The sequence below is a fragment of the Pedobacter lusitanus genome, assembly GCF_040026395.1.
GTDB classification, from domain to species: Bacteria; Bacteroidota; Bacteroidia; order Sphingobacteriales; family Sphingobacteriaceae; genus Pedobacter; species Pedobacter lusitanus.
Genome location: NZ_CP157278.1, coordinates 4,440,698 through 4,498,368, shown reverse-complemented (window position 1 = coordinate 4,498,368; position 57,671 = coordinate 4,440,698). Strand labels below are relative to the sequence as shown.

The 57,671-nt window shown below is 42.3% G+C and carries 24 protein-coding genes and 2 tRNA genes (2 of these 26 running past the window's edge); 15 read left to right on the top strand and 11 right to left on the bottom strand.

What is annotated here, in order from left to right:
- The 4 genes from PL_RS19155 to PL_RS19140 form a co-directional block, all read right to left on the bottom strand.
- Positions 1–1,730: the 5' portion of a SusC/RagA family TonB-linked outer membrane protein gene (locus tag PL_RS19155; RefSeq protein ID WP_041879029.1), read on the bottom strand. It extends 1,636 nt beyond the left edge of the window; 1,730 of the gene's 3,366 nt are visible here — the first part of the coding sequence; it begins with the start codon at positions 1,728–1,730; the stop codon falls past the left edge of the window.
- An 86-nt stretch (positions 1,731–1,816) separates the two neighbouring features.
- Positions 1,817–4,441 (bottom strand): zinc-dependent metalloprotease, encoded by a 2,625-nt coding sequence (locus tag PL_RS19150; RefSeq protein ID WP_235324448.1) that lies wholly within the window; start codon positions 4,439–4,441, stop codon positions 1,817–1,819.
- Positions 4,442–4,547: 106 nt separating this feature from the next.
- Positions 4,548–6,125, bottom strand: a complete 1,578-nt coding sequence (locus PL_RS19145; protein ID WP_041879032.1) for a histidine kinase — start codon at positions 6,123–6,125, stop codon at positions 4,548–4,550.
- A 46-nt stretch (positions 6,126–6,171) separates the two neighbouring features.
- On the bottom strand, positions 6,172–6,600 hold the full coding sequence (locus PL_RS19140) for a hypothetical protein (RefSeq protein WP_152620265.1): 429 nt from the start codon (positions 6,598–6,600) through the stop codon (positions 6,172–6,174).
- 314 nt (positions 6,601–6,914) lie between these two features.
- Here PL_RS19140 and PL_RS19135 point away from each other — a divergent pair, with 314 nt between their 5' ends.
- Positions 6,915–7,391, top strand: a complete 477-nt coding sequence (locus PL_RS19135) for a copper resistance protein NlpE N-terminal domain-containing protein (RefSeq protein WP_041879035.1) — start codon at positions 6,915–6,917, stop codon at positions 7,389–7,391.
- Positions 7,392–7,535: 144 nt separating this feature from the next.
- Positions 7,536–7,751 carry a hypothetical protein gene (locus PL_RS19130; protein WP_235324449.1) on the top strand — a complete coding sequence of 72 codons (216 nt, stop codon included), beginning with the start codon at positions 7,536–7,538 and terminating at the stop codon, positions 7,749–7,751.
- A 14-nt stretch (positions 7,752–7,765) separates the two neighbouring features.
- Here PL_RS19130 and PL_RS19125 read toward each other — a convergent pair whose 3' ends face one another.
- From PL_RS19125 to PL_RS19105, 5 genes are all read right to left on the bottom strand, one after another.
- On the bottom strand, positions 7,766–8,947 hold the full coding sequence (locus PL_RS19125) for a DUF4105 domain-containing protein (protein ID WP_052496098.1): 1,182 nt from the start codon (positions 8,945–8,947) through the stop codon (positions 7,766–7,768).
- Positions 8,948–9,167: 220 nt separating this feature from the next.
- Complete coding sequence (locus PL_RS19120) at positions 9,168–10,373, bottom strand: S41 family peptidase (RefSeq protein WP_348620122.1); 1,206 nt, start codon at positions 10,371–10,373, stop codon at positions 9,168–9,170.
- Entirely contained in the window at positions 10,370–11,104 is a 735-nt protein-coding gene (locus PL_RS19115) for a porin family protein (RefSeq protein WP_348620120.1), read from the bottom strand. The genes PL_RS19120 and PL_RS19115 overlap by 4 nt, the downstream gene beginning before the upstream one ends.
- A 101-nt stretch (positions 11,105–11,205) precedes the next feature.
- The gene (locus PL_RS19110; protein WP_348620118.1) at positions 11,206–12,363 is read right to left on the bottom strand and encodes a M57 family metalloprotease; all 1,158 of its coding nucleotides are present in this window, start codon (positions 12,361–12,363) and stop codon (positions 11,206–11,208) included.
- Positions 12,364–12,481: 118 nt separating this feature from the next.
- Entirely contained in the window at positions 12,482–13,174 is a 693-nt protein-coding gene (locus PL_RS19105; RefSeq protein WP_041879044.1) for a LytR/AlgR family response regulator transcription factor, read from the bottom strand.
- 1,214 nt (positions 13,175–14,388) lie between these two features.
- Between PL_RS19105 and PL_RS19100 the strand changes: the two genes are divergently transcribed.
- Positions 14,389–14,465, top strand: a tRNA-Ala gene (locus PL_RS19100).
- A gap of 88 nt (positions 14,466–14,553) precedes the next feature.
- Positions 14,554–14,636: transfer RNA gene (locus PL_RS19095), tRNA-Tyr, on the top strand.
- 113 nt (positions 14,637–14,749) lie between these two features.
- On the opposite strand, the gene PL_RS19090 is transcribed toward PL_RS19095, so the two are convergent.
- Positions 14,750–15,088: a hypothetical protein gene (locus PL_RS19090; protein ID WP_041879046.1), complete on the bottom strand. Its 339-nt coding sequence runs from the start codon at positions 15,086–15,088 to the stop codon at positions 14,750–14,752.
- Between the two features lie 181 nt (positions 15,089–15,269).
- On the opposite strand from PL_RS19090, the gene PL_RS19085 reads away from it, so the two are divergent.
- From PL_RS19085 to PL_RS19035, 11 genes are all read left to right on the top strand, one after another.
- A complete protein-coding gene (locus tag PL_RS19085) occupies positions 15,270–16,364 on the top strand; it encodes a hypothetical protein (RefSeq protein WP_052496099.1) in 1,095 nt (364 codons plus the stop codon).
- Between the two features lie 216 nt (positions 16,365–16,580).
- Entirely contained in the window at positions 16,581–17,381 is an 801-nt protein-coding gene (locus PL_RS19080) for an alpha/beta fold hydrolase (RefSeq protein WP_041879048.1), read from the top strand.
- Positions 17,382–17,396: 15 nt separating this feature from the next.
- Positions 17,397–18,863: a sensor histidine kinase gene (locus tag PL_RS19075; protein ID WP_041879050.1), complete on the top strand. Its 1,467-nt coding sequence runs from the start codon at positions 17,397–17,399 to the stop codon at positions 18,861–18,863.
- A 1,152-nt stretch (positions 18,864–20,015) separates the two neighbouring features.
- Positions 20,016–34,223 carry a DUF7507 domain-containing protein gene (locus PL_RS19070; RefSeq protein WP_348620115.1) on the top strand — a complete coding sequence of 4,736 codons (14,208 nt, stop codon included), beginning with the start codon at positions 20,016–20,018 and terminating at the stop codon, positions 34,221–34,223.
- Between the two features lie 94 nt (positions 34,224–34,317).
- A complete protein-coding gene (locus PL_RS19065) occupies positions 34,318–35,295 on the top strand; it encodes a PorP/SprF family type IX secretion system membrane protein (protein ID WP_041881669.1) in 978 nt (325 codons plus the stop codon).
- A 72-nt stretch (positions 35,296–35,367) separates the two neighbouring features.
- Positions 35,368–37,323 carry an OmpA family protein gene (locus tag PL_RS19060; RefSeq protein WP_348620114.1) on the top strand — a complete coding sequence of 652 codons (1,956 nt, stop codon included), beginning with the start codon at positions 35,368–35,370 and terminating at the stop codon, positions 37,321–37,323.
- Positions 37,324–38,239: 916 nt separating this feature from the next.
- Positions 38,240–52,276: a DUF7507 domain-containing protein gene (locus PL_RS19055; RefSeq protein WP_348620113.1), complete on the top strand. Its 14,037-nt coding sequence runs from the start codon at positions 38,240–38,242 to the stop codon at positions 52,274–52,276.
- Positions 52,277–52,370: 94 nt separating this feature from the next.
- Entirely contained in the window at positions 52,371–53,348 is a 978-nt protein-coding gene (locus PL_RS19050; protein WP_041881669.1) for a PorP/SprF family type IX secretion system membrane protein, read from the top strand.
- 72 nt (positions 53,349–53,420) lie between these two features.
- The gene (locus PL_RS19045) at positions 53,421–55,376 is read left to right on the top strand and encodes an OmpA family protein (protein ID WP_348620111.1); all 1,956 of its coding nucleotides are present in this window, start codon (positions 53,421–53,423) and stop codon (positions 55,374–55,376) included.
- A 213-nt stretch (positions 55,377–55,589) separates the two neighbouring features.
- Positions 55,590–55,949 (top strand): response regulator, encoded by a 360-nt coding sequence (locus tag PL_RS19040; RefSeq protein ID WP_041887215.1) that lies wholly within the window; start codon positions 55,590–55,592, stop codon positions 55,947–55,949.
- Positions 55,950–55,968: 19 nt separating this feature from the next.
- Positions 55,969–56,244, top strand: a complete 276-nt coding sequence (locus PL_RS19035; protein ID WP_041887213.1) for a hypothetical protein — start codon at positions 55,969–55,971, stop codon at positions 56,242–56,244.
- A gap of 16 nt (positions 56,245–56,260) precedes the next feature.
- Here the strand turns inward: PL_RS19035 and PL_RS19030 are convergent, their stop codons facing one another.
- On the bottom strand, positions 56,261–57,671 hold the 3' portion of the coding sequence (locus PL_RS19030) for a DUF885 domain-containing protein (RefSeq protein WP_348620109.1). The gene runs 362 nt beyond the window's last position; only the last 1,411 of its 1,773 coding nucleotides appear in the window; the start codon falls outside the window, past its right edge — the gene reads right to left on this strand; the stop codon is at positions 56,261–56,263.

Below are 57,671 nucleotides of genomic sequence, written 5' to 3'. Positions count from 1 at the left end.
GAAGTCTGCTGATTTTGTATGATTCCGCCAACAGGGATAAAGTAATCATACTTTTTAGTAGCCGAATTATAATATCTGCTGCTTTCTCTGTATTTACGTCCAAAATAAGAATTAGCCGAAGCGTATTTTTCACTTTGGGTATCTTCAAACTGTAAGCCCAGTTCAGAGTGTAACTTCAGGTCCTTACTGATCTGGTAATCCATATCAATAATACTTTTCACACTTTTATTCCCTAAAGTATAACGGGTATTATTTCTTTCTTCAATGATATTAAAAGGAATATAAGTATTATTGGCAGCCAGTCCGCCGTTCTGGCCAAAGATATCCTGATCATAAACATAGGCACCGGAAGCGTCTCTTACCTGCTGGTATGGATTTACATTTCTGGAATATGCTGAAGGGTTGGTATAGGCATCCTGCTCGGTCAGGTAATTGGTCCGTTCTGTTTTGGAACCAAAAACAGCCACACCAAATTTCAATTTCTGAGAGATGTTAAAATCTGTCTTTAGGGTTAAATTATATCTTTTTAAACCTGATCCTATAGTTGTTCCTTTTTCATCGTAATAACCACCTGAAAAATAATAATTAGCCTGGTCATTTCCACCTGAAATACCTAAAGTGTACTGCTGATTAACTGATGACTGATAAAGTTCTTTACCCCAGTCTGTGTTATGCTGACGAAGGCCATTAATTTCATTCTGAGTAGCAGAGCTTAAACCTGCAAAACCATTAGTCCTGTAATTTTGCAACTCATTTGTTCTGTTCAGTATTCTGGCTACTGCACCCTGATCAGGACGGTAAACCAGATCCGGTCTTTTAGCCAGGCCTAATTCAAAATCAACTTTCTCCGTTGAATTCATCAGGTTTAACTTACTTAAATCAGGACGTTCTGCAATAAAGGTATTGGCACTGAAGCTGATCGCCATTGGCCCTTTTTTACCTTTTTTAGTCGTGATCACAATTACTCCGTTTGCTGCTCTGGCGCCATAAATAGAGGTTGCTGCCGCATCTTTCAAAATCGTAATATCAGCGATATCATCCGGGTTTAAACCTGCAATTGGTAAGTTACGCAACTGGTCAATGTTATCTTTATCCATCAGGTTGTTTGGCAGGTTGGTTCCTTCTAAAGGAATTCCGTCCAGTACCCATAAAGGATCTGCACTACCATTTAAGGAAACTGTACCACGGATACGGATTTTTGGTGCCGACGAAGGGCCGCCACTCAGTGAAGTCACAGCTACCCCGGCAATCTGGCCTTCCAGCATCTGGTCAATTCCTGCAACCCCCGACTGACGGACTTTACTGTATTCCAGCACTGCCGTTGCCGTAGTGTTTTTACGTTTTGAAATCGCAGTATAACCATTGACAACGACTTCGCCCAGTGTGTTTTCATTATTGGTCAGGGAGATCGTCAGTTTTGTCTTATTGATAATATTTACCAGCACAGAATTATAACCCATATAACTTACCCTGATAGCAGGAGTACCTTCGGGAACTGTTAATGTAAATTTACCTTCTGCATTGGTTACTGTACCGATAGCTGTATTCTGAATCACCCCAGTAACACTGGTCTGTTCGCCTATCGTGGCTTTGTCCACATAAACCGATGCTCCTGGTATTGGCAACCCTTCCGGATCTAAAACCTGCCCGCTTATCGTGGTTTGTTTCTGACTGTATCCTGAAAGGCTGATGCCCATCAGGAAGAGTAATAACAGTAGATTTCTAATCATAGTTTGTTGTTTAGGTGTGTTTGATAATTTGAATTGTGTGTGTGTTGTCTGGTGTGTGTGTTCTGTGTGTCTGTTATATAATCAGCCTATTTTGTCTGCAGGCTTTGGCGGATACGAAGAATCAGATCCATATAATGTCCTTTGGTTGATTCATCGCCTCTGTTTTTATTGTTTTCCAGTATGTTCAGGATCTGCAACAGCTCTGCTCTTTTTGCAGAAGCAGCTTCAGAGGTACGGCTCATTGCAGTCACATAAATCATTCTCAGTCCTGCTGCAGGATTCATGCTGCTTTCTGTTTCTTTACTTAAACCTAAATCACATGTTTGTGGCAGGTTATCTGAACCGGTCTGCTTCAACGATTTTTTGGTAATCTTCTCCAGCATTTTATCTGTACTTACCAGCAAAGCGTCAACATAGTTTTGCTGCAACATGCGGTCTGTGATAGCAAGAGATTTCCCTTTCATCGTCTGTGCAAAAATCGCCGGACGGATATCATTAAATAGTTCTGCTACAGTAAATACTTTGTCTTTACCAAACAGCACTTCCATCTCCAGCATTCTCAGCAAACGGCTTTCGCTTAATAAGCTGTAAAGCAAGCTATACTGATACTCACGTCTCAGGTTTAAAGGTGCATACTCCATCGGGCCCACCGGTGTGTCTTTTACCGGGAAAGTCTTTTTAAGCAGCTCTTTATTGAATAACCATTCCGGCATAAGGAATACCTGCTCTTTAAAATACTCCAGCGCGGCTTTCTGAGTTTTGACAGGCACTGGTGTATAAGCATCTTTACCGTCTCCGCTAACGGGATCTTCTAAATAGTAACCCCCGATATTTGCAGTGACATGTTCTGCATAGGTCTGCCATTGCCAGATTGCAGCCAGGTAAAGTTTACCGGCCTGATAATAGTTATCACCTTCTGGTGCAGACCAGTTTAGAATTTGTGGAATCAGACGTTTTAAATTAGCCAGTCCGTAACGGCTTGCTTTAACGGCATCATCGCCCAGATCTTCTGACTGCGCTCTGGGATCAATGATATCCAGCATTTTCTGCTGCTCTCCATAATGGTATAACGGATCTTTGGCATGTACTTTAATCCACTCTTTAAGAACGGGTATTTCCTGATGCGGATCTTCTCCAGGCAACCAGCGATAGCCCCATGCAATAGCATATTTATCATAAGTACCGATTTGCGGGGTGATGTTGGTGACCTGATCCCCGGGTTGCGCCACATAGTTAAAACGGGCATAATCCATAATAGATGAGGCAGTCCCCCCCATACGGTTGGTAAAAGACGGTGAACGTAAGGAGTCAACAGGGAAAGAAGCCGAAGCAGCCATATTATGTTTCAGCCCCAGGGTATGACCAATTTCATGTGAAGACACGAAACGTATAGCATGTCCCATTCTTTCATCTGATACTTTGTTATATCTTACTGCAGAATCAATTATTCCGGTTTGTACGCGCATCCAGTACTGAACAGAAGTCATTACATTATGCCACCAGATGACATCAGACTCCAGAATTTCTCCTGAACGCGGATCGACAACTGCCGGGCCCATTGCATTTGATTTCGGTGAAGCTGCGTAGGTAATTTCATTGTAACGGACATCATCACCATCATAATCTGTAGTGTCTGTAACTTCCCGGGCCTGAATAGCATTTTTAAAACCTGCCTGTTCAAAAGCTTTCTGCCAGTCATGCACACCTGCAATAATTTCTTTTCTCCATTGCGGCGGAGTAGCCGGATCGATATAAAATACGATAGGTTTTACTGGTTCTACCAGTTCACCTTTAAGATATCTGGCCTGATCTTCTGGTTTTGGCTCCATTCTCCAGCGGGTTACCAGTTCCCTGGTTTCCAGCTTATGCTGAGCATCTGAGAAATACCATCTTGGGGTACTGAAAAACCCAACTCTGTTATCTGCAAAACGAGGTTTCATTGGTTTTTCAGGTAATAACAATATGTTGGTAGTTATGGCCATACTAATCGGTACGCTGATTCCGGCATCCATCACTCTTGAACTTAATAAAGCACGTACCACTACATTCTGAGGGAAAGTTTTAACTTTTTCAATGGCAGATAATGATGTTTTTGGAGAAGCTCCAAGACCTATATCGGTAAATACATCATTAAAACTTTTCTCAGTTCCATCAAACACCTTGTTCATTTTGATAACAACGGCCGAAGAATCCGGAGAATAAGCCTCGATTTTAAATGATTCTATAACAGAACCGGTAAAATTATCTTTTACTGAACGGGTAATTGCATCACCAGGAGCAGATTCTACTTGTGGTACTATCGTTTTAACCCATATTGTTTTAGCTGATTTATTTCTGGAAAAACGGATCACTTTATTATCAAAGTTCACCCCTTTATTAACTCCGGATTCGTTAAGCGCCAGTGGTACTGAAGAGATCTTATTTACAATTAAAAAGTCCTTTTCCATTAAATTCAGAGGGATCTCAAAGTAATAATCGTTCTCTGACTGATGAACTTTAAACAGTCCGTTTTTGGTGGTTGCTTTCTTTAATAATTCAGCATAACTTTTCAGCTCCTTTTTGCTGGTGCTGTCTTTATCTGCTTTCTTTTTAAGCGTATCTGTAAGTGTTTTTTTACTGGTAATTTTACCTGTTGGCTTTGGTAATTTCTTAGGGATCTGAGTAAAGCCGTTTACATTGCCGATGAATAAAAAGAGCGTTGTAAAAGACAATTTTAAAAGGTTTTTAGTCAAAATCATGCTACAAAATCCCCCTTAGTTGGCAGATTATGAAATTATTAAAAGTGAATGAGTTGTTATCAGAAGTGAAAGCGCAGTTTTAAGGAGTGGACGGATTTTTAATCAGCGGTAAAAAGCATTGATAGGTCCCATCTTTAACTCCACAGGTTAAATGAAAATCTCCAAAATGAGCATAAACGCTCTGCAAATATTTGAGGCCCTGTTTGCCTGAATCTCTGACATCCGGACGCAGCTGCAAATTGTTGGTCACCAGTATTCCTTCTCCCTCGCTTCTGATACTGATATGTAATGGATTCAGCCTGGAAACCACATTATGTTTGATGGCGTTTTCAACCAGGGTCTGTACACTCATAAAAGGGATATAGGCTGAAGAATGTTTTTCATTAATATCAATCTCCAATGATGCAAGTGCCTCACCGAAACGGATTTTTAACAGGAAAAAATATTCGCTGGCAAAACGTACTTCTCTGGCCACTTCTTCTAATCCGTTTGGTGTAGGATCTAACACATAACGGTATACTCTGGAAAGTTTAACCACAAATGCTTTGGCCAGGCCGGGCTGTTCTTCTATTAATCCATTGAGTGAACTTAATGAATTAAACAGGAAATGAGGATCAAGTTTTTCCTTGAGTTTATCCAGCTGCAGCACTGCATTTTCCTTCTCCTGATTTGCGGCCAGGATTTCTGCCTGCTGTCTCAGCATGAATTGCTTCTGCCATTTGGCCTGTGCCCATTCCAGCAAAATCAGAATAATCAGCGTAGTGGCGATAAACATAATCATCACATATCTTTCAATCGCTTTTACTTCTTCGTCGATGACAAAAACAGGGGTTTCCACGACCATCGTCCATTTCATCATCCCCATATTAAACGGCGCGTAAAAACGGAATACGGGCAGCTGCAGATAAGCAGAATTCACCATTTCGTAAGTGCTGATACTATCTGCCAGTTTATGATCACCTGCTCTTCTGAATCTTCCTGATATTCTTTTCCCAATCAGTTTCTCATCAGGATTGGTAATATAATATCCCTGTTCATCAATAATATAGATAGAAGCACGGCTTTTAGTATCTACACTCCATAAATAGCGTTGCAGATCCCTGAAATTGATATCTAATCCTAAAATAAGCAAAGAGGAATCTGCAAGGCGATGCCTGGAAGCCAGTAAACCATGCAGGGAATCTTTCACCGAGACCATCGTTCCTATACGGGTCAGACTATCTTTTGTCAGCAGCCGACTGCGTATCCATTTTTTCTGATAATCCAATATAGTTCCCCGCCGGAAACTCTTATCATTTTTATCAATTGTGACGTAAACGGTATCTTTACCACTGGCAATGGCGTACCATCCATGTTTGATTTTAGGATGACTGAGTAACAGTGCATTGATCAGTTTTTCGGCATGCAGAAAGTCCTCACCGTTTTTAAGCTGAGGAATAATGACATCAGAATTATTCAGTCCTCTGATAAAACCTCTGAATTCACTATTAATAACATTAGATTTCAGCTGATAGATGCTAATCGCTATATCATTGCTGATCCGTTCAGTGCGCTTATTAAATTTACTGGTTATAAAAAATCCAATCCCACTAGAACACAGTAAAATAAATACTCCTATAGCTATAAAATACTTGGAGTTATATATCGCAGTTTTCATTGCTGCAAATATAATCAAATTGATTTAGGGCTCTTCTGACAGTATTTTAAAGGTCAAAATTCCATCTTGGCAAACGGTGAAATAATTCATAATGTCTTTCAAACAGCCAGTTTTCTACTTTTCCGGGGCTGTCATTATGTATTTCATTGAGCGTGATATACCAGTAAATATCCAGCGCTTCGATATTTTCCTCTTCCATACGGCCGGGCCATAAGATTTTTCTCGGTGTATCCGGACCGTTGATCAGTTCATCTTTAAGTCCACCTGTTCCTGTATTCTGCACAACAGTCAGTTTTCTTTTATTCATATCCCCTGTTCCACCAATAAAAACAATTTCAATCTTCCCATTTTTTAAAGCATAGACCAGAAAAACACCAACTTGTTTTTCTGGTGCGTTACAGGTTTTGTTTAATTCATCTCCGGAGATCAAAAAGAAATGACCATTCTGTCTATACTTATTGAGTATATCAAACATGATTTCAACATCATTAATAATAGCTAAACACACTGTAAATCAACTACATATACAAATATATAAAAATCAATTATATGCAGTATAATCAAAGTCTTCCGGTTTTGACGCAAAGAAACAAGAGCTGTTTTCGCAGGCCTTAAAGGAACTTTACTGATGTTCATCTGTAAAATAAAAAGCAGATTTGCGGCTGGTAAATTAATATTGCGATGAGAAAAACATACCTCGTATTACACTTTCAGGTTTTTATTGGTTTAATTATTGTGACAATTTAAACTTACACACAAATAATTTAACAAAACACAAACAATCTGTTTATGAAAACCAGAATCTTTTACGCAGCCTCTTTGGTTGCCTTGGTAGGTCTTACCAGTGCATGCAACACTTCAAAAAATGCTAATCAGACAGGTACTGATACTACAGCAGTTTCAACTACTGATACCACTGCAACTTCGGGTACTGCCAAAAACAATGCTTTCAATACGGGAACATTTACAGGAGAAGTTCCGGTAGGAAAAGCAAAATCTGATGTTGAAATCACCTTTAATGCTGATTCAACATTCGCTTTAAAAGAAATCTTCAAAGGCGAAGATGGTAAAGCAACACCGGCTATGGCTAGTGAAGGTAAATGGAAATATGATGCAGAAGCAAAGAAAATTTATCTGGCTTATAAAAATTTAATGGACAGAGGTACTTCATTTAGTGTTGTTGATGAAAAGACAATTCAAATGCATGATGGCAGCCACCAGACAAAACAAACTGACGGAGCTGCTTATAATCTGACCAGAAAATAGTATTTACTATTTTTAAGGTTCAAAATTACTGCTCACAGATCAGCAGGAAATGGGGATAATATTAAATTATCCCCATTTTTATTGAACGAGTTCTTTTCAAAAAAATAGCAGAAGAACAATTTACCTCCCTATCTTTATCCTTTTATGGCATACACCATAATCTTTGATAACATTTCTATGATCAGATTGAATAATGACACCCCGGTATCGGTGTTGCAGGAGGTAAAAAAGGGTAGTTTGGTAACTGATACTTTTAGTAAAACGGGGCTGGTAGAAACGATTGAAATCAGTGATGATGGGTTATACCGGGTTTATACTTTTCATCTGGTTACCGGCAGAACTATTATAGTTAAACGGTAATTCAAATTATCATGCTAGTCCGGGGATAAAGAGCTTGTTTTTTGCTGCTGTATCTGGAAAACCAGAATTACAATCAGGAGTAATAACACCGGTAACAAAACAGGAAAACTCATCGCATTAAAATAGCACAGTATATATAAAAAGATACTGATCAGGAATATGATTGCTGCTGGTTTTCTGAGTTTTTCAAAAGCCAGCAACAGGTACAGCGGATGGCACCATAAAATACTCAAATTGTATTTAACCAGTTCCAGGCTGGAGAATACAGAAAGATAAAGTAGGAAAAAACCGGCTAAACTGATCACCGTAAAAACTGTCATAGTGATCAGTTTATTCAAATAGCCGACTTTGTCTTTACTAAGCTGACCGGATATTAAAAATATCAGGGAAAGTCCATATAAGGTCCCTTTTATAAAATCAGGTGCGTTTGCCTGGTCCTGATAAGGTATAAATAAAAAGACAGCTGGTTCGGTAAACTTCATCTTCCGCAGCTGCATATGATCAAGTCTTTTATGCAAAGTATCTGGTAAAAATAAACTGACGGATCTGGCAGATACTACATCTGTTTTTTTTCCCAGCAGCAGATTCATCCCTATCATGTAGTGATCATCTGCGGTAAGGTATTTACTTATTAAATCCCTGATCGTATTACCTCTTCCTTTATTGATTTCGGACAGGGCATGATCAAAGTCCGGGCCCAGAGTCTTAGCTAACAGGTCAACTATTTTAGTTGCGCAGTTATTCCTTACAAAATCATAATAGTAATATTTATTAGCTGGCTTGATTTCTTCTTTAAGAAGTGAGAACAGCTTGTTTTTTTCCTGCAGCGTCAACTTAAGTTTTTGCGCAACAACAGACTGGCCGTTGATGATATATTCCTGCAGAAAACTTTGATAATCCGAAACGGATAAAGAATATTTCATCCTTCCGTTAATAAAATTGATATAAAAATCCGGATCATCGTTATCAAACGTTCCATAATTATAGACCTGGTCTATCTGCCTTTCTTCATCTGTTATTCTGATGGCACTATGACCGAATAGAGCATATAGATATTTACTGGTTTTTCCACAGGTAAGAACGCTTACAGCAGCTTTATCTGAAAGCAGCGAGGTTTGGTTTTTTAAATCTATACTGGCCGCGAAAGTGTTTTGATAAAGCAGGAGAACCAACAATATGATTAAATATTTCTGCATCAGGTGGCCTGTAATATTGTTTTCACTAAAAGGGTATTGTGACAACTGCAATTTGCATTTACACTATTAACTTAATGAGAATTATTCATTGTTTTTTGAATCTTTATGAACATATAAATCGTAAAGAACTCAGCACTATTTCTTATAATGTACCCATAAAAAAAGACAACTGATTAAAGTGTATATTTAAACAGTTGCACAATGAAACGGGAAAGAGGACTTAAGGTTCAAAAAGACTTATAGCTTTTTCGAGTTGCCTGTCTGTATAAATCAGAGCCATTGATTCATCATAAGGCACCTGAATATCGGCAGGAAATCCAACTCCCTCGTAAACATGATCATCTTTATATTTAAACATAGCCGATGCAGCCTTTATAACTGCAAAATCTCCGACATTAAAAGATCCTCCATTTAAATCTGCTTCTGCAGTCAGCAAACCATTTGCCCCATACGTCCGCTCGCCTATTACCGTAGTATTTGGCAACGCCTTTAAGGCCATTGTAATTAATTCTGACATACTGATTGAATACATATTCACCAGCACCACTATTTTGTTTTTGAATTCCTGGCTTTCAGGCATTGGGGTAATGATTGCCGGCATCCATAGCGTATAATCAAAAGGATTATTGCTGCTTTTATAACGCGATGAACCATATTGTAATGGTCTGGCTATAAACCTGCCCGCAAAAAAATTAAGATCCTGAAGGTCGCCGCCATTATTATCTCTCAGATCAAGAATAACCCCTTTAGTATTATGATCTTTGATGCTCCTGAATACAAAATCCAGCAAAGCTGTCATTCTACCATTTTCACTATTAAATGCCCTGAATATAGAAAATGAATTTAAGCGAAAATATAAAATGTTTTGACGAATAGTTCCAGCTTTGTATCTCAGCGGGTGTTGCAGATCAGTATTATAATCAGCATCATAATAAGGTTTGTCCAGGTAACGCTTAGCAATCTGATCAAAGTAATCTGATTGATAAGAAAGATGGTAATCGGGTCTTAGTTTTAATCGGATATCCGCAGGGATAATCGAAGAATCCTTTAAAACCGGATCATTGAATTGCAAAGAATAATGACCATCACGAAGTCCCCTTGTCATCTGTCTTAAGTAATGCGCCGCCAATAAGCGATCCGCCCGATTTTTTATTTGGAGCTTAGAAAAAACTGGTGAAAAAATACTATATATATTATCCCATCTGGTAGTATCTATGTCCCACATCACATAATTCCGGTTCATTCCGTTCCAAAAACCATCAAATATAGTTTTGAAATTATCATCGCTTACATTGGAAGGGCTCATCTGCTCATCTAGCTTTTTACGACAAGATATCAGCATGGGAACCAAAACTATAAGAAGCACATTAAGAAAATAAATCCCTCTGAATTTAGATATCCGCTGTGTTACACATTTCTTTCTCATCTGTTTTTTTTAGACGTATTGATCTTGAATAATAATCCGGCAACGATGACTAATGTTTCATTAAACCGTTGTTCCTGATTATTAGAATATTTTTTTGTTTGATCTGTTAAGGAGTAATAGTAACGGGCAGCAACAAAGCCTGCTATCTGTTTAACAAATGTATATTGAAAGTCCAACCCCACTAACCACCCAAATTCCCAACGTTTATCCAGCTTAGGGTCAAAACGATAGGCATTGTCATATGAAAAACGCTGCATATTCTGAAATACGTTCATATAATCACCATCCTGTAAACTGAGGTTTGAAAGGTTCGGAATGACTCCTTTTTTTCTACTGTTTGCCCAATAGGCCGAATAGCCCCCCGCACTAATTCCACCTCTTACTTTTTGATTACCTATATAAAAAGTCAGCATTACAGGCAACTGAATATAGCTATTATAAGTTTCCTGATAAATACCCTGGTAATAATCACTGCGTGCTACTTTGTAATTTTTCCTTATAAAAGATGGCTCAGCTCCAATGGTGAGAAACTTATTAACCGGGTATTGTAAAATTATTTCTGCAGCATAACCATATACCTTCTCAGGAGCTGTAAATGGCCTGTCTGTCTGATTACTGATTAATGAATTCCGGCTGATACCTGCACCAATGCCAATGTTTAGTTGACCTTTCATCAAAAGAGGGATAATCAGTAAAATGCCCAGTAAACATACGGACTTGTTTATCTTCATATCAAATTGATCGTAATTTATAAGCCCCGACGGCGCACCATCAGGGCTTATATGAGTATTGATACCTTTGTTCTTTAAACGTGCAAAAAAATGAGCTGTTATTAGAATTTTAATGCTTTAGCTTCGTCTACAATCTGTTGTAAAGTCTTACCCGCGGCTGTAACATTACCATTTTCATCAAGTGAGTTTCTGATCAGAATTGTTTGTGCAGGATTACCATATAGACCGAAAAGCGCTATATTATCAAATAGGCTAAATTTAAAATTAGTGCCTGCAAAGGCTAGCATAACAGAAAGCGGATCAGTCGTTATATTACTTCCATAAACTGGGCTAAGCGGTGTACCATAAATGTGACCTGCCTTGGAATTTGAACCCGCATCATCCCGTTCTGTATAATTATTTTTTATATAAGTCTCCTTAAGGGTCTTCTTGTCAGCGTTGGACTTTACATCCCATGCGCCTATTCCGTATTTCCCGTCAATAAGCTTTTTCACTAATAATGTAACATATTGATCCTGAGTAGCAGCATCAGTAGCTATACCACCTGAACTAAGAGCTGAATAGAACTTATTCTTGTAATCAGTATGCCTTAGTCCTATGGCATGTCCAAATTCATGGATCATAATACTTGTAAGATAGTCGGTTGTTTTATTATTTAATTCTGCATCCTTATTAGAATTCAAATAAATTTCTTTACCTGGGTTTCCTTTGGCATCTACAAATTCTCCATCTTGTCCAAGTGTTACACCAGTTGCACGCTTTCCACCTAAATCCTTAAATAAAGTAACGATATCTGCCTTTGCTATATCAGTTTCCGTTACAAACTTTAGTGGCAGTTTTAAATTATTCAGGGCTAAAATCGATGCATCGAAAGCTGTTTTAAATTTAACAGTATTAGATTTATCATCAAGTGCTACTTTAATCGTCCTTTCAAGAGTTAAAGGATACTTTGTGGAATACTGCCCTTGCTGTTTCGAAAGAGCAGCAACGCTCTCATCTAGATTCTTTTTCGTTAACCTGATGTCTCCCTCTACCCTATAGCCATCGGTAATTATTTCTACACTAAGGGGGTCAAATCCAAGACTCTTGATTTTCTTTAGGTCACTGAATACATCATCCATTGACACTTCACCTTTGTAGATTTCATTTTTCTTTACAGAATCTGTTGCCAGTGAATCATTTTTTTTACATCCCGTAACAACGGTGATCAAAAGCGCAGCGCTCAATGAGGCCACATAATAAAATGTTTTTGTTTTCATTTAAGTAGTTTTTTAGGTTTAAGTATAGCGAGTTGAAATCGCCACATATAAACTTAAAAAACTACTTATAATTTTAACAGAGCAACACGACAGACAGGCAAATACTATAGACGAATGGCTAAAGAATCCGCATACGTTTGTTCAGCATAGACCTGTAAGCATCAGATACAGGTATCATATTATTATTAATAATGAGCGTCCCGCCTTTAATAGTATCTACTTTACTTATATTGATAATAAATGACCTGTGTATCCTTAAAAAAATGTTCTGAGAAAGCTTTTCTTCGACAGACTTTAAGGAGGAATGAATAGAATAAGTTTGATTTGAAAGATAGATCTTTACATAGTCTTTGTTCGCTTCCATATATAAAATATCATTTATTTTAATCCTTTTAACAATATTCGAATCACGGATAAAAACAAAGCCATCCTCCTTATGGAGAATTACATCTCTGATTTTTATAAGTTCTTTTGCTTTTTCAACAGATTTTATAAACCTGGCAGGAGTAACTGGTTTGACTAGAAAATCGAGTACATTGAGGTCAAATGCCTCAGCGGCATACTCAGTTTTGGACGTCGTAAAAATGATCATTGGTCGCTTATCATCTAAAATCCTTACCAGCTCGATCCCACTTATGCCAGGCATTTCAATATCTAAAAAGATAATATCAACATGGTGGTCCTGAATTATTTTAAGCGCATCAACTGCATCAGAACATTCACCAATTAATACTAAAGAAACATCTAAATCAATCAGTTTTTTCATGATATTACGACATATCATCTGATTGTCGACAATTAAGCAATTCATAATAATAATTTGTCTTTTTACATTAATTTTGGCAGACAAAAGACTCAGAGTCTAACCTTTAAGATTATGCTCTGAGGAATATGCCAATGTTTATTTTATCGGATCGCAATTGCACCAGTAATAATTTCTTTTCCCGATTTATCTAATGCAAAGATGTCAACAGATCTTACATTTATTTTTCTGATCAGGAAGTAATTTGTTTTGTAGGATTGCAGGCCCCGTAGCAATTAGATCAGGTGCATTCCCACCCATTTGACTCATAGAAAATTGAATTGTATCCCATAAAAGCCAAAAGGTAAATACTTGTACCGGCTGTATTAATATAATATAGTTGAATCGCTCTTACACTCATGTTAATGCTGTTACAGATACTTTACCAGACTAGCTCATACTTTGTTCAATATCCCAATCCACAATAGCAATTCTTCCTGTATATCTCTGGCGATTTCCTTTAATCCGCTCCATATCAGGATACAAATTGAGCTTCTCCAAGTGTAATAGCACCTGATCTATTTTCTACAGGATCCTTGTTCCTGTCTTTTTTGCAGGAATGGAGCGTTAGTAAAATTATAATGCCCAATGGCAATAATCGTAGTCTTTTGTACATAGATATTTATTGGGTTTTAGGGTTAGATGCTTTTATATCTTCTCGGTGTTAATCTTTTTTACATATGGTTACATTACATACAGTATAACCGGTTAACGTGTCTTTGGGAGTAGAAGAATTTGCAATTATTTAATAATATCAAAATTAATATGGCAATAGTTGAGTAATTAAGTATTGTTGTAGAATGGGTTTGCATTTGGTCTTGTACGGCTTCTAGTATAAGTCCCCTTCGTATTACAGCATATATATGCACGAAACGCCTGCGAATTGAGGTTAAAATGTACGCAGAGATAATGTCATAGGCATGACTGCGTCCTATATCGCAGATACAAAACGAAGTCGCAGTTTTAACCGTTGCATAGGTGAGCATAATTAATCTTAATGTTCACCATAACATGCATTGTATTATGGTCAGCTTCTTGAAGTTTTTCACAGGAAATCTACGGGCTTAATGTTAAAATTTTAGAATTCAATCTAAATGACTAAAATGCATTTTTAGCTTACAGCAGTAATTATAATAGATTAAATAACTGACAGACAACACTAAACAACAATATTTCATTATTTTATTTGCAGGAGTTCCAAATTTAGTTACTTTTGCCACCCCGGGGGATTAGCTCAGCTGGCTAGAGCGCTTGCCTGGCAGGCAAGAGGTCAGCGGTTCGACTCCGCTATTCTCCACCAGGAAGGCTTCAGAGCAATCTGAAGCTTTATTTTTTAGCTCGTTGCTAAAGGATATTATGCCAAAGGATATTGGCCAAATGAAATAAACGGGGGGATACCAGAGTGGCCAAATGGGACAGACTGTAACTCTGTTGTCGCGAGACTTCGAAGGTTCGAATCCTTCTCCCCCCACTCTATCCTAAAAGCCTTTCAGAATTAACTGAAAGGCTTTTTTGTTTAAGGAGATTAACCTGGAAATTGAGACATTATCAGCAGGCTGAAGATCCCGGTAATCCCGATGACAGTTACTCAATAAACAATTGATTCACTACATACAGAGTTCTGGTGCCATTGTCATAGCGAATCACTGCACTTGCCTTGCCATCAGGATAAATCTTTCCTGTAATAGAAGTTACGTTTAGCCAGGTACCACTGATTGTGTCAAATACTTCTGCACTGGTAAAATTCTGGGCACTATCTCCATACAAAGTGACAATATATCTGCCCTGCTTTACTTTTCCGTAATTGATACTTGTACTTTTGGCTTTAACAATTGCACCTGTTGCTGCTGCCATTACCGGCTGAATACTCAATGACGCCAGCATAAAGCCGGCAATCATCGCACTGATAATTAATTTTCTCATAAGAATAGGATTAGTTGATTATTCATAAATATATTTAAATAATTTGGCGATTATTTACCAATTCATATGAAATTTTACGATTCTTCCTTTTTATTCAGATAAAGAAAGAATAACATTATTTCTTTATAATTACCCTACAGAATAAAATACATCCGTACTTAACTTATGACAAGATCAAATCATGAAAAAATCACTATTGACTCTTGCTATAGCATTAGCAGGTTATGCTGTTAATGCCCAGGTCTACACTTCTCCTGCTAATAATGTGGGTATTGGTACCGAAACGCCAATTGGAAAACTTGAAGTGAACGATAATTATAGCTCCGGAGTAATTGCATATTTTGGAGCTTATCGCATAAATGAGGCAAAAGGTATATATTTCAGCCGGCCAGTAGCTAAAACTAACCCGGTAAATATCCAGGGATCACAATCCAGCATTGGTGCTGTTGATATCTCATTGCAGGCTGAAGGCGGAAATGTCGGCATCGGAACATCCCAACCAATTGGTAAACTAGATGTCACCGACGATAACGGAACAGGTAAGATTGCGTACTTCGGGTCTTATTATAGAAACGATGCAAAAGGTATGTATTTCAGTCGTCCGGTAGTCAATACCAATCCCATAAATATTCAGGGATCACAATCCAGCATTGGTGCAGTAGATATTTCCCTGCAAGCTGAAGGTGGAAATGTCGGCATCGGAACATCACAGCCAATCGGTAAGCTAGAAGTTAATGCCGGTAGTGGAACCGGAATAATCGCATATTTTGGGGCTTATCGTTTAAACGAGGTGAAAGGTCTTTATTTAAGTCGTCCTGTAGTGAGTACCAACCCGGTAAATATCCAGGGATCACAATCCAGTGTTGGTGCTGTTGATATTTCATTGCAGGCCGAAGGTGGAAACGTCGGAATTAGAACCTCAAATCCAAATGGATATAAACTGGCAGTAAATGGATCAATCCATGCTAAAGAAGTAAAGATTGACTTAGATGAATTTCCCGATTATGTTTTTAAACCGGATTATAATCTGCGCCCACTTACAGAAGTGAAAACATTTATTGATCAGAATCATCATTTACCGGAAATGCCATCAGAAAAGGAAGTTATCAAAGACGGAGTTAACGTTGGTGAGCTCAATAAATTACTCGTTAAAAAAGTAGAAGAATTAACACTTTACTTAATTGAAAAAGATAAACAGTTAAAAGAACAGGAGGCTAAGATTGAACGCCAGGAGAAACGGCTAGATAAGTTTGAAGCATTGTTAAAAAAGAAATAATCAGATATTCTTTATCCCGGTAAGTCTTTCAGAACTAACTGAAAGACTTATTTATTTAAACCAGCTGATCTTACTCAAAAATATATTTCAAGACCGGCTGTTACAAATACAGCTAATATTATGTATGTTTAAAGACATGGTAATCTGTATTAATGTTATATTATAAATACGCAGATATCAATCTATATGTTTTTTATAACAACTGCTTAGGAAATTATGAATTCAAATTCAGTGATTTCAAGAAATAATGTAAACATCATTGGAAATGGCTCCAAAGTGATTCTTTTTGCACATGGATTTGGATGTGCCCAGAATTCCTGGCAATATATTGTGAACAGTTTTACAGACGAATATAAAGTGGTGTTATTTGATTATGTAGGTTCCGGTCAATCCGACCTGACCCATTACAGATCAGACAAGTACAGCAAATTAAATGGTTATGCACAGGATATTATTGATATATGTGAAGAGCTCAAAATTTCAGATGCAATCTTCATCGCGCATTCCGTCAGCTGTATGATCGGTCTGCTTGCCGCTATAGAAAAACCACATTTTTTTGAGCAGCTTATACTCCTTGGTCCGTCGCCAAAATATATCAATACAGAAGATTATATTGGTGGGTTTGAACAGGCCGACCTGGAAGAGCTATTCAAATTCATGGACAGCAATTATTTAGGCTGGTCCAGTGCTTTAGCTCCTGCAATAATGGGAAATCCTGACCGGCCGGAATTGGGGCAGTTTCTGACAAACAGCTTTTGTTCAACTGATCCGGATATAGCGAGAGAATTTGCCAGAGCAACTTTCTTTTCAGACAACCGCGACGATCTGCAAAAGCTGAATATTAAAAGTTTAACCTTGCAATGCTCAGATGATATCATCGCACCGGCATCTGTAGGAAATTTTGTAAATAAGCATTTACGGAACAATACACTGGTCATGATGGAGGCTACCGGACATTGCCCCCATATCAGTGAACCCGTAGAAACTGTCAGACTGATTAAAGAATTTATTGCATAACTAGCTTTCAAAAAATTGTTAACTCAACCAAATAAAGAATTGCTCGCCTCTTTAATAGACGGAGAAGTATTATATCACAATGCTCCCTGCGGCTATTTATCTTTCCTGCCGAATGGAAATATCATAAAAGTAAACAGGACGCTCCTATTATGGCTTGGTTACCAGGAACAGGAAATTGTAGGCCATCATATTCATATCTTATTTTCAAAAGGCGGACAGATCCATTTCGAGATGTTTTTTCAACCCCTGATTGCCGTTAATCAGGAAGTCAAAGAACTTAGCTATACCATTTTAAAGAAAGATGGAACGCCCCTTTCCACATTACTCAGTGCCTCAGTCCTTAAAAATAATGTCGGAGAAACCCTGGCCATCAACGTCGTCATTACAGATATTTCTTACAGGAAATCATATGAGGACGAATTACTACGTGCAAAAAAAAGATCTGAAGGAGAGAAAAGGCGATTGCAGTTCCTTGCTGATTTAATTCCTGAAATTATCTGGACAACTGACGAAACAGGAAATATAGATTATGTAAATAAAAGGTTCTCCCAATATTTCAATGAGGTTAGTTTTGAAGCAATTCCATCAGAAGTGCTCTCCAAAGTACATCCCGAAGATCGAAGACTTTTAATCAGACATCACCTGGAAAGCATAAAATCTTTAAATGATCTAAATGTAGAAGTCCGTCTGGAAACCACAACAGGAAAATACGAATGGCATCTTATTAAAGCGTCCCGTTTTACGGATGAAGAGGGATTTGACAATAAATGGTTTGGGTCCTGTACAAATATTGATTTCCATGTACTTGCACTAAAAAAGAAGGACGAATTTATCAATATTGCCTGTCACGAATTAAAAACTCCGGTCACCAGTCTGAAGGCCTCACTTCAGCTTCTCGACAGACTGAAAAGTCAACCTGACAACAAAATGTTACCGCAATTAATAGAAAGAGCAGGCAAAAATGCAACTAAAATTCATTTGCTCATTGATGATTTATTGAACGTCAGCCAAATGAGTGAAGGACATCTGCAATTGAATAAAAGTGTTGTTGATGTTTATGAGTTTATTAGCGACTGTACTGCAAACATTAACCAGGATGGATACCATATAACCATAAAATCAAAAGGCCGGCTGGAAGCACAGTTTGATTCTGCCAGAATTGAACAGGTGGTTGTCAATTTCATCAATAATGCTATTAAATATGCCCCGGAAAGTAAGGAAATAGAAATTCACCTGGACATAGTCGATGATCAGGTTAAGATTTCAGTTCAGGATTTCGGTCCCGGGATACCTGCTGACAAATTAGATTTTCTGTTCCAGCGCTATTATCGTGCTGATAATCCAGGTACAAATTATACAGGATTAGGACTGGGATTATATATTTGCTCAGAAATCATAAAAAGACACGAAGGAAAAATCGGCGTAGAAAGTCAAATTGGCATTGGTAGCAAATTTTGGTTCACTTTACCTCTGGCAAAATAAATCTCTTATCATCAACACGGATTCAGAACTTCCCGGGTACCAATTAAGGCCTTGCACCTATTTTATGACGATAATTTATTGTGTATTATTTTAGACACAATGAAATCTATTTTCACTTAACTGAGAGTGATGGGAATTTTTGGGGTATTATGGGGTATTATCTAAACACTGACACTCATTCCTTTTATTTAGACACAAAATAAATAAGTGTCTCAGACTCTATACATCCCGAATGCTCTTCAGGAGGAATGTTATTACAGATCTGGTCATCTGTCAGGATTTTCAGCTGTAAATTAACAGAAAGAAGAAAATTATTTCCACTTCCATAAAAACCATTTATCATGGCTAAATATACACCCAAAAACATAGCCGTAAAGTTTTTAAGTCTCTAAACTACAGACCATATGGATAATAAAAAAAGGAATTCAATAATTATTTTTAAACCGAAACGACAAACCCTAAAAATTTAATCAATTGTAAAAATAAGAAACAAAAAGATTAAACAAAAGTATTACAAAAGTCATTTTCACAAAACATACTCTCGTATAAAGAAACATTAAAAAGAGATTAAAACCCACAACTAACAGGAATACTGGCCCATATGAGGGGTAAAAACGACTATATTTCAGTTCAAACGGCATAATTTTTGACATTATTGTCAACAAGGATTATTATTCCCGAGCAAATTTATTACAGTTATAAACGTACTTTTGCGAAATAATTTTCAAAACTATTATTTTACGTAAACCGAATATATACCTGGCATAGAATCTATTTTCATTTACTGCCCTGCCAGAGGCATGAGACAATTAAGTTTCATTGGTTTTGTATGTTGTTAGCTACCTATAACGCATCAAATTATTAATTATGATAAAAATCTACAGTCAAATTGCCTTCATGTTTTTAAAAACGTGTATTTCATCAATAAATTACACGCTAATCCAATTTTCAGATAACTTGTTTTATCTGGAATCTTTTGAAGAGAAGCCCCATTATCTCTTCACTTTTATTGAGGATTTTATTATCCTGCCTCAAAACCATTAAAGTAATTATCCTGTAAGTTAAACTAGTTACACAATTTAAGCTAAATGCTTAAACGGTATAACTAATGTTGCTCCTATATAATATTTTTTACTGCCCAATCTACGTTTTATGACTCCACTCTACCTCAAAGGTTTTTCTTTCTTTAAGAACCTGCATGCTCTGATCAAAAAAATCAGGTTTAATTATTATTTCGCCTCCTGCCTGATTTTACTGCTGGCTTTATTTGCTCAACCCGCCACCGGACAAGTCCAGGCTACTGGTGGTAGTGGTTTGTACAAAAACAACATCTACTGGCTTAATTTCAAGAACTTAAGCATGAAAGCTGGTGACAAACAAACATTTACTTTCACCGTAAGTGGGATTACAATCACATCTGTCATTGATAACCTCGTATTCTCCGGGAGTAATGCAAATTCTGCATCGAGATTAATCCCTTATGTATCAGGATCATGGGGGGAAGACAGATTAAACAGATTATATAACATTGGAGGTATAGGAGGGAGTAACACACTGGTTAACGCACTCAGAACAAATCAGGACGGTGTGAGTGCAAATTTCACTATACAGACATACGCTACGGTAAATGGTCAGCCAGCAGATGTAGGTCTGGTATTTGGAAATGCAGAGGCTGATTCTCCAAATGAATATACCCAGGGTATTACTAATGGTGATTCATGGAAACTATTAGAAACTTTTGTTGACAATACTACCGACCAGGGAACTCCTGGAGGCGGGAGAAGAATGACCTTTTCCAACAGTGATAAAACCGTAAAATTACAGTGTAATCAAAACGCAGCTCTTTTATATACTCAAAAAACCCTGACAAGCTCGACCAGTTCATTGTCTATTAACGCACACATAAAATCTGGCGGATTAACAGCTATGGCTCTGGGAGTTATGGCCTATTCAGAGATAGGTGATGCACCGGCTAGTTATGGTTCACCATCGCATACTTTAACACCGTTATTGACAGGTGGTAATAATCCTAATCCAGATTCATCTCCCAATACAGTTTATATTGTCAACCCTATTGGCGGTGCAGGCAACCTGATTACCTCTGGTACAGTAACCAAACCACAGACTCCCAAATTAGGGGCAATATCCGGTGACTTTGATCCTGCGACTTTTGTATTGGGTACCAATGCAGACGCAGACAATAAAAATGGCGAAAATGATGAAGACGGTATAACTAGTTTTGCTCCTCTTCCTGTTAATGCGACAACATACAGCGTAACTGCGACTGTAGGAAACACCAGTGGAGGTAATGCCAATCTGGTTGGTTGGATTGATTTTAACAACAATGGTACTTTTGAAGCATCAGAAGGGGCTTCGGTCACCGTTCCAAATAATGCAACAACCGCCACACTAACCTGGACAGGGTTGAATGGTCTGGTCGCCGGGCAGACTTATGCACGCTTCAGAATCTCCACCACCCCTGCCCTGACTACTGCAACACCAACATCTGTGATCAGTAATGGTGAAGTAGAAGATTATACTTTACCTATTATCCCTCTGGATTTTGGTGATGCACCCACAAGTTATGGTACTTTACTGGCAGCAAATGGCCCTCGTCATGTCCTGGATAACCGGATCAGAATTGGCAGTACGATAGACGGAGAACCGGACGGGCAGCCGGTTTCTGCTGGCTCGGATGCTAATGGTACTAATGGTGATGGTCTGGATGAAGATGGCTTTACTACTTTGCCGGTCATCACGACTTCATCCACTACATACAGTCTTAATGTACCGGTAACCAATACCACAGGTACAGCAGCAAAATTAGTTGGCTGGATAGATTTTAATAAAAACGGAACTTTTGAACCTGCTGAAGGTGTTGTTGTAAACGTACCGGCAAATGCCGCTACGGCAACTTTATCCTGGTCAGGCATAAGTAATCTGACCGCAGGCATTACTTATGCACGTTTAAGATTAAGTACTGATAATTTAACAACCAGTTCAACAGGAGGTGCAGCCACTAACGGAGAAGTAGAAGACTATAGTGTTATTATTCAGCCATCATACGACCTGGAAGTAACCAAAGCAGCTCTTCCACTAACTGCTACAGCTGGTGAAGCACTGACTTATACCATAACACTTAAAAATAACGGCCCAAGTCCTGTACTGACTGCCGATATCATTAATGTAACGGATAATCTGCCGGCCGGATTTACAGCAGCCAGCTATACGCCTTCAACAGGAACTTACACCAGTGCAAATGGAAACTGGACAGGTCTGGCTTTAACAAAAGGACAATCAGCAACCTTAACCATTGCGGGAACGGTTAGCCCTTCTGCTTCCGGGACATTAACCAATACGGTTACGGTAACTAATCCTCCCGGAGTTTTAGATCCGGTATCAACCAATAACACAGCAACTATTGTCACCAACATCAACAGGGATATTGATCTTGAAGTAGCGAAAACTTCCAGCCCGAAACCAGTTGTTGCAGGACAGACATTAACCTATACAATAACCTTAACCAATAAAGGTCCGGGTAGTCTGTTAGCTGCCGACATAGTCAAGGTTACAGATAATCTGCCAGCCGGATTTACAGCAGCCAGCTATACTCCTGCTAAAGGAACATTCAATAAAACTACCGGAGACTGGAGCGGATTAACTTTGGCTACAGGTGAAAGTACTACATTAACAATTGCAGGTACTGTAACAGCTACGGTTACAGGATCGTTAAGCAATACTGTAAGTATTACTCCTCCGGCAGGAACAAATGATAAAGTAACGGCTAATAATACAGCTACTGAAACTACTCCTGTTGTCAGACAAATAGATTTCGTGCTGACCAAAACCGCCAGCCCTGCGCCAGTAGCGGCAGGCCAGAATCTAACCTATACCTTAACTTTAAAAAATAACGGGCCAAGTAGTTTACTGGCCGCTGATATCGTTAAGCTGGTAGATAATTTACCTGCCGGCTATACAGCAACATCGTTCACTCCTGCCACCGGAACTTATGATAGCAACACAGGAAACTGGACGGGCTTAACGTTAACTTCTGGCCAGAGCACCACTCTAGTGATCGCAGGAAAACTTTCTCCGGATGCGCTTGCCGGCTCACTGGTGAACACAGCAACGGTAACAAGTCCTGCTGACATTACTGATCCTGATCTGACTAACAATACCGCAACCAACACCATTACGACAACCAGAGTTATTGATTTAGGTGTAGGCAAAACTGCCCTACCCGCAACAGCCATAACCGGTCAGTCACTTACTTATACAATTACTTTGACAAATAATGGTCCGGGTAGTCTGCTGATAACTGATGTAACCAAGGTTATTGATAATTTACCGGCAGGATTTACTGCAGCCAGCTTCACCCCTTCTGCCGGAACCTATACCAGTGCTGACGGAAACTGGACTGGCTTAACTTTAGCCACCGGCCAATCCGCAACACTGGCAATCACCGGGACGGTTAATGCCACTGCAACCGGTTCTCTGAATAACATAGTTACTGTTACTGCACCAACGGGTGTTACGGATCCACAAACATCAAATAACACAGCTAGTATTACTACACCAATCAGTCGTGTCATTGACCTGGGCGTAACAAAAACATCAGCACCAAAACCTCCTGTTGCAGGTCAGGCACTAACCTATACCATTACTTTAAGCAACAACGGGTCAGGAGCTTTATTGACTTCGGACATTGTTACAATTACAGATAATCTGCCTGCAGGATTTACTGCGGCTACCTTTACGCCTAACGCCGGAACTTATGACAGCTCTACCGGTAACTGGACAGGATTGACTTTAACCAATGGACAATCTGCTGTTTTAACGATCACAGGTACTGTTTCTCCAACTGCCATTGGCGCTCTGGATAATACAGTAACAGTTGCTGCCCCTACCGGAGTAACTGATCCTGTTTCAGCTAATAATACAGCTACTGACAAAGGAACAATAAGTCGTGTAATTGATTTTGGAATAGTTAAAACGGCAAGTCCTTCTACAGCAATCGCCGGTGAAGCTTTAACCTATACGATCACATTAACCAATAATGGTCCGGGTACACTGGCAACAGCCGATGCGTTAACCATTGCCGATAATTTACCGGCAGGATTTACAGCAAGTAACTTTACTCCTTCTACAGGAACTTACACCAGTTCAACTGGTAACTGGACAGGCTTAACTTTAGCTAATGGTCAGTCAGCAACACTAACCATTACAGGTAAAGTTGCACCGGGTACAAATACAGCATTAGTTAATACAGCAACAGTAACACCCCCTGCTGATATTACTGATCCTACAACAACTAATAATACGTCAAGCGTAACAACACCGGTTAAAAACAAACCAGTTTTAGTGATCACCAAGATGGGTGCCGCAGGTTTAACTGCTGGTAATACAGCAACCTATACTTTAACGATTACCAATACAGGAAGCAGTAATGCAGTAAATACGGACATCTCAGATATAGTACCAGCGACATTAAGTAATGTGAGCTGGACAAGTACTGTAGCGGGTGCTGCAACAATCACGACAGGTGGAACTGGTACCGGAAATACGGTGAATCTGAAAGTAAATATTCCTGCGGGTTCAGGGAATACGGTAACTGTAACCATTACAGGGACTGTAGATCCGGGAGCAACAGGAACAATCAGCAATACAGCCACCGTTACTCCTGCAGAACCTGATGGAACAGGAAGTAACTCAACAGTGAATGCCAATGTCACCAGTACTTCAGGAGTAGTCATTACTAAAACCGGCCCTTCTACTGCAACAGCAGGAAATCAGGTTACTTACCAGTTGGAAATCTCCAACAATGGTCCAAGTAATGCAACAGGTGTACAGATCGCTGATATTGTACCTGCCTCCCTTACCGGTGTAACCTGGACAACCCAGTTAGTAGGTACTGCTGCCATCACTACAGGCGCTACAGGTTCAGGAAACAATGTCAATGTTACTGCAAATGTACCTGCCGGAACTTCCAACAAAGCTGTTGTGGTTATAAAAGGCACTATAAACCCTGCCTTTGCCGGAACAATTACCAATACCGCTACTGCCACTCCTCAGGAACCGGGCAGTACACCTGTCAATGCACAGGCGGTTACTACAGTTAAAAAAATACCTGTATTTACCATCACCAAAAGTGGTCCTGCTACAGCAACCGCTGGTAATGCCATAGTTTATACCATCAATGTTAAAAACACAGGTCCTTCAAATAGTTTAAATACACAAATCACAGATGCGGTTCCTGCTGCCGTAACTGGCGTAAGCTGGACAGCGACAGTAACTGGTGATACTGCGACCATCAATTCCGGAGCGACAGGAACAGGAAATGCTATCGCGGTAGCAGGTGATTTCAGTGCAAACAGTACCGTACAGATTGTAGTTTCAGGGACTATCGCCTCAAATGCATCTGGTACAATCACCAATACAGCAACCGCTACACCAGCAGAATCAGGAACAACTCCTGTTACTTCTACAGCGGTAAACACAGCTTTGAGTTCAAAATCAGGGCTAACTATTGTTAAAAGTGTTACGCCTTCAGTTAACTCAGGAAGCAGCATTACCTATACAGTAACCGTTGGAAATAATGGCCCGAGTGATGCAGTGGCAGCACATGTACAGGATGCCATTCCAGCCAGTATTTTAAATACCGCATGGACTTCAGTTGTTCAGGGTACAGCCTCAATATCCACCGGAGCTACTGGTTCTGGAAATACTTTGGATGCCACCACAAACATACCTGCCGGTGCAGGAAACAAGATCATATTTACCATTACCGGTAAAGTTGATCCTGCATTCAACGGGTCTATTTCAAATACGGCTTCAGTTACAGCAACTGAACCAGGCAGTCCGTCCCCTACTTCTACAGTAAATACTATAGCCAGCAGAACACCAGTACTATCGATTGCTAAAAATGGTCCTTCATCTATCAATGCAGGAGAAACTATTACTTATACCATCGATGTTACCAACAACAGTGCATCTGACGCATTAAATCTTGCAATCGGCGATGTTGTACCAGCAACCATTACAAATGTGAACTGGACGGCAACTAAAACCGGCAATGCATCGATTACTGGTGCTGCAACCGGAACAGGCAATACCATCAGTCTGAATGGCAATATAGCTGGCGGTAGTGGAAATCGTATTACCATTGTCATCACTGGTAAAGTAGCAGCCGGGTTCAGCGGTACGCTGACCAATACCGCAACGGCTACTCCAGCTGAAGCAGGAACTTCACCGGTATCGGCCACTGCCACTACTAACGTAACCCGTATACCGGTATTAACGATACAGAAAAATGGCCCGGCCACTCTGAGTGCCGGTCAGGCGATTACCTATACCATTTCTGTTAAAAATATCAGCCAGGCCAATGCCATTGCTTCGGTAATTACGGATGCAATTCCGGCTAGTATCCTGAATCCAACCTGGGTAACCTCAACCACCGGAACAGCTACAGTAACTGCCGGTGCTACAGGAACAGGATCAGCCTTAAGTGTAACTGGTAATCTTGGCGGAAACCCTGCTGATGAAATCCTGATTACGATTTCAGGAACGGTTAATCCGGCCGCAACTGCAGATATCAGTAACAGCACAACCGTTACTCCTGCCGAACCGGGTACTACTCCTAAAACTGCAGGTCCGGTCATTACGACTATTACCAAAACACCTTCAGTATCTCTAACCAAAACAGGCCCTGCAAATGCAAATGCCGGAGAAACGATTTCTTATCTTATTGACGCAGTCAACAACGGTCCTTCAAATGCAACAGCATTAGTGATTACCGATGTGGTGCCTGCAGAACTGACTGGTGTAACCTGGACAGCTACTCCTTCTGGAACATCTTCAGTCGTTACGACAACAGGAACGGGTAATAATGTAAGTATAACAGGTAATCTGAATGTCGGCAATGCCAACAAAATACAGATTGCCATCTCGGGAAAACTAAGTGCAGCACAAGCCAATACGACTATAAATAACACCGCAACGGCAACACCTGCTGAACCTGGAATTACTCCGGTATCATCTAATAAAGTGAGTACAGTAATCGGTAATAAAAATACATTGACCATTAGTAAAGCCGGTCCTTCAACAGTAAATGCCGGGGAAAATGTAGTTTACAATTTAACCATATCCAATAATGGTCCAAGTAATGCAGTCAATGCAATTATAACAGATCAGATCCCGCCGGGATTAACCAATGTAACCTGGGGAACAACATTAACCGGAGCAGCAACAGTATCTGCCGGAGCAACCGGAAACGGGAATAATTTATCAATCACAGGAAATATCCCGGCTGGTTCAGCAAACCAAATCAATGTATTGATTAAAGGTACGCTCAGCTCTGCTTTTACAGGTACTTCTTTCAGTAACTCGGCAACAGTGAGTCCGGCCGAAGCTGGTAATAATCCGGCTACGTCAAATACCGTAACAACGACAGTGACTAAAACTTCTGATTTACGTATCCTTAAATCCGGTACTGCAAATGCGGTAGCGGGTCAGCCAGTCAGTTATACGATCAAGGTTAAGAATGCGGGTCCAAGTGATGTTACTGGTGCAAGAGTAACTGACAATATTACGGCAGCAGTTTTAAATCCGGTATGGACAGTAACCACAAGTGGCAGTGCAAATGCATCACCTGCAAATGGCACAGGCAATGTAGATCTGCTGGCTTCTCTGAAAGCAGGCAGTACAGATTCTTTACTGATTACGATCAACGGAACTCTTGATCCTCTGTTTGCAGGCAACAGCATTAGCAACACAGCAACAGTAATACCACCGGCAGGCACCACCGATCCAACCACACCTGCAATAAGCACAGTAACTACGAATACCACAAGATCTGCAAATGTCAGAATTATAAAATCAGGACCTGCAGATGCGGGCTCTGGTGAGCTGGTACAATATGTATTACGCATAACAAATGCCGGACCTAGTACAGCACTGGGTGTTAATATTACCGATAATATTCCTGCAGAAATTTTAGATGCAAGCTGGACCGCTACGGCGACTGGCGGAGCAACAGTTTCCACCGCCAGCGGAACAGGTAATGTAAGCCTGACTTCAGACATTCCTGCAACTGCAGGTTTAGTAGAAGTTGTCATTACCGGAACAGCAAGCCCGGCTCTGGCCGACAAATCAGTAATTATAAACAGAGCGACCATCACAAGTACGACCGTTCCTGATCCTGAAACAGCAAACAATACATCTGAAGTTACAACAAACATTAACAACAGTCCTGTTTTCAGAGTTTCTAAGGCTGGTCCGCGTACTGTAAATATCGGAGATCCGATAACTTATACGATTCTGGTTAAAAATGCAGGTCTTGGTGACATTACCAATGCACTGATTACAGATAATGTACCAACAGATGTACAGGTAACTGACTGGAGAGCAGTCGCTGCAGGTGGTGCGGTTCTGACAAGTACAAATAACAGTGGAACGACCAATCAGATTTCTGTAAATGGTGATGTTCCGGTTGGCCCTGCCAATATAATTGAGATTACAGTTAACGGTATTGTTGTAGACAAAGGGAATACCCAGTTTAGTAACACCGTTACAGTAACGTCAAATGGTACGGAGGAAAGTACTGTTGTGACTTCGATCAATAAATCAACAGATATACGCATTGAAAAACAGGGACCTTCTACTATATCAGCAGGAGAGAATATTACTTATACCCTGAAAGTATTCAATAGCGGCCCGGTTGATGTAAATGCACTGACCATTGCAGATAATGTGCCATCAAATATTGTTGTCAGCAAATGGACAGCTACTGCTTTCGGTACTTCGTCAGTTACCGGAACTGCAACAGGAACTACCAATACCATTTCAACCACAGGTAGTATTGCTGCAGGTGCAGACAATTATCTGCTGGTGACTATTGAAGGTAAAGTTCCTTCTTCCGGAACTGCTGGTAATATCACCAATACAGCTACAGTTACCTTGAATACACCAGGTATTACGGATTACAATCCTGATAACAACTCCTCAAGTGTAACTACTGCAATTGAGAACACTCCGACATTACAAGTTTCAAAAAGCGGGCCTAATACGGCTGTCGCAGGAGAACAGATACACTATATTATACAAGTAGGTAATAATGGTCCTAGTGACGCAAAGACTGTGAACATTACCGATATTGTTCCTGTTCAGTTACAAAACGTAAACTGGACGGCTGCTGTTACCGGAACTGCTACAGTTACAGTGACCTCAGGAACAGGAAATCCGGCAGTTACTGCTGATATTCCACAAGGTCCGGGTAATATCGTTACTCTTGATATAACCGGAACGGTAGATCCTGATTTTGACGGCACATTTACCAATACTGCCCAGGCACAAACAGGTGCAAATCCGGCAGTAGTTTCACCAACAGTAAGTACTGCTGTCAGCAAAGTTACTGCGCTGAATGTTCGTAAATCGGGCCCGGCATCTACCAGTCCTGGCCTGCCAATTGCTTATACGATCGAGGTAACCAATGCAGGACCAAGTAACGCAACTGCAGCAGCAATTACTGATGCTATCCCAGCTGTTTTACAAAATATTCAATGGACTGCTACCGCACAAAACGGAGCTGTAATCTCTGCAGGTGCTTCAGGAACAGGTAATGCATTAAGTGTTACCGGAAATATTCCTGGAAAAGGAGATGCCAGAATCTTAATTACCATCACTGGAAATATCCCTTCATCAGCAACAGCCGATATTGTGAATACAGCAACTGTAACTCCGACAGAAGGAGCAAAAGTTCCTGTTATTTCAAATCCGGTAACGACTGTTTTAAAAAGAACCCCAGGCTTGAAACTAGTGAAATCCGGTCCTGCCACAGCAGCCAGCGGAGAGAAAATCACTTATACCCTGAGCCTGACCAACACCGGTCCATCTGATGCTGCAGGTACAGCTATTACCGATGTGGTTTCCCCTGCGCTGCAAAATGTGCAGTGGACAGCAACAAGCAGTGGTGGTGCCATCATCAACTCTGGTGCTACAGGAACTGGTAACCAGGTCGCTGCAAATGTTGATGTCCCTGTGGGTGGTACAGTGAATGTGACCATTACAGGTGACATTGAACCGACCTATAACAACAGCTTAACCAACACCGCAACGGCTACGCCTGCTGAACCAGGTATCCCACCGGTTACCTCTACAGTCACAACCGTGGTTAAACCTGTAGTCAACCTGAACATCACCAAATCTGGTCCGGCTACCCTGCTTGCCGGTGAACAGATCAATTACCAGATCCGTGTCACCAACAACGGACCAAGTACCGCACTCAATGCGGCTATTGATGACATCGTTCAGGCTGACATCACTAATGTGCAGTGGTCGGTAACTCAGACCGGAAATGCAGTGATTACAGGAGCCAGTTCAGGCACTTCAAATACCATAGCCACCAAGGCCAACTTAACTGCTGCCCCGGGTGATGCCATCATCATTACAGTCAATGGAATTGTTGCCCCTTCATTTAGCGGAACCATTACCAATACAGCAAAAGTTACAGCCGTTGAAGATCCGGCAAACCCGAAAACTTCTACTCCGGTAGTCACTACTGTCAGCAGAAAACCGGTCATCAAAATTGTCAAAACAGGACCTGCTACTTTAACCGCAGGCGCCGATATCAATTACCTGATCACGGTCAATAACCAGGGAACAGGTGATGCACTGAATCTGGCTATTGCCGATGTCGTACCTGCTGCCATTACCAATGTAACCTGGACGGCTACGACCACTGGTACTGCGACTCTGACGACTCCGGCAACGGGAACAGGCAATATCAGTTTAACAGCGAACTTGCCCGCTGGAAACGGAAATACCATTACCATCAGCGTAACGGGTAAAGTCCCTTCCAACAATAATGTCTCACCACTGGTTAACACAGCAACCGCAAGCCCGGCTGAACCTGGAGTAATACCGGTAACCTCTACGGTAAGCACAGCAGTCAGCAGAATCCCGGTTATTGAAATCACCAAATCCGGTCCTGCAAATGCTGCCGCTGGTACCAATGTAGACTATATAATTACCGCGGTCAATACCAGCATCAGTGATGCAGTAGGTACCCTGATTACCGATAATGTCCCTGCAGCGCTGACTGGGGTTACCTGGACAGCAACTCCTGCCGGTACTGCAACCATTGTCAGCGGAGCTACAGGAAATACCAACAATGTAAACGTTACAGTCAACATGCCGGCTGGAAACGCCAACACGGTAACCATCAGGGTCACAGGATTCCTCCCTGCAGGAGCTACAGCGAATCTGCAGAACACCGCAACCGCTACACCAATCGAACCGGGGACTAACCCACAGACAACTCCGCCGGTAGATACCAAAGTCGATGTAGTGACAGATCTGGCGGTAACCAATACCGTCAACCAGACACTGCAAAAAGTAGGACAACCGGTAACCTTTACCGTTCAGGTAACCAACAACGGGCCTAGTAATGCATCGGGCGTGAAAGTCACTGATCTGCTGCCGGCAGGTTATACCATCACCAGCCAGTCTGCAACCTCTGGTAATTATGATCCTGCTTCAGGATTATGGACGATCGGTAACCTGGCCAATGGCGCAGTTACAACCTTAACCATACAGGCGAACCTGGTGGTAGGTGGTCCTTATCAGACTACAGCTGTCGTTTCTGGTACAGAAACCGATCCTTTGTTAAGCAACAATACAGCAACTGCTGGTGTAAATGCAGTTAATAGTGATCCGGTGGCCAACCCTGATACAGCGACCCTGCTCGAAGATCAGACCCTGACGGTAACGGCGGCAAATGGGCTGCTCGCCAATGATACAGATGTAGATAATGATGTATTAAAAGTCAGCAAATTTACCATCGCAGGAATCACAGGTGATCAATCAACTGGCACTCCGGTACTGATCCCTGGTAAAGGTACTATCACCATCAATGCTGATGGCGGATATACTTTTGTCCCTGCTAAAGATTACAACGGAACTGTTCCAGTAATTACTTATACTGCTATCGATGGAAAAGGTGGTTCAGCGACAAGTACTTTAACACTCACTATCACTCCGGTCAATGATGCACCATCATTTGTCAAAGGTGCGGATCAGGTGCTGTTACAATATGCCGGAGCACAAACGGTTCCAGGATGGGCCACTGCAATCAGTGCAGGACCTGCGGATGAAGCAGCTCAGAAGCTGAACTTCATCGTGACCAATGCCAATAACGCCCTGTTCACCATCCAGCCCGCAATTGCACCTGATGGTACACTCACCTTCACGCCTGCTTTTGGAGCAACAGGTACAGTCATTGTAACGGTCATTCTCAAAGATGATGGCGGAACAGCTAACGGAGGAATAGACCAGTCTGCACCACAAACTTTCACCATTACCTTAACCCCTGGAAAACCTGCAATGTCACTGACTAAAGTGGCCAATAATACAGGATCCAAAACCGGTGATGTCATTAACTATACACTGGTCGTGAAAAACACAGGTGATGTAACCTTAAGCAATATTGTGGTGACCGATCCGGGTGCTGATCCTGGAAGTATCACCCCGGCTAACATTACCACTTTACTCCCTGGTGCAAGTGCTACAGTAACCGCTAAACATACGCTAACTCAGGCAAATGTAGATGCAGGTACCTTCAGCAATCAGGCAGGTGCCAAAGGTGCGGATCCTTCAGGTAATCCGGTGGATAAACCGAAATCTGATGATCCGAATACTCCGGCCACAGATGATCCTACGGTAATTCAAATTACTCCGGCTCCATCAATGACCCTGACTAAAGTAGCCAACAATACTGGCGCTAAAACTGGTGATGTGATCAACTATACTCTGGTGGTAACCAACACAGGTAATGTAACCTTAAGCAACGTGGTTGTAAGTGATCCGGGAGCTGATGCAGGAAGTATCACTCCGGCAACTATTCCAACTATTGCTCCTGGTGCTAATGTAACTGTAACGGCTAAACATACGTTAACACAAACAGATGTGGATGCAGGTACCTTCAGCAATCAGGCAGGTGTCAAAGGTACAGATCCAACAGGCAACCCGGTTACCAAACCGAAATCTGATGACCCGAATACTCCGGCCACAGACGATCCTACGGTAGTGATTATTGGTGCAAAACCTGCAGTTACTTTAGTTAAAACTGGAGTAAGCATTGCTAGTGGTACTCAAATCAGCTATACCTTTACCATTCAGAATACAGGTAATGTGACATTTACTACAGTCCTGTTAAATGATGCCAAGCTGGGTATCACCAATCTGGCTGTTCCTGTGGGAGCAGGTTTGTTGCCAGGTGCTACAATTACCACGACCCAGGTTTACACCTTAACACAGGCAGATAAAGATGCTGGAAAAGTCATCAACTCTGCAGTGGTGAATGCAACAGCAACCGGAGGAGCAAAAGCTACTGATATTTCCGGTACTGCTGCCAACAACGATACACCGACTACAACCGAGGTGGATCCTTCAGGAAACCCTGCAGGCTCAATGTCTCTGGTTAAAACCGCTGTATTCAAGGATAACAAAATCACCTACACCTTTACCGTGAAGAACACAGGTACAGTAACACTTAACAATGTTACTTTCAGTGATGCGAAACTCGGTATCAGTAACAGAACAATTAATGTCGGTACTTTCGGACTTGCTCCGGGAGCTACAGCTACAGCGACTGAAGTATATACCTTAACCCAGGCAGATAAAGATGCTGGTCAGGTAACCAATACAGCAATTGCCAAAGCAAAAGCACCGGCTGGAAATGAGGTCACCGCAACATCCGGTACTGATGAATCCAACAATAACCCTACGGTTATCGTAGTGCCTAAATCACCGGTGGCAGTAGATGACAAAGCAGAAGCCAAAGCCAACACCACCATTGTCATTGACATCCTGGCCAATGATAATCCAGGTAATTCAAGCTTTGACAAAGGAAGTGTAGTGATTATCACGCCTCCTTTACATGGTAAAGTCACCGTGAACAGTGATGGTACTGTGTCTTATACACCAGATCCCGGGTATACTGGAAATGATAATTTTACCTACCAGGTGAAAGATAGCTACGGCTATCTGACCAATGTTGCTTCGGTAGCCATCACCATGAACTTCTTTGAAGTCAAGATCCCTAACCTGTTCACGCCAAACGGAGATGGTACAAATGATGTCTTTGAAATCAGAGGACTCAACCAGTATGGAGATAATGAACTAAGCATTGTCAACAGATGGGGTAATGAAGTATACAGACAGAAAAACTACCAGAACACCTGGACTGGGGAAGGATTAAATGAAGGTACTTATTACTACCTGCTGCGTGTCAAACCTAAAGGAGCAAATGCGGAATGGCAGGTCTTTAAAGGATATATCACCTTGATCCGGGCTTTCAAAAAATAATAGCTGACAGCCCGGACTTAACTGATAGTCCGGGCACATTAAAAAATACTACCGAAACACAATCAGATTGAAGAATAGAATTAATTATACCCGTATGAAAAGAAGCTTGTTATTATTAGTGTTGGTCTTGAGCCTGCTCCTTCCTGCTAAACTCATCAAAGCTCAGCAGGATGCACAGTTTAGCCAGTATATGTTCAACGGTATTTATATCAACCCGGCTTATGCGGGCTATAAAGAACAATTGAACCTGCATAGTTTTTACCGCAGTCAGTGGACAGGGATCAAAGGCGCTCCCACGACCTTCTCACTGGCCGTGGATGCCAATGCCAACAACGGCAATGTCGGACTTGCTTTGCAGGTATCAGCCGATAAACTCGGCGCCCAGAGTAATCTGGCTGCCTATGCCAATTATGCATACCGACTGAAGATGAATGAAAGCGGCACTTCAAGACTTGCCTTTGGTGTGGGCCTGGGCATGGTGCAATTAGGAATCGACGGCTCGATGTTAGATCCTAATGACAGGGAGCCTGATCAGCCTACGGGAACACAAAATACCGTACTGCCCGATGCCAGGGTCGGGGTATATTATTCAGATGACCGTTTCTTTGCTGGTTTCTCTGCCGATAACCTGATTGCTCAGTACATCAATGTGGACCGTTATGCCTTTATTCCCCAACCTAAACCACATTACTACTTAACCGCAGGTACACTCATTCCACTGGGACAGGATATTTTATTAAAACCTTCCTTCCTGCTTAAGGATGACCGCGGCGGACCAACCAGTTTAGACATCAATGCTTTTGTACTCTTCATGGACAGAATATGGGTAGGTGGTGCTTACCGTACGGGGGTAAAACTCTATAACAAAGATTATCTGCAAAGAGACCTGAGTAACAGAAACTCTGCAGTTGCTGCCATCGAGGTCTTCCCAAGCAAATCCTTAAGAGTAGGTTATGCTTATGACATCTCCATCGGGCCTTTGCAGGGATACAGCAGTGGTACTCATGAAATATCTATCGGCTATTATTTCAATACCAAAAACACCAGAATGAGATCTCCGAGGTATTTCTAGATCAATCATTCAGCCGTATCGAAACATCAATAAATTTATAATTTATCCTAACGCGTCCCATTGATCCATAGCATGAAAACAATCCAGTCAGGTATATTCACCGCCATACTCCTGCTGTCACTGACAGCTAAGGTAAAAGCACAGTACGTCCTCAAAGAGGCCGATACCCAATTTGAATTATTCAATTATAACAAAGCCATAGAATTATATCAAAAGGCTTATCATAAAAAACAAACACTCCATGCTGCACAGCGCCTGGCAGAAACCTATCAGCTCGTAGATAATTACCCGCAGGCCGAAAGCTGGTATGCTATCGCTTCGGCCATGCCTCAAAGCAATCCCGAAAATACTTTGTATTACGCCAAAGCTCTGCAGAACAATGCCAAATACGATGAAGCTAAAACTGCCTATCAGAAATATATCAGTCTGAAACCAGACGTCAGCCCGGCTCAGCAGCAGATCTGGCTGGCCTCCTGCGATTCAGCAAAATACTGGATCAAAAATCCTGTACCAGTAACTCTTTTAAATGAAAAAGGACTTAACAGCACCGGCTCTGACTGGGGTGCAATCACATATAATAAAGGAATCGTTTTCACCTCTGATCGTAATCAGTCCGGAGACACTAAAAAATCAAAACCATTCTTCAAATTTGACGGACCTACCAAATTACCTGATCCCAACAATTACGGATGGACCGGAAATGAATATCTCCGCCTGTATGAAAAAAGTGAAGCCACAGACAGTCTGAAATTCTTTGCCCTTAACGCACAGACCAATTACCATATTGGCGCTGCCAGTTTCACTGCAGATGGGAATACACTGTATTTCACCATGACCAGGATTCCTGAAAAAATTACCCGTAAAAAAGGACAGACCGCAACCATTAACCTGGAAATATACAGCAGTACCAAAGATGCTAACGGTACATGGGGGAAACCAGTACCTTTCAGATACAACCGCGTTAATGAATATTCTGTAGGAGATCCTTCCATTGCTGCCGACGGAAACACCCTGTACTTCGTTTCCAATATGCCTGGTGGAAAAGGGGGAACAGATATTTACAGGACCACTAAAAATTCAGACGGAACCTGGGCTGATGCCGTTAACCTTGCCGCGGTCAACACCAGCGGAAATGAAAGAAACCCCTTCCCTGCTGCCGATGGTAATTTCTATTTCAGCAGTGACGGACTCATCGGTATGGGCGGACTCGATATCTATAAAGCCAGACAAAATGCAGCCGGGTTAGCCAATCCGGTTAACCTGGGGTATCCGGTGAACTCACCTCAGGATGACTTTGCTTATAACATGGATCTCAAAGGTAAAGGCTTTATCGCCTCTAACCGTCCAGGAGGAACCGGCAATGACGACATCTACAGCTTCACTGCTCAAATGATCCTTTACTTCAAGCTCGAAGGAACCGTATACGACCGCAAAACGAACCTGCCACTCAGCGGGGCAATAGTAACCCTCAACAAACAGAATGGCGGAACTTTAACCGCAGTGACCAATAACCAGGGAACTTTCAATTTCAATCTTGATCAAGCTGCTGATTATACCCTCAAAGGCGAAAAAGCAAATTACAGCTCTGATGCAGCAGCACTGACCACCAAAAATCTTAACCAGTCTGAAAACTTGCATAAAGACCTCTTTCTGGAAACTATCGTCCTGAATAAACCAATCAGGATTGAAAATATCTATTATGACTTTGATAAGGCGGACATTCGTCCCGATGCAGCAAGAGAACTTGATAAACTGGTCTCTACACTCAAAACCAATGAAACCATCTGGATTGAGCTCAGCTCTTATACCGATAGCAGAGGACGCGATGAATATAACCAGTGGTTATCTCAGAAAAGAGCTAATTCGGCGGTTAGCTATATCATTTCAAGAGGTATAGACAAAGCCAGGATTACCGCACGAGGATATGGAGAAACTCATTTGATCAACCGCTGTGCAAACGGTGTGAAATGCAGCGATGCCATGCATCAGCTCAACAGAAGAACAGAGTTCAAAGTGGTCAGACAATAAAAACAAACAAATATTTTTCAAGCCCTTCAAATTTTAAATTTGCAGGGCTTTTTTATGCGTAAGAATAAGCTAAAATCTTTTCTCCTTTTTTTAACCACGCTCCTGTTTTCACCGGTTTAATAACAAATACTAAAAATGTATCCGGCTAGAAAGAAGAGCCTTAACAATCGCTTAATAAGCATTGTGTATCAGCGAATATTTTGTACTATTTTTAGTCCTAATTTAACCAACAAGATTGTTTTGAAGAGAATACACTAAACCTGATTGTTTAAGATGGTTTCTTAAAAGGTAAACATGCACAAAATGAACAGTCAAAATATTTTATTTAGATAAAATGTAATAGCATAGCAAAAAACAGCCATAAAATAAATTATCGCCGTGTATCAATAAAGAAAACACATAGACAATTGTATTTGAGCACAATAACGGCATACTTCTTGAAAAGCCGCTAAATAGACTATTATTTTAGACATTATAAAAAACATAAATAGATGTAATTCTCAAAAAGAATACAACTATGTTATTATTTACCTAATCTACCCGTAATTTAAAGACTCAGTTCCTCATCTACCACCTAATCAAAAGCAATAAACAGCATATGCTCATCACATATGCTGGAGTCAACGTAAAATATAACGTTTAAAAAACGCTTAAAGTATGAAAAAAATCTACACTCCACTCATCTTCTCTTTTCAGCAGGTTTGTCTTAAGGATAAATATTACAATCTGACACGATCCTGGGGATAATTCTTTACATAAAGATTTAATCCAGGTCTTCCTGTGAAATTACTATCGCCTGATTTTTAAATCAGGTACTGAAGCTTGCTATCATTTACCCGAAGCCCTATGCCAATATAACTGAGCCATCAGTTTCATATTGGTTAACCAAATATAATACACGTCAAAAGTTTTAAATATGAAACTAATCTACACTCGAATGCTCTCCTTCCCTTTTCTTAAAGTCCGTAATATAACTACGTGCATCAAACAATTCATGTCACCTGATGACTCAGATTGCAAAGATTCTTTTGAAGAAGGACAAAAATATACTAAACGAAAAATTAGTTTTCATACTCAATTGTATACAATTGGGTTTCTTCTATTATTTCTGTTTACAGGTATTCAGGCGAATGCCCAGTTTACCATTACAGAAAACTTTAAAGGAAGTTCAGCCGCCGGTATAACCATTGGCGGGGATGCGGTATTAACTTCAGGAGGTACAGACCCAGCAGGTCAGGGATGGCTCAGGTTAACTCCTGCTGCTTTAACCAAAGCTGGTTTTGCCTATATCAATCAGTCATTCCCTTCAACATTGGGGGTACTGGCAGATTTCGAGTACAAAACCTGGCGTGCTGATAACCCAACATTCGGAGGAGCAGATGGAATTGGTGTATTCCTGTTTGACGCTTCAGTTTCACCTTTTAAATTAGGTCCGAACGGAGGATCTCTGGGTTATACTGCAAACGCAGCCGGCAATGGTTTAAGTGGTGGTTATATTGGTGTGGGTCTGGATGAGTTTGGTAACTTCTCCTCAGGCCAGGGTGGCCCGGGGCAGCGACCAAATGCAGTGGTTTTACGGGGACCGACAACAGCCTTATTAGCTACGTCAAATACTTACCGTGACGGGGCGAACGTAGGTGCAATCGGATATGGTACACTTACGTCAACCAGACCTACCGATGCACAGTTTTACAGAAGGGTTCAGGTAGAAATTACCCCAACAGGTGTTCTTAACACTTATTCAGTTATTGTAAGATGGACTACAACACCAAATGGTACGTTTACCCAGCTCTTTCAATATACATTAACCACAGCAGTAGCAGTTCCGGCAAATCTTAAAATAGGTTTTGCCTCCTCAACAGGCGGTGGATATAACAACCATGAAATCCGAAATTTAATTGTGACCACTCCGGGCGGGGTACGCGTGATGAAATCTGTGGATAAAACCACTGCAAATGTCGGAGATGTACTGACCTATACTATAGATGCAGTCAACCAGACCCCCGCTACTTTAACAGGTTTGAATTTCACAGATGCGCTGTCTCAGTTTCCTCCGGGATTCCAGATTACAAGCGTAACTTTTAATAATAATGGTAACGTTTTAAATACAGCTACCGGATATTCGACTACCAATCTATCTAATATTCCGGTTTCTCTGGGGCCAAATGCCACCGGAACTTTTACAATTGTGGGTAAAATAAACTCCTACCCTACCGGCGGAACCATTACCAATACGGCAAATTTCAATGTCGGAACCTCCGGTATTACCGATCCCGATTTAACCAACAATACTTCTACAGTCACTACAACTGTACTGCAAAATGATCTTTCGATCACTAAAGCAGTTGATAATGCAACCCCAAGAGTAAATACCAATGTTGCCTTTACACTGAGCGTAAAAAATAACGGAACTATTCCGGCAACTGGTGTCAGCGTTACCGATCAGCTACCCAGCGGATATAGTTTTATCTCCAGCAATGGAACCTATAATTCTACCACAGGAGTCTGGACTATTGGTAATCTTGCAGCAGGAGCGACAACTACTCTCACTATTAATGCAAAAGTACTCGGAACCGGCAGCTACGCCAATACAGCAACAGTAACGGCAACAGAATATGATCCGACCCCAGCTAACAACACAGCAACCAATACCCCCGTCCCCATCGCCCCTTACGATCTTGCGATGGTCAAAACGGCCTCACCGACAACAGCCGTTGCCGGACAAACATTAGTTTATATACTTAAATTAACCAATAACGGCCCAAGTCCGATACTCGCTACAGATATTATCAATGTCACAGATAATCTGCCAGCCGGGTTTACAGCCAGTAGCTATACTGCCCAAAACGGGACTTACAACAGCAGTAACGGGAACTGGACAGGATTAACACTGGCCAACGGAGCCAGCAGTACTATAGCGATCTCCGGTACGGTCAGCCCGACAGCAACAACAGCCTTAAGCAATACAGCTACGGTTACTACCCCTGCCGGTATTACCGATCCGGTGCCGGGTAACAATACCTCAACTATCACGACGCCTATGAGCCGTGTGTTAGATCTGGGCGTTACTAAATTTTCCAATCCAACGACAGTAGTTGCCGGCCAGCCATTGACTTATACAATCACACTGACTAATAACGGCCCGTCCAGTTTAGTCGCTGCTGATATCACTAATGTCGCAGAGAATCTACCTGCAGGATTTACAGCTACAACTTATACCCCTGCCAATGGAACCTATACCAGTAATAATGGAAACTGGACCGGTTTAACCTTAGCCAGTGGTCAGTCTACTACTTTAACTATAGCCGGTACCACTTCACCATCAGCTTCGGGTACCTTAAGTAATTCAGTAACGGTAACCACGCCAACCGGCACCACAGATCCTACACCTGTCAACAATACCGCAACCACACTAACTGGTGTAGCCAGACAGATAGACTTTAGCATCACCAAAACAGCCAGCCCTAAACCAGCTGTAGCCGGACAAGCTTTAACCTATACCTTAACCCTGAAAAATAATGGGGTAAGCAGCTTGCTGGCCAGTGACATTGTCAATGTGACCGACAACTTACCAGCCGGATTTACAGCCACCAGCTATACGCCTGCAGCAGGAACTTATACCAGCAGTAACGGGAACTGGACAGGTCTGACTTTAGCCAACGGGCAAACTACAACCTTAGTCATTGCAGGAACTGTTAGCGCTAATACTCCGGCAGGAAACTTAACCAATACAGCAACGGTTAATCCTCCGACAGGTGTAACTGACCCAACGCCGGGTAACAATACAGGAACAGATGTGACAGCCGTAACCAGAGTTATTGATCTGGGTATTGCAAAATCTGCAACCCCAAATCCTGCAGTTACAGGCAATACATTAACTTATACAATTACCTTAACCAACAACGGTCCAAGTACGCTTGCAGCGGCCGATGTTATTCAGGTAATTGATAACTTACCTGCCGGATTTACAGCAACCAGTTATACACCTGCTTCAGGAACTTATACCAGCAGCAATGGTAACTGGACAGGACTGACACTAGCCAGCGGACAAACTACCACACTGGCCATTACCGGTACTGTAGCTGCAAATGCAACCGGTTCACTGAGCAATACAGTTACCGTCACCGTACCAGCGGGCATTACTGATCCAACACCAGGAAACAATACAGCGACGATAACCACTCCAATCAGTCGTGTCATTGATCTGACTGTAGCTAAAACCGCAGCACCAAAACCTGCAATAGCCGGACAACCATTAACCTATACGATTACTTTAAGCAATACCGGCCCGGGTACTTTACTGGCTTCGGACATTGTTACAATTACAGATAATCTGCCTGCAGGATTTACTGCAAATACCTTTACACCAGCTGCAGGTAGCTATAACAGCAGTAACGGGAACTGGACAGGATTAACTTTAACCAATGGTCAAAGTACAACCTTAACAATTACCGGAACTGTAGCTGCTACTGCAAGCGGTTCACTAACCAATACCGTTACTGTTACTCCACCAACAGGAGTGACAGACCCTACACCGACTACAGCAACAGATGTTACCCCAATTAATCGTGTTATAGATTTTGGAGTTAACAAAACTGCAAGCCCTGCTACCGGTATTCCAGGCGAAACTTTAACCTATACCATTACTTTAACCAATAATGGTCCAAGTACACTGGCAGCTGCCGATATCCTGCAGGTAACAGATAATCTGCCTGCCGGATTTACAGCTACTACCTATGCCGCTTCGGCCGGAACCTATACCAGCAACAATGGCAACTGGACAGGCTTAACTTTAGCCAGCGGTCAATCTGCAACCCTGACCATTACCGGCAAGATTGCAACTACAGCAACTGGTTCATTGAGTAACACGGCAACTGTTACACCACCAACAGGCGTAACTGATCCGACACCAGGTAACAATACTTCAACCATTACAACAAATCTGACACCTAAACCAGTATTAAGTATTACCAAACTGGGTGCCGCAGGTTTAACTGCTGGTAATACAGCAACCTATACTTTAAATATTTCCAATACCGGAAGCAGTAATGCTGTTGGTGCCACCATCTCAGATATTATACCAGCAACCCTAAGTAATGTGAGCTGGACAAGTACTGTAGCGGGTGCTGCAACAATCACGACAGGTGGAACTGGTACCGGAAATAACGTTAGCCTGACTGCAAATATCCCTGCGGGTGCTGCTAATACTATATCCATAACGATAACCGGCACAGTCGATCCGGGAGCAACAGGAACAATCAGCAATACAGCCACCGTTACTCCTGCAGAACCGACCGGAACAGGAAGCAACTCAACAGTGAATGCCAATGTCACCAGTACTTCGGGAGTAGTCATTACTAAAACCGGTCCTTCTACTGCAACAGCAGGAAATCAGGTTACTTACCAGCTGGAAATCTCCAACAATGGTCCAAGTAATGCAACAGGTGTACAGATCGCTGATATTGTACCTGCCTCCCTTACCGGTGTAACCTGGACAACCCAGTTAGTAGGTACTGCTGCCATCACTACAGGCGCTACAGGTTCAGGAAACAATGTCAATGTTACTGCAAATGTACCTGCCGGAACTTCCAACAAAGCTGTTGTGGTTATAAAAGGCACTATAAACCCTGCCTTTGCCGGAACAATTACCAATACCGCTACTGCCACTCCTCATGAACCGGGCAGTACACCTGTCAATGCACAGGCGGTTACTACAGTTAAAAAAATACCTGTATTTACCATCACCAAAAGCGGTCCTGCTACAGCAACCGCCGGTAATGCCATAGTTTACACCATCAATGTTAAAAACACAGGTCCTTCAAATAGTTTAAATACACAAATCACAGATGCGGTTCCTGCTGCCGTAACTGGCGTAAGCTGGACAGCGACAGTAACTGGTGGTACTGCGACCATCAATTCCGGAGCGACAGGAACAGGAAATGCTATCGCGGTAGCAGGTGATTTCAGTGCAAACGGTACTGTACAGATTGTAGTTTCAGGGACTATCGCCTCAAATGCATCTGGTACAATCACCAATACAGCAACCGCTACACCAGCAGAATCAGGAACAACTCCTGTTACTTCTACAGCGGTAAACACAGCTTTGAGTTCAAAATCAGGGCTAACTATTGTTAAAAGTGTTACGCCTTCAGTTAACTCAGGAAGCAGCATTACCTATACAGTAACCGTTGGAAATAATGGCCCGAGTGATGCAGTGGCAGCACATGTACAGGATGCCATTCCAGCCAGTATTTTAAATACAGCATGGACTTCAGTTGTTCAGGGTACAGCAACTTTCAACTCTGGTGCTACCGGAACAGGAAACACACTGGATGCGATTATCAATGTACCAGCTGGTGCGGCCAATAAAGTTATTTTCACGATCACAGGAAAATCTGACCCTGCATTCAACGGGTCTATTTCAAATACGGCTTCAGTTACAGCAACTGAACCAGGCAGTCCGTCCCCTACTTCTACAGTAAACACGATAGCCAGCAGAACACCAGTGCTGACAATTACCAAAAACGGCCCTTCATCTATCAATGCAGGAGAAACTATTACTTATACCATCGATGTTACCAATAACAGCCCGTCTGATGCACAGAATCTTGCAATCAGCGATGTTGTACCGGCAACCTTAACCGGTGTCAGCTGGACAGCTACCACTACTGGTAATGCTCAGATTACCGGTCCTCTGACCGGAACAGGCAATACCATCAGTCTGAACGGTAACGTAGCCGCAGGTAGTGCAAATCATATTACCATTGTCATCACTGGTAAAGTAGCAGCCGGGTTCAGCGGTACGCTGACCAATACCGCAACGGCTACTCCTGCTGAAGCAGGAACTTCACCGGTATCGGCCACTGCCACTACTAACGTAACCCGTATACCGGTATTAACGATACAGAAAAATGGCCCGGCCACTCTGAGTGCCGGTCAGGCGATTACCTATACCATTTCTGTTAAAAATATCAGCCAGGCCAATGCCATTGCTTCGGTAATTACGGATGCAATTCCGGCTAGTATCCTGAATCCAACCTGGGTAACCTCAACCACCGGAACAGCTACAGTAACTGCCGGTGCTACAGGAACAGGATCAGCCTTAAGTGTAACTGGTAATCTTGGCGGAAACCCTGCTGATGAAATTCTGATTACGATTTCAGGAACGGTTGATCCGGCTGCGACTGCAAATATCAGTAACAGCGCAACCGTTACTCCTGCCGAACCGGGTACTACTCCTAAAACTGCAGGTCCGGTCATTACAACCATTACCAAAACACCTTCAGTTGCAATTACCAAAACAGGTCCTGCAAATGCAAATGCCGGAGAAACAGTAACCTATATTATTAATGCAGTCAACAACGGTCCTTCAAATGCAACAGCATTAGTGATTACCGATGTGGTGCCTGCAGAACTGACTGGTGTAACCTGGACAGCTGCTCCTTCGGGAACATCGACAGTGGTAACAGCAACAGGAACCGGTAATAATGTAAGTGTAACAGGTAATCTGAATGTCGGCAATGCCAATAAAATACAGATCACTGTTTCTGGTAAACTAAGTGCAGCACAAGCCAATACTGTGTTAGCCAATACAGCTACAGCTACACCTGCTGAACCTGGTATTCCACCGGTACAGTCGAACACCGTCAATACAACAATTGCCAATAAAAATGCATTGACCATTAGTAAAACCGGTCCTTCAACAGTAAATGCCGGGGAAAATGTAGTTTACAATTTAACCATATCCAATAATGGTCCAAGCGATGCACTGGCTGCTGTAATTACCGACCAGGTAACTGCAAACCTAACCAATGTCACCTGGACAGCAACGGTAACAGGAACTGCAACCGTTACCACCCCATCAGGTACCGGAAACGCGGTAAGTGTAACCGGAAATGTACCGGCAGGCGCAGCAAATCATATCAATGTGATGATTTCAGGTAAACTTAATCCTGCTTTCACGGGTACATCAATTGCTAATGCAGCTACAGTAACACCTTCAGAGCCTGGAAATAATCCGGCTACTTCAAACACAGTAACTACCAGTGTAACCAAAACTGCTGATTTACGTATCCTTAAATCAGGTACAGCAACAGCAGTTGCAGGTCAGCCGGTTACCTATACTATCAAAGTCAGCAATACCGGGCCAAGCGATGTGACAGGAGCAAGAGTACAGGATGTTATCCCGGCAAGTATTCTGAATCCGGTATGGACGGTAACCACTTCGGGAACTGCCGGAGCCAATTTATTGAATGGTGCAGGAAATGTAGATTTACTGGCAGATTTAAAAGCCAATGGTCTGGATGCACTGGATATAACCATTAACGGTACGCTGGATCCTTTATTTAATTCAAATGCTTCAGTTACCAATACAGCGACCATTACCCCACCAGCCGGAGTTACAGACCCTACTCCTGGTACAAGTACAGCGACCACAACCACATCTGCTTCGGCAAATGTCAGAATTGTAAAATCAGGTCCTGCCAACGTAGGTGCTGGTGAACCGATACAATACGAACTTCGTATTACCAATGCCGGCCCAAGTACTGCAATAGGAACTGTGATTACTGATAATCTGCCAGCTGGTGTTTTAAGTCCGCAATGGACAGCAACAGCATCCGGAGGCGCTACAGTATCCGCGGCCAGTGGTGTTGGTAATGTGAGTCTGACCGCTGATATCCCTTCTTCAACCGGTACAGTAATCGTCATGATATCAGGCACAGTAGATCCTGCTTTAACGAATGGGTCATCTATGCCGAATACCGCTACTGCGAACAGCACAATTCCTGATCCTGAAAGCACAAATAATACAGCAACCTCACCAACAACAATTACTAATGATCCTGATTTCAGAGTATCCAAATCAGGACCAGCAACTGCAAATGTGGGTGATCCGATCAGCTATAAAATAGTTGTGACCAACTCTGGTTCAGGTAATATTACCGGCGCACAGATTACGGATAATGTTCCGACCAGCGTACGTGTTACTGACTGGACAGCTACAGCGCTTTACAATGCAAAAATCGGCGGTGTACCAAATGCAGTTGTAACAGGAAATACCAATTCGATCAGCATTCCATCAGCGGATATAGATGCAGGTACATCCAATTCAATTGAAATCATAGTTAACGGATTTGTAGAAACAACCGCACTTCCTGTATTTACCAATACGGTAACGGTTGTTGCTGGTGCTACCCATGGAAGTTCCGTAACTACTGCGGTAAACAGATCTACCGATCTGCGTATCGAAAAACAAGGTCCGCAGACTATAGCTGCAGGTGAGAATATCACTTATAACATCAAAGTATTCAATAATGGTACTGTTGATGCTACCGGACTGACTGTAAATGATGTCGTTCCTGCAAGTGTAACAGTAAATAACTGGACTGCATCTGCTGTCGGAACTGCAACAGTACAAACAGGCTTATCGGGTACTACAAATACCATACAGACTACAGGCACTATACCTGCCGGAGACAACAGCAATTATATCCTGATTACTGTTAATGGAAAAGTACCTTCAAATACGCTTCCATCATCAATAAACAACGTAGCAAGTATTACGCTACCTGCTGGTTTAATTGACTATAATCTGGCTAATAATACCTCAACTGCTACCACTGTCGTTACGAATAATCCTACGCTGCTGGTATCGAAAAGCGGTCCTCAGACAGCCGTTGCCGGTGAGCAGATACATTATGTGATCCAGGTAGCCAATAACGGACCAAGTGATGCACTGGCTGTTAATATTACCGATGCCATACCTGCCCAGTTACTCAATTACACCTGGACAGCTACAAGTGCTGGTGCTGCCACTATTACTTCTAGCCCTACTACAGGAACTACAAATCCTGCAGTTACTGCAAATATACCGCAGGGCCCGGCCAATATCATTACTATTAATGTTACCGGAACGGTAGACCCTGCCTTTACGGGTACATTTACCAATACTGCCCAGGCACAAATAGGTGCAAATCCGGCAGTAGTTTCACCAACAGTAAGTACTGTGGTCAGCAAAGTTACTGCGCTGAATGTTCGTAAATCGGGCCCGGCATCTACCAGTCCTGGTCTGCCGATCACCTATACGATTGAGGTAACCAATGCAGGACCAAGTAATGCAGCTGCAGCAGCAATTACTGATGCTATCCCAGCTGTTTTACAAAATGTTCAATGGACTGCTACCGCACAAAACGGGGCGTCTGTTACTTCCGGTGCTTCGGGAACAGGTAATGCGCTGAACGTTGTTGCTGCAATCCCGGGATCAGTTAATGCCAGGGTATTGATTACTATAACAGGTAATATTCCATCATCAGCAACAGCTGCACTGGTGAATTCAGCAACAGCTACTGAACCGGGTAACCCGGCAGTAGTTTCCAATGAAGTGACTACTACCTTAACAAGAACTCCAGGTTTAAAACTGGTAAAATCCGGTCCTGCCACAGCAGCCAGCGGAGAGAAAATCACTTATACCCTGAGCCTGACCAACACCGGTCCATCTGATGCTGCAGGTACAGCTATTACCGATGTGGTTTCCCCTGCGCTGCAAAATGTGCAGTGGACAGCAACAAGCAGTGGTGGTGCCATCATCAACTCTGGTGCTACAGGAACTGGTAACCAGGTCGCTGCAAATGTTGATGTCCCTGTGGGTGGTACAGTGAATGTGACCATTACAGGTGACATTGAACCGACCTATAACAACAGCTTAACCAACACCGCAACGGCTACGCCTGCTGAACCAGGTATCCCACCGGTTACCTCTACAGTCACAACCGTGGTTAAACCTGTAGTCAACCTGAACATCACCAAATCTGGTCCGGCTACCCTGCTTGCCGGTGAACAGATCAATTACCAGATCCGTGTCACCAACAGCGGACCAAGTACCGCACTCAATGCGGCTATTGATGACATCGTTCAGGCTGACATTACTAATGTGCAGTGGTCGGTAACTCAGACCGGAAATGCTGGGATTACAGGGGCCAGTTCAGGCACTTCAAATACCATAGCCACCAAGGCCAACTTAACTGCTGCCCCGGGTGATGCCATCATCATTACAGTCAATGGAATTGTTGCCCCTTCATTTAGCGGAACCATTACCAATACAGCAAAAGTTACAGCCGTTGAAGATCCGGCAAACCCGAAAACTTCTACTCCGGTAGTCACTACTGTCAGCAGAAAACCGGTCATCAAAATTGTTAAAACAGGTCCTGCAACCTTAACCGCAGGCGCCGATATCAATTACCTGATCACGGTCAATAACCAGGGAACAGGTGATGCACTGAATCTGGCTATTGCCGATGTCGTACCTGCTGCCATTACCAATGTCAGCTGGACGGCTACCACCACTGGTACTGCGACTCTGACGACTCCGGCAACGGGAACAGGCAATATCAGTTTAACAGCCAACCTGCCCGCTGGAAACGGAAATACCATTACCATCAGCGTAACGGGTAAAGTCCCTTCCAACAATAATGTCTCGCCACTGGTTAACACAGCAACAGCAACACCTGCTGAACCTGGAGTAATACCGGTAACCTCTACGGTAAGCACAGCAGTCAGCAGAATCCCGGTTATTGAAATCACCAAATCCGGTCCTGCAAATGCTGCCGCTGGTACCAATGTAGACTATATAATTACCGCGGTCAATACCAGCATCAGTGATGCAGTAGGTACCCTGATTACTGATAATGTCCCTGCAGCGCTGACTGGGGTTACCTGGACAGCAACTCCTGCCGGTACTGCAACCATTGTCAGCGGAGCTACAGGAAATACCAACAATGTAAACGTTACAGTCAACATGCCGGCTGGAAACGCCAACACGGTAACCATCAGGGTCACAGGATTCCTCCCTGCAGGAGCTACAGCGAATCTGCAGAACACCGCAACCGCTACACCAATCGAACCGGGGACTAACCCACAGACAACTCCGCCGGTAGATACCAAAGTCGATGTAGTGACAGATCTGGCGGTAACCAATACCGTCAACCAGACACTGCAAAAAGTAGGACAACCGGTAACCTTTACCGTTCAGGTAACCAACAACGGGCCTAGTAATGCATCGGGCGTGAAAGTCACTGATCTGCTGCCGGCAGGTTATACCATCACCAGCCAGTCTGCAACCTCTGGCACCTATGATCCTGCTTCAGGATTATGGACGATCGGTAACCTGGCCAATGGCGCAGTTACAACCTTAACCATACAGGCGAACCTGGTGGTAGGTGGTCCTTATCAGACTACAGCTGTCGTTTCTGGTACAGAAACCGATCCCCTGTTAACCAATAATACCGCTACAGCTGGCGTAAATGCAGTTAATAGTGATCCGGTGGCCAACCCTGATACAGCGACCCTGCTCGAAGATCAGACCCTGACGGTAACGGCGGCAAATGGGCTGCTCGCCAATGATACAGATGTAGATAATGATGTATTAAAAGTCAGCAAATTTACCATCGCAGGAATCACAGGTGATCAATCAACTGGCACTCCGGTACTGATCCCTGGTAAAGGTACTATCACCATCAATGCTGATGGCGGATATACTTTTGTCCCTGCTAAAGATTACAACGGAACTGTTCCGCTAATTACTTATACTGCTATCGATGGAAAAGGTGGTTCAGCGACAAGTACTTTAACACTCACTATCACTCCGGTCAATGATGCACCATCATTTGTCAAAGGTGCGGATCAGGTGCTGTTACAATATACTGGAGCACAAACGGTTCCAGGATGGGCCACTGCAATCAGTGCAGGACCTGCGGATGAAGCAGCTCAGAAGCTGAACTTCATCGTGACCAATGCCAATAACGCCCTGTTCACCACCCAGCCCGCAATTGCACCTGATGGTACACTCACCTTCACGCCTGCTTTTGGAGCAACAGGTACAGTCATTGTAACGGTCATTCTCAAAGATGATGGCGGAACAGCTAACGGAGGAATAGACCAGTCTGCACCACAAACTTTCACCATTACCTTAACCCCTGGAAAACCTGCAATGTCACTGACTAAAGTGGCCAATAATACAGGATCCAAAACCGGTGATGTCATTAACTATACACTGGTCGTGAAAAACACAGGTGATGTAACCTTAAGCAATATTGTGGTGACCGATCCGGGTGCTGATCCTGGAAGTATCACCCCGGCTAACATTACCACTTTAATCCCTGGTGCAAGTGCTACAGTAACCGCTAAACATACTTTAGTACAAAAAGATGTGGATGCAGGTACCTTCAGCAATCAGGCAGGTGCCAAAGGTGCGGATCCTTCAGGTAATCCGGTGGATAAACCAAAATCTGATGACCCGAATACTCCGGCCACAGATGATCCTACGGTAATTCAAATTACTCCGGCTCCATCAATGACCCTGACTAAAGTAGCCAACAATACTGGCGCTAAAACTGGTGATGTGATCAACTATACTCTGGTGGTAACCAACACAGGTAATGTAACCTTAAGCAACGTGGTTGTAAGTGATCCGGGAGCTGATGCAGGAAGTATCACTCCGGCAACTATTCCAACTATTGCTCCTGGTGCTAATGTAACTGTAACGGCTAAACATACGTTAACACAAACAGATGTGGATGCAGGTACCTTCAGCAATCAGGCAGGTGCCAAAGGTACAGATCCAACAGGCAACCCGGTTACCAAACCGAAATCTGATGACCCGAATACTCCGGCTGTGGATGATCCTACTGTAGTAGTTATCGGTGCAAAACCTGCAGTTACTTTAGTTAAAACTGGAGTTATCAGTACCAATGGCAATAGTATCACTTACACATTTGTTATTCAGAATACCGGTAACGTGACTTATAACAAAGTGTTATTAAATGATGCCAAATTAGGTATCAGTAACCTGGCAGTATCAATAGGCACAGGACTGGCTCCGGGAGCTTCTGTAACAGTAACCCAGGTTTACACCTTAACACAGGCAGATAAAAATGCAGGAAATGTAACCAATACGGCTACAGTAACAGCAACAGCAACCGGAGGAGCAACTGCAACAGATATTTCCGGTACTGCTGCCAACAATGATACACCGACAGTAACACCTATTACACCTGCCGGCGGATTAACATTAGTGAAAACAGCAGTGTTCAAGGATAATAAGATTACCTACACCTTTACCGTGAAAAACACAGGTAATGTGACCCTGAACCCGGTTACTTTCAGTGATGCGAAACTCGGTATCAGTAACAGAACAATTAACGTGGGCACAGGTCTTGCACCCGGAGCTACAGCTACAGCGACTGAAGTATATACCTTAACCCAGGCAGATAAAGATGCTGGTCAGGTAACCAATACAGCAATTGCCAAAGCAAAAGCACCGGCTGGAAATGAGGTCACCGCAACATCCGGTACTGATGAATCCAACAATAACCCTACGGTTATCGTAGTGCCTAAATCACCGGTGGCAGTAGATGACAAAGCAGAAGCCAAAGCCAACACCACCATTGTCATTGACATCCTGGCCAATGATAATCCAGGTAATTCAAGCTTTGACAAAGGAAGTGTAGTGATTATCACGCCTCCTTTACATGGTAAAGTCACCGTGAACAGTGATGGTACTGTGTCTTATACACCAGATCCCGGGTATACTGGAAATGATAATTTTACCTACCAGGTGAAAGATAGCTACGGCTATCTGACCAATGTTGCTTCGGTAGCCATCACCATGAACTTCTTTGAAGTCAAGATCCCTAACCTGTTCACGCCAAACGGAGATGGTACAAATGATGTCTTTGAAATCAGAGGACTCAACCAGTATGGAGATAATGAACTAAGCATTGTCAACAGATGGGGTAATGAAGTATACAGACAGAAAAACTACCAGAACACCTGGACTGGGGAAGGATTAAATGAAGGTACTTATTACTACCTGCTGCGTGTCAAACCTAAAGGAGCAAATGCGGAATGGCAGGTCTTTAAAGGATATATCACCTTGATCCGGGCTTTCAAAAAATAATAGCTGACAGCCCGGACTTAACTGATAGTCCGGGCACATTAAAAAATACTACCGAAACACAATCAGATTGAAGAATAGAATTAATTATACCCGTATGAAAAGAAGCTTGTTATTATTAGTGTTGGTCTTGAGCCTGCTCCTTCCTGCTAAACTCATCAAAGCTCAGCAGGATGCACAGTTTAGCCAGTATATGTTCAACGGTATTTATATCAACCCGGCTTATGCGGGCTATAAAGAACAATTGAACCTGCATAGTTTTTACCGCAGTCAGTGGACAGGGATCAAAGGCGCTCCCACGACCTTCTCACTGGCCGTGGATGCCAATGCCAACAACGGCAATGTCGGACTTGCTTTGCAGGTATCAGCCGATAAACTCGGCGCCCAGAGTAATCTGGCTGCCTATGCCAATTATGCATACCGACTGAAGATGAATGAAAGCGGCACTTCAAGACTTGCCTTTGGTGTGGGCCTGGGCATGGTGCAATTAGGAATCGACGGCTCGATGTTAGATCCTAATGACAGGGAGCCTGATCAGCCTACGGGAACACAAAATACCGTACTGCCCGATGCCAGGGTCGGGGTATATTATTCAGATGACCGTTTCTTTGCTGGTTTCTCTGCCGATAACCTGATTGCTCAGTACATCAATGTGGACCGTTATGCCTTTATTCCCCAACCTAAACCACATTACTACTTAACCGCAGGTACACTCATTCCACTGGGACAGGATATTTTATTAAAACCTTCCTTCCTGCTTAAGGATGACCGCGGCGGACCAACCAGTTTAGACATCAATGCTTTTGTACTCTTCATGGACAGAATATGGGTAGGTGGTGCTTACCGTACGGGGGTAAAACTCTATAACAAAGATTATCTGCAAAGAGACCTGAGTAACAGAAACTCTGCAGTTGCTGCCATCGAGGTCTTCCCAAGCAAATCCTTAAGAGTAGGTTATGCTTATGACATCTCCATCGGGCCTTTGCAGGGATACAGCAGTGGTACTCATGAAATATCTATCGGCTATTATTTCAATACCAAAAACACCAGAATGAGATCTCCGAGGTATTTCTAGATCAATCATTCAGCCGTATCGAAACATCAATAAATTTATAATTTATCCTAACGCGTCCCATTGATCCATAGCATGAAAACAATCCAGTCAGGTATATTCACCGCCATACTCCTGCTGTCACTGACAGCTAAGGTAAAAGCACAGTACGTCCTCAAAGAGGCCGATACCCAATTTGAATTATTCAATTATAACAAAGCCATAGAATTATATCAAAAGGCTTATCATAAAAAACAAACACTCCATGCTGCACAGCGCCTGGCAGAAACCTATCAGCTCGTAGATAATTACCCGCAGGCCGAAAGCTGGTATGCTATCGCTTCGGCCATGCCTCAAAGCAATCCCGAAAATACTTTGTATTACGCCAAAGCTCTGCAGAACAATGCCAAATACGATGAAGCTAAAACTGCCTATCAGAAATATATCAGTCTGAAACCAGACGTCAGCCCGGCTCAGCAGCAGATCTGGCTGGCCTCCTGCGATTCAGCAAAATACTGGATCAAAAATCCTGTACCAGTAACTCTTTTAAATGAAAAAGGACTTAACAGCACCGGCTCTGACTGGGGTGCAATCACATATAATAAAGGAATCGTTTTCACCTCTGATCGTAATCAGTCCGGAGACACTAAAAAATCAAAACCATTCTTCAAATTTGACGGACCTACCAAATTACCTGATCCCAACAATTACGGATGGACCGGAAATGAATATCTCCGCCTGTATGAAAAAAGTGAAGCCACAGACAGTCTGAAATTCTTTGCCCTTAACGCACAGACCAATTACCATATTGGCGCTGCCAGTTTCACTGCAGATGGGAATACACTGTATTTCACCATGACCAGGATTCCTGAAAAAATTACCCGTAAAAAAGGACAGACCGCAACCATTAACCTGGAAATATACAGCAGTACCAAAGATGCTAACGGTACATGGGGGAAACCAGTACCTTTCAGATACAACCGCGTTAATGAATATTCTGTAGGAGATCCTTCCATTGCTGCCGACGGAAACACCCTGTACTTCGTTTCCAATATGCCTGGTGGAAAAGGGGGAACAGATATTTACAGGACCACTAAAAATTCAGACGGAACCTGGGCTGATGCCGTTAACCTTGCCGCGGTCAACACCAGCGGAAATGAAAGAAACCCCTTCCCTGCTGCCGATGGTAATTTCTATTTCAGCAGTGACGGACTCATCGGTATGGGCGGACTCGATATCTATAAAGCCAGACAAAATGCAGCCGGGTTAGCCAATCCGGTTAACCTGGGGTATCCGGTGAACTCACCTCAGGATGACTTTGCTTATAACATGGATCTCAAAGGTAAAGGCTTTATCGCCTCTAACCGTCCAGGAGGAACCGGCAATGACGACATCTACAGCTTCACTGCTCAAATGATCCTTTACTTCAAGCTCGAAGGAACCGTATACGACCGCAAAACTAACCTGCCACTCAGCGGGGCAATAGTAACCCTCAACAAACAGAATGGCGGAACTTTAACCGCAGTGACCAATAACCAGGGAACTTTCAATTTCAATCTTGATCAAGCTGCTGATTATACCCTCAAAGGCGAAAAAGCAAATTACAGCTCTGATGCAGCAGCACTGACCACCAAAAATCTTAACCAGTCTGAAACCTTGCATAAAGACCTCTTCCTGGAAACTATCGTTCTGAATAAACCAATCAGGATTGAAAATATCTATTATGACTTTGATAAGGCGGACATTCGTCCCGATGCAGCAAGAGAACTTGATAAACTGGTCTCTACACTCAAAACCAATGAAACCATCTGGATTGAGCTCAGCTCTTATACCGATAGCAGAGGACGCGATGAATATAACCAGTGGTTATCTCAGAAAAGAGCTAATTCGGCGGTTAGCTATATCATTTCAAGAGGTATAGACAAAGCCAGGATTACAGGACGAGGATATGGAGAAACTCATTTGATCAACCGCTGTGCAAACGGTGTGAAATGCAGCGATGCCATGCATCAGCTCAACAGAAGAACGGAGTTCAAAGTGGTCAGACAATAAAAAATTTAAATCCCCGCTTAACAGCGGGGATTTATTTTTTCCGGAAATCCCGTCTGGTGGTAACATCGGTAAATTATTTTTCATCAAAAAATACTGGCTTTAAGACTATGGTTTGCCACTTATTGCCAGAAATCGTTTTTTTTTCATCCTCCAATTGCAACAAGTTGTATAAGATCTTCGTTTAATCTTTATCAACAGATCTTATATTTACTCATGTCAAAACTGATTCAGATCATAGAAGACGACGAAGCTATTCGTGATGTAATAGAGTATATTCTGCAACAATCAGAGTTTGATGTTACTGTGGCATCCAATGCCAGAGAATTTAAAACCAACCTTTTTAATACTTTGCCTGACCTGATTCTAATGGATGTTAAACTTCCGGATGGAAATGGGATACAGTTGTGCCGTAAACTCAAACAAAGTCTGGACACCAGACATATTCCTGTTATTATTATTTCCGCACATGCGAGTTCTGAAGAAAGCAGCAAATATGCATTCGCAGATGACTTTATCAGCAAACCATTCGATTTAGACGATTTATTAAAGCGTGTTGAAAATCAACTAGCTTAGGGCCCCTAAAAATGTCTGTATGATTTATTATAAAATTTCACTTTACGGCGAGAATTTCCAGGTCAAACGATTATCACCAAACATTCCTTTGTTCAGGGTAGTCCACAAAAAAGGGATTCTGGAAATCTATAAAAACAGGTCATCAGGTAAATGGTCGGTATTATTCCGTTCCAATCCTGATGACCTGATTTCGGCCGCTTTTATCGGGCCTGAAATTGAGAATTCATATCCGGTGGCACATGGCCATAAACTCAATACCGGACGTTCCTCTTCCGTGGTCAGGATATTCTCCTGATCACGTTTGAATATTGTTATTTTACTGTAGCTGCCCAGTCATCCATTTTAGCTTCAAAGACACTCAATGGTAATGAGCCGTCCTTAAGTACCTGATGATGGAATTCTGAAAGCTTAAATTTAGCACCCAGCTGTTTTTCATATTTACTGCGCAGTTCACGAATCTTCATCGCTCCGATCTTATAACCTAAAGCCTGTGCAGGCATTCCCATATAACGCTCTATTTCTGCTGTCGCACCCTGCTCGTTAATCGCTTCATTGTCCATCATATATTTAATAGCCTGTTCTCTGGTCATATTTTTGGTGTGTATAGCCACATCCACAACAAGACGGATAGCTCGGTGCATCTCGTCACCCAGTGCGCCCATATGCTGATAAGGATCGGTATATAAGCCCAGTTCTTTGCCCAGTGACTCACAATATAACGCCCAGCCTTCCACATAGGCATTATGTCCGCCAAAACGACGGAACTCAGGTAATTCTGTATTCTCCTGGGTTAGTGAAATCTGGTAATGATGACCTGGTATAGCTTCATGAAGAAACAGCGATTCCATACCAGAAGTTGTATTGAATTTAGCTGCATCCAGAATAGGTACATAAAATATTCCCGGACGTTTCCCGTCAGCAGACCCCTGGTTGTATTCTGCACTTGCAGATGCAGCACGGAAAGCCTCTGTCTGACGAATTTCAAAAGGTGTTTTCGGCACAACAGTGAACATCTTCTTCAGGTTTGGTTCCATTCTTTTATGGATGTCATCAAATGCGGCCAGCACCTGGGCAGGTGTATGATAGGGCATAAATTTAGGATCATTTTTCATGTATTCAAAAAAGGCTTTCAGATCCCCCTTAAACCCTGTTTTATTTTTGATACTATCCATTAAAGAATGAATTCTGGCCACTTCTTTCAGCCCTGTCTGATAGATTTCTTCAGGTGTTTTACTCGTGGTTGTCTGTTGTTTGACCAGATAAGTATACATGGCTGTCCCACCCGGTAATGAAGAGAAACCCGAAGTTGTTCTTGCTTTTGGCAAATACTCGTTTTTCAGGAAATTACCCAGTTTTTTATAGGTTGGAACAATAACGGTCATAATTGTCTTGCGATAAGCTTCAGTAAGTCTTTTCTTATCAGCCTCTGCAAATCCTTTCGGCATTTGCTTAACTGGTCCGTAGAACAAACTTTTAGCCGGATCGGTTACCACCATACCCAGCATTTGCGGATACATTTTTACAACCAGTGCTTTCGGTAAAACGATACCAGATGCCATCCCTTTTTTAAAGTTCCCAATAGCTGTATCTGCCCATACTGCAAATGCATCTATACGTTTCAGCCAGTCTTCGTAATCCTTAACAGTTTTAAAAGGCTGTGCAGCTGTACCAGATCCAAACTGACCAATAGTTAATGGTAATGCAGTCATCTGGTTAAAAGGA

What these genes read in the sequence shown, in the direction of transcription:
- PL_RS19115 (WP_348620120.1), bottom strand. Translation starts at nt 11,104, where the DNA reads ATGAAGATAAACAAGTCCGTATGTTTACTGGGCATTTTACTGATTATC.
- PL_RS19035 (WP_041887213.1), top strand. Translation starts at nt 55,969, where the DNA reads ATGATTTATTATAAAATTTCACTTTACGGCGAGAATTTCCAGGTCAAA.
- PL_RS19090 (WP_041879046.1), bottom strand. Translation starts at nt 15,088, where the DNA reads ATGAGAAAATTAATTATCAGTGCGATGATTGCCGGCTTTATGCTGGCG.
- PL_RS19145 (WP_041879032.1), bottom strand. Translation starts at nt 6,125, where the DNA reads ATGAAAACTGCGATATATAACTCCAAGTATTTTATAGCTATAGGAGTA.
- PL_RS19125 (WP_052496098.1), bottom strand. Translation starts at nt 8,947, where the DNA reads ATGCAGAAATATTTAATCATATTGTTGGTTCTCCTGCTTTATCAAAAC.
- PL_RS19065 (WP_041881669.1), top strand. Translation starts at nt 34,318, where the DNA reads ATGAAAAGAAGCTTGTTATTATTAGTGTTGGTCTTGAGCCTGCTCCTT.
- PL_RS19040 (WP_041887215.1), top strand. Translation starts at nt 55,590, where the DNA reads ATGTCAAAACTGATTCAGATCATAGAAGACGACGAAGCTATTCGTGAT.
- PL_RS19110 (WP_348620118.1), bottom strand. Translation starts at nt 12,363, where the DNA reads ATGAAAACAAAAACATTTTATTATGTGGCCTCATTGAGCGCTGCGCTT.
- PL_RS19070 (WP_348620115.1), top strand. Translation starts at nt 20,016, where the DNA reads ATGACTCCACTCTACCTCAAAGGTTTTTCTTTCTTTAAGAACCTGCAT.
- PL_RS19045 (WP_348620111.1), top strand. Translation starts at nt 53,421, where the DNA reads ATGAAAACAATCCAGTCAGGTATATTCACCGCCATACTCCTGCTGTCA.
- PL_RS19055 (WP_348620113.1), top strand. Translation starts at nt 38,240, where the DNA reads ATGAAACTAATCTACACTCGAATGCTCTCCTTCCCTTTTCTTAAAGTC.
- PL_RS19130 (WP_235324449.1), top strand. Translation starts at nt 7,536, where the DNA reads ATGGCATACACCATAATCTTTGATAACATTTCTATGATCAGATTGAAT.
- PL_RS19140 (WP_152620265.1), bottom strand. Translation starts at nt 6,600, where the DNA reads ATGTTTGATATACTCAATAAGTATAGACAGAATGGTCATTTCTTTTTG.
- PL_RS19085 (WP_052496099.1), top strand. Translation starts at nt 15,270, where the DNA reads ATGAAAAAATCACTATTGACTCTTGCTATAGCATTAGCAGGTTATGCT.
- PL_RS19105 (WP_041879044.1), bottom strand. Translation starts at nt 13,174, where the DNA reads ATGAATTGCTTAATTGTCGACAATCAGATGATATGTCGTAATATCATG.
- PL_RS19135 (WP_041879035.1), top strand. Translation starts at nt 6,915, where the DNA reads ATGAAAACCAGAATCTTTTACGCAGCCTCTTTGGTTGCCTTGGTAGGT.
- PL_RS19120 (WP_348620122.1), bottom strand. Translation starts at nt 10,373, where the DNA reads ATGAGAAAGAAATGTGTAACACAGCGGATATCTAAATTCAGAGGGATT.
- PL_RS19080 (WP_041879048.1), top strand. Translation starts at nt 16,581, where the DNA reads ATGAATTCAAATTCAGTGATTTCAAGAAATAATGTAAACATCATTGGA.
- PL_RS19060 (WP_348620114.1), top strand. Translation starts at nt 35,368, where the DNA reads ATGAAAACAATCCAGTCAGGTATATTCACCGCCATACTCCTGCTGTCA.
- PL_RS19050 (WP_041881669.1), top strand. Translation starts at nt 52,371, where the DNA reads ATGAAAAGAAGCTTGTTATTATTAGTGTTGGTCTTGAGCCTGCTCCTT.